The sequence below is a fragment of the Blautia sp. St.27G3 genome (genome assembly GCF_059728505.1).
This window is the reverse complement of sequence record NZ_BAAGFO010000003.1, coordinates 461372-519042: the sequence shown is the minus strand read 5'-3', so window position 1 is coordinate 519042 and position 57671 is coordinate 461372. Positions and strand designations below refer to the sequence as shown.

Genomic DNA, 57671 nt, shown 5'->3' with positions numbered 1-57671 from the left:
TGATCGCTGATTTCAAGGCAAAAGAAGGCATTGATCTTTCCGGCGACAAGATGGCGCTGCAGAGACTGCGGGAAGCAGCTGAGAAAGCAAAGAAAGAGCTGTCCTCTTCCACAACGACGAATATCAACCTTCCGTTCATCACAGCGAACGAAACCGGTCCGAAGCATTTCGAGATGGACCTGACAAGAGCGAAATTCGATGAGCTGACACATGACCTGGTGGAGCGTACGATTATTCCGGTACAGAACGCTCTGAAGGATGCAGGACTTGCGGCAAGCGAGCTCTCCAAGGTACTGCTGGTTGGTGGTTCCACACGTATTCCGGCCGTACAGGATAAGGTAAAACAGCTGACCGGACATGAGCCGAACAAGAGCCTGAACCCGGATGAATGCGTTGCACTCGGCGCTTCCATTCAGGGTGGTAAACTTGCAGGTGATGCCGGTGCAGGCGATATCCTTCTTCTGGATGTTACGCCATTGTCTCTGTCTATCGAGACACTGGGTGGTGTTGCGACGAAATTGATCGAGCGCAATACAACGATTCCGACCAAGAAGAGTCAGGTATTCTCTACAGCGGCAGATAATCAGACCGCAGTGGATATCCATGTAGTACAGGGTGAGCGTCAGTTTGCAAAGGACAACAAGTCCCTTGGCCAGTTCCGTCTGGATGGAATCCCGCCAGCAAGAAGAGGTGTGCCGCAGATCGAGGTTACTTTTGATATTGACGCGAACGGTATCGTAAACGTATCTGCAAAGGATCTGGGAACAGGTAAGGAACAGCATATTACGATTACTTCCGGTTCCAATATGTCAGACGACGAGATTGATAAGGCAGTAAAGGAAGCCGCTGAGTATGAAGCTCAGGATAAGAAGAGAAAAGAAGCGATCGATACAAGAAACGATGCAGATGCGATGGTATTCCAGACAGAAAAAGCTCTGGAGGAAGTCGGCGACAAGATCGATCCGGCTGACAAGGCAACAGTTGAGGCAGATATCCAGGCTCTGAAGGAACTGGTGGAAAAGACCAATCCGGAAGAAATGACAGATGCGCAGATCGCAGATCTGAAGGCAGGCAAGGAAAAACTGATGGAGAGCGCACAGAAGCTGTTTGCTAAGGTTTACGAGCAGGCTCAGGCAGGTGCAGGCGCACAGGGCGCAGGTCCGGATATGAGCGGCGCAGGGGCACAGGGAAGCGCTCCGCAGGATGACGACGTAGTGGACGGAGACTACAGAGAAGTTTAAAGAGAACAGAAAATAAGCACAATTCGATACCCCTGAGGGAAAGGCCTTCAGGGGCATCGTCAGGTAGGTGGTATCTATGGCAGAAAATAAAAGAGATTATTACGAGGTCCTTGGCGTAGACAAAAATGCGGATGATGCCGCATTAAAAAAAGCATATAGAGTTCTTGCAAAAAAATACCATCCGGATATGAACCCAGGAGATGCCGAGGCAGAAAAAAAGTTTAAAGAAGCATCAGAGGCATATGCAGTGCTGAGCGATCCGGAGAAACGACGTCAATATGATCAGTTCGGACACGCAGCGTTTGAGCAGGGCGGTCCGGGAGCCGGTGGTTTTGGCGGTTTTGACGGATTCAATTTCAGCGGCGACATGGGGGATATCTTTGGAGATATTTTTGGCGACCTGTTTGGCGGCGGCAGACGGCGCGGCGCATCTCAGGGACCGATGCAGGGCGCAAATGTGCGGACCAGTGTTCGGATTACGTTTGAGGAAGCGATTTCCGGCTGTGAAAAAGAAATTGAACTTTCCTTAAAAGATGAGTGTACAAAGTGTCACGGTACAGGCGCGAAGCCAGGTACCAGCCCGGAAACGTGTTCAAAATGCGGCGGCAAGGGGCAGGTGGTATTTACACAGCAGTCCCTGTTTGGCACCGTTCAGAATGTCCAGACGTGTCCGGAATGTCACGGCACCGGAAAAATTATCCGGGAAAAATGTTCCGATTGTTATGGAACTGGTTATACATCCAGCAAGAAAAAGATTAAAGTTACGATTCCGGCAGGTATTGATAACGGACAGAGTATCCGGATACGGGAAAAGGGAGAACCGGGCAGCAACGGCGGCCCGAGAGGCGATCTGCTTGTAGAAGTAGTTGTGGGACGTCATCCGATCTTCCAGCGTCAGGATATGAACATTTATTCCACTGTTCCGATGTCGTTTGCGCAGGCAGCGCTTGGCGGAGATATCCGCATCAGTACCGTGGACGGCGATATTGTTTATACCATCAAGCCGGGTACACAGACTGATACAAAGGTTCGTTTTAAGGGGAAGGGCGTTCCGTCTCTGCGCAACAAAAATGTTCGTGGAGATCACTATGTGACGCTTGTGATTGAAGTGCCGTCCAAGCTGAATGAAGCCGCAAAGAAGGCGCTGCGGGAATTTGATCAGGAGACTGGTAATACACTGGGCAGAACAGAAGAAGAAAAGAAAAGTGAAAAGCCAAAGAAGAAGGGCTTTATGGATAAATTAAAAGAAACATTTGAGGATTAGAGAAGGGGACCGTTTGCAGAAAGGCGACTTTTGTGCAGCGGTCCTTTTCCTAAAACTTTTTAAAGAGTATTAAAAAAGCATAAAAGCTATTGATTATAATTTCAGGAAGCCTATAATTCTCTACAAGTGTTGCAGAAAAGGTCAGAAAAAGATCAAAAGAAGATCAGAAAAAGATAGAAAATCAGATTATATAGGCCCTGAGCGGGCAGAACATGGAGGTGGCAATGGGGAAGGTAATAGGAATCGATTTGGGAACGACGAACAGCTGCGTATCTGTAGTGGAAAATAAGGAACCGGTGATCATACCCACGAGTACGGGAAGCAGAACAACGCCGAGTATTGTCGCTTTTTCAAAAAACGGAGAACGACTGGTGGGGGAAGCGGCAAAGCGACAGTCAGTGACAAATCCGGACCGCACGATAAGCTCGGTGAAGCGGCATATGGGGACTGGCTGGAGTACGCGCATTGATGGCAATGACTACAAGCCTCAGACGATCAGTGCAATGATTCTGATGCAGATGAAAAAGGAAGCCGAAGCGTTTCTGGGAGAAGAAGTGCAGGAGGCGGTTATCACGGTTCCGGCTTATTTTAATGATGTACAGCGTCAGGCGACAAAGGATGCGGGCCGTATTGCAGGACTGACGGTAAAACGAATTATCAATGAACCGACGAGCGCTGCGTTGTCTTATGGTCTGGATCATGGCGAGGCACAGAAGGTTCTGGTGTATGACCTTGGGGGAGGTACCTTTGATGTTTCGGTCATTGAGATCGGCGAGGGTGTGATTGAAGTGCTGGCTACGGCAGGAGACAATCATCTGGGCGGAGATGATTTTGATCAGCGAGTTACAGACTGGCTGGTGCAGACCTTCCGGGAGGAACAGCATGTGGATTTGTCGAGAGATTTCGGAGCAATGCAGCGTATCCGTGAGGCAGCAGAACAGGCGAAAAAGGAGCTTTCCAGCGCTGAGCGCACACAGATTGTGCTCCCGTATCTGAGCCAGTCCAAAGGAGCGCCGGTGCATATGGATGTGACGCTTACACGCGCCAGGTTTCATGAACTGGTTTATGATTTGGTGGAGCGTACGGCTGGGCCGGTGCAAAATGCTCTTTCCGATGCAGGAATCAAGGCTTCGGAGCTAGGAAAAGTGCTTCTGGTGGGTGGCTCTACGAGAATTCCGGCAGTGCAGGAGAAGGTACGGGCCCTGACCGGAAAAGAACCATCCAAAAACATCAACCCGGACGAATGTGTGGCGCAGGGGGCCGCGATCCTCGGGAGCACGCTTCAGGGAAGCGGACTGGTTGCCGCCGGAACGGGGCAGGAGCTGCTGCTTCTGGATGTGACGCCACTTAGTCTTTCCATTGAGACTGTGGGCGGTGTGGCCACACGCCTTGTGGCAAGAAACTCTACGGTTCCGACACGCTATTCTCAGGTATTTTCTACAGCGGCGCCTTACCAGACTTCTGTGGAGATTCACGTTTTGCAGGGCGAGAGGCCAATGGCAAGGGATAATAAAACGATTGGCAAATTCAAACTGAAAGGAATTCGGCGTGCGCCGGCCGGAGTACCGCAGATCGAGGTCACGTTTGACATTGATGCAAACGGTATTTTGAAGGTTTCGGCGAAGGATCTGGACACAGGAAAGGAACAGTCCATCGTGATTACGGCGGATGACCGGATGTCAGACAGTGAGATCGAGCGGGCCATTCAAGAAGCACAGGAGTATGCGGGAGCCGATTGTCTGCGCCGTGAAGCACTTGAAGTGACCGGTGAGGCGCAAAAGCTTCTTGCACAGGTGCAGCAGACAATGAAAAATGCAGGTAAAGAATTGGACAGAACGAAAAAGAAACAGCTGAAAAATGACTGCAGTGCATTGGAAAAATGTCTGGGCAGGTTTCGCGCTGACAAGGTGACAGAGGCAGAGCTGGAACATATCCGTCAGATGAAAGCAAATCTGGAACATTCCAGTGAGGAGATTTTAAGATCATGAAAAAACAGAGAGTCCCGTTCGCGGTTTGCAGGGGATATGCTCAGATGCTTATCATTCAGACAGTTCTGATTCTGACTGCAATGCTCTGCCTTCGCAATCCCATGCAGCCGTGGTTTCTGATGGTATTTTGGAAACTGCTGATCGTGTTTGTTCTGACAGCCCTGGTTTTTACAGTGGTCCGGTATCTGGTGGCTCGTTTCCTAAAACAGGGAGAAAAATCAGAAAAGCCTGTGAAAAAGAGACTGTTCCTGACATTTGTTTTTGCACTGCTGTATCTTGGCGTGGGTGCAGTGCTTCCTTATATGCGGACGCCAGAGGTCAGTGAGGCTTACTCGGAACAGTTCCGGGTGCAGGATTATTACAGCGATACGGTTTCCTGTGACCGCGCAGCTTTGCTTGAGGATAACGAAGAGGCGCTTGCAGAGCGGATTCGGATGATTGCGAACGCGGGAGAACGGATTGTACTTTCCACGTTTGATTTCCGCTCAGATACTTCAGGGAAACAGATGCTTGCAGCTTTGTATGATGCAGCAGAGCGCGGCGTGGAAGTACAGGTGTTGATGGACGGTATGTATGCGCTTTTACATATGGAGGGGAATCCCTGGTTTTATGCGCTGGCCTGCGCAGAAAACGTGACCATAAAGATCTACAATCCGATCAACCTGCTTACCCCATGGACCGGAATGAGCCGGATGCATGACAAATATCTGATTGCCGACGAAACGGCTTATATTTTGGGCGGACGAAATACGTTTGACTATTTTCTTGGCGGGCAGGACAGCTATAAAAATCATGACCGTGATATGCTGGTCTGCAATACCGGAGGCGAAGAAAGTTCCATTTATCAGATACTGGATTATTTTAAGCGGATATGGGAGCAGGAATACTGCAAGATATGGCATGAAAATACCAAGTTGTCTGAACGAAGCCGTGTGCGTAATGCGCAAAAGGAGCTCAGGGAGTTGTATGATACCATGCGCCGCGCGCATCCACAGTGGTTTACACCGACAGATTACGTCGAAAAAACGGTGAGTACCAATAAGGTGACGCTACTTTCGAACCCGACCGGGTTGTATGCGAAAGAACCATGGGTGTTTTATGGGCTGTCCGAACTGATGAAGAATGCCCGCAGTGAAGTTATCATACATACACCGTACGTGATGTGCGATGACATGATGTACGAGACCTATACCGAGGTTTGTAGCAAAACAGCGGAGGTTACAATGATGACAAATTCAGTTGCCAACAACGGAAATCCGTTCGGCGCAGTAGACTATGCGCTGAACAAGCAGAAGATTTTAGATACAGGGCTTCGTGTGCTGGAATATGAAGGCGGTGTCTCATACCACGGAAAAAGTGTTGCGGTAGATGATCGGCTGGCTATTGTGGGATCATTTAATGCGGATATGAAGAGCGTGTATCAGGATACGGAACTGATGCTTGTGGCAGACAGCAAGGAGCTCTGCGCACAGCTTAAAACAAATTTTGAAAGCTACCAGGAGGATGCCGTTTCTGCCAGTGTAAAGGAGGAGGAGACAGATTTTCTTTCACAAAAAGAAATGCCGCTGGGCCGAAGACTGCTGCGCCAGCTGATCAGTTTTGCGGACCCATGGATTCGCTTTTTGCTGTAAAACGCCATACCGGAGAAGAGCCGTGAAAAGACGGGAGCCATAAAACAAAGCGTAACAAAAATAATCCCCAAGCTCAGGGCACATTTTTCCGGTACCTGGAAGGCGTCATATGGTAGCGGTCCAGGAAGATTTTATAAAAATATCCTTTGTTGTGATAGCCAACAGCTGCGGCAATTTCTTCTACAGTAAGATCAGTTGAAGAGAGCAGATGTTCGGCTGCATCAAGACGGATCTGCTGCAGATAAGCGGAGTAGGTCATCCCTGTTTTACTTTTGATCAGACGATTAAAGTAGTCTTCCTGGAAGTGAAAAGTATTTGTCAGGTCCTGGATCGTGATTTTGTTGTAGTGCGTGTGCATGAAAGAAGACACTTCTTCAAACACGATCCAGTTCATTGTTTTTCTCAGTTCCTTTGAAAGTGAAAATTCATATTTGGTACTGATGATTCGGAAAATACGCAGCAGCAGTCCCTTGCGAATGTATCGTGAACCGATCTTTCCGTCGTACAGTTCGCGGAGCAAAAACGCAAGATTTTCTTCCAGCTCTGCACTTCCCTCATTTCCGGGACGGAAATGAAGGTACTGTTGCAGATTCTTTTGGCTCAGCAGGGCGGATTGTAAAAAAGATATAATTTTTTTTGTCGTAACTGTTTCATCCATAATTTCGGAAAATATATCATTCGCAATGCCAAGGAACAGCACAATGGCTGGGTTTTGCTGCAAATAGTCCTGATGCAGACAGTTTTTGTCAATCAGGCAGAGATCGCCTTTGGAAAATACAATATCCTTTCCAAGAATTTTCTGCCGAAATTCGCCTTCCGCCACGTAGGCGAGTTCAATATAATCGTGTGTGTGGAGCTGTGTTTTTTCCCCTTCCACAAAATGATATCTGCAACAGAAATGTTCCGGAGTCGGGCACATGGTGGCATGGAGTGTACGTGCAGGATCAATGTACCAGCACAGCGCAAAGATCCGTTCGTCTTCCAGAAGCGGATACGTTTTGACCTCCTGTGCGGAGGTGGAATATTCCGGATGGACAAGACGCGTATTCAGTTTATGCTCCGGCGGCAGGAGCCGATCTTCGCCTTCGGTGATCTGCCGGCATAAATCTGCGATATTCATAGGAGATGCTCTCTTTCTTTATTTACTTTTCTGTGTATTCTCATCTACTATTATAAAAGTAGATTTTTTCAAATGCAATATTTATAAGTCGGAAAAGGTAACTTTTTTTGAAATCAAAGCAGAGTTAAGAAATTGTAAAAAACAGAACTGTATATTATAATCAAAATAGATTCAAAAAATAGGTGCTTATAACCACAAAATACAGATAGTTATGAATGAATTATAAAACCGTTTTACAGGGCTCGTCCGGTTTTTCATAACTTCACAACAATTTGCCCACAGAAAAGGAGCGTGCATAGTATGTTAAAAGTAAAAAATTATCAGTTCTGGTTCTGTACCGGTTCTCAGGATTTGTACGGAGATGAGTGTCTTGCCCATGTCGCAGAGCATTCACGGAAAATAGTGGAGGCGCTCAATGCTTCCGGCAATCTTCCATATGAAGTTGTGTGGAAACCGACGCTTATCACGAATGAGCTGATCAGAAAGACCTTCAATGAAGCAAATATGGATGAAAATTGTGCAGGTGTGATTACCTGGATGCATACCTTCTCTCCGTCCAAATCATGGATTCTCGGACTGCAGGAGTATAGAAAGCCGCTGCTGCATTTCCACACGCAGTTTAATCAGGAAATTCCATATGATACCATTGATATGGACTTCATGAATGAAAACCAGGCAGCACATGGCGATAGAGAGTATGGACATATTTTCAGCCGTCTTGGCATGGAGCGGAAGGTTGTCATGGGTTACTGGGCAGATGCGGCGATTCAGAAAAAGATCGGCTCCTGGATGCGTACAGCTGTTGGCGTGATTGAGAGCAGCCATGTACGTGTGATGCGTATTGCAGACAATATGAGAAACGTAGCAGTAACAGAAGGCGATAAAGTAGAGGCACAGATTAAATTTGGTTGGGAAGTGGATGCATACCCGATCAATGAGATTGCAGAGGCAGTAGCAGCTGTAGCAAAGGGTGATATTGATACACTTGTGGAAGAGTATTATGACAAATATGAAATTCTTCTGGAAGGCAGAGATGAAAAAGAATTCCGCGAGCACGTGGCAGTACAGGCAGGAATTGAAATTGGTTTTGAACGATTCCTGGAAGAAAAGAATTATCAGGCAATCGTTACACATTTCGGAGATCTTGGAAATCTGAAACAGCTCCCGGGCCTTGCTATTCAGCGATTGATGGAAAAAGGATACGGCTTTGGCGCAGAAGGAGACTGGAAAACAGCAGCCATGGTGCGTATTATGAAGATCATGACAGGCGGAATGAAGAACGCAAAGGGAACCTCTTTTATGGAGGATTACACCTATAATCTTGTACCGGGCAAAGAAGGAATTCTTCAGGCGCATATGCTCGAAGTGTGCCCGACAATTGCAGACGGCAAAATCAGCATTAAAGAGCAGCCGCTTTCCATGGGAGACAGAGAGGACCCGGCAAGACTCGTATTTACGGCAAAAGAGGGACCGGCCGTTGCGACATCACTGATTGATCTGGGAGACAGATTCCGTCTGATTATCAATGATGTGGACTGCAAAAAGGTAGAAAAACCGATGCCGAAGCTTCCGGTTGCAACTGCATTCTGGACACCGCAGCCAAATCTTCAGACAGGCGCAGAGGCGTGGATTCTGGCAGGCGGCGCACATCATACGGCATTCTCCTATGACCTGACTGCAGAGCAGATGGGAGACTGGGCAGCATGTATGGGTATTGAGGCAGTATATATTGATAAGGACACAACGATCCGTCAGTTTAAAAATGAGTTGATGTGGAACAGCGCAGTGTACCGCAAATAAGAGCCGGGGGGAAGGATATGACCGAAAACAAGTACAACGGCGGAGAAAGCCGTATCAATGAAATCAGAGAGACGATCGAAAACGGTAAGGCAGTGCTTGGTATTGAGTTTGGTTCAACGCGAATCAAGGCAGTATTGACAGACAGCTCGCATACACCGATTGCGTCCGGAGACCATGAGTGGGAGAATCGTCTGGAAAACGGAATCTGGACGTATACGCTCGATGATATCTGGACAGGACTTCGTAATAGCTTTAGCCGTCTGGTTGCAGATGTGCAGGAAAAATACGGTGTTGCACTTACAAAACTGGGAGCACTCGGATTTAGCGCCATGATGCATGGGTATATGGCGTTTGACCAGGAAGGAAATCTTCTTGTGCCGTTTCGGACCTGGCGCAACAGTACGACAGGGCCGGCAGCAGATGCACTGACTGAGCTGTTTTCCTACAACATTCCGCAGCGCTGGAGCATTGCGCATCTGTATCAGGCAATTTTAAATGAAGAGGAACATGTTCCGCAGCTTGCCTTTTTTACAACGCTGGCAGGATATATCCACTGGCAGCTGACCGGAGAAAAGGTACTGGGAATCGGAGATGCGTCCGGTATGTTTCCGATTGATCCAAAGACGAAAGATTTTGATGCAGAGATGCTTCGGAAGTTTGATGAGCTTGTGGAAGAAAAACAGTATCCGTGGACGCTGAAAGATATTCTGCCAAAGGTATTGTCAGCAGGAGCTTGCGCAGGAACGCTGACAGAAGAAGGCGCGCGTCTTCTCGATGAGAGCGGTATGCTGCAAAGCGGTACGCCTGTGTGTCCTCCGGAAGGAGATGCAGGTACGGGAATGGCAGCGACGAACAGTGTAAAGCAGCGGACGGGTAATGTCTCAGCCGGAACTTCCGTATTTGCGATGGTGGTTCTGGAACAGGAATTGAAAAAAGTTTATCCGGAAATTGATCTTGTGACCACACCGGACGGCAGCCTTGTGGGCATGGTGCATGCGAATAACTGTACGTCTGATCTGAACGCATGGGCAGGTCTGCTGGGAGAGTTTGCGGAATGTTTTGGCATTCAAGCAGATAAAAACCGGCTGTTTACCGTATTGTATGAGAAAGCACTGGAGGGAGACTCTGATTGCGGAGGCCTGCTGTCATACGGGTATCTTTCCGGAGAAAACATTACAGGCGTAAGTGAAGGAAGGCCATTGTTTGCGCGCACTCCGAAAAGCCGTTTCAATCTTGCCAACTTTATGCGGGCACATCTCTATTCAGCGCTTGGTGCCCTGAAGGTTGGAATGGATATTCTTCTGAAAGAAGAGCAGGTAGCTATTGATGAGATGCTTGGACACGGCGGCTTCTTTAAGACGAAAGGCGTTGGCCAGAGCATCCTGGCAGCTGCGATCAATGCTCCGGTTTCTGTGATGGAGACAGCCGGGGAAGGTGGACCATGGGGAATGGCACTGCTTGCTGCTTATATGCTGAACAAAGCAGAAGACGAGAGTTTAGAAGCGTATCTTGAGACAAAAGTGTTTGCAGGAAATAAAGGGACGCGTATGGAACCGAATCCGAAAGATGTGGAAGGGTTTGAAACATTTGCGGACCGCTACAGAAAAGGCATTGCGATTGAGCGTGCGGCAATTGAACATTTGAGCTAAGAAGAAAAACGGGCTGGTGCATTTGAGAAAGATATGCACCAGCCCGTTTATTATGTTTTTGCAAAATACAGGATTGATTCTATTTAATACAGTTCCGTATTTTATTCCGCTTTTTTTATTCTGCTTTGTCAGGAAAACGCTTTTTCATAACTGTCAGGACAACGAGCAGAAGCAGCAGGCTGAAAATCAGTGTAATGTACCAGTTTTTCACGATTCCGGCAACCAGGTAACCGATGACGCATACGATTGCGACAACCGCGGCATACTGCATCTGGGTTGAGACGTGGTTGATATGGTTACTCTGTGCACCTGCTGAAGACATAACCGTGGTATCAGAGATCGGTGATACATGGTCTCCACAGACAGCGCCGGCCAGAACCGCAGATACGGAGATAACCATCATTTCCATATTTTCTGCGCCAGGGAACATAGCTGTTACAATCGGTACGAGAATTGCGAAGGTACCCCAGCTTGTACCGGTGGAAAAACCGAGGAAAGTACCGATTATGAACATAATGGCCGGAATAATGACACTTGCAGAGGCATTGGTGCCAACCAGATTTTTTACAAAATCAGCAATGCCGAGCGCATCTCCCATACCTTTCAAGGCCCAGGCGAAGATCAGAATCGCAACAGCCGGGATCATCAGCTTAAATCCATCTACAAAGCTGTCCATAAAGCCCTTAAAGGTAATGACTTTACGCGGAAGGTAGAGAATCATCATAAACAGGACTGTGACCATTGTGGCAAAAATTAGACTTGTCTCTGCATCGCAGCCTGCAAATGCAGTTATGATGTCTGTTGCGCCGTCGAGGTAACCTGTGTAGATCATGGCTCCGATGGCGGATATAATCAGAACGGCAACCGGAAGGACGAGATCCAGGACGTGGCCTTTTGTGAAATTCTCTTCCGGCTTTGTCTGCTCGAACTCTTCCGCGCCAGACGTAAACAGATCGCCCTTTGCAGCATTTCGTTCATGTTTTTTCATAAGGCCGAAATCAAAGCCTGTTAAAATTATGTAGAGAACCATGGCGAGCGTGAGCAGCGCGTAAAGATTGTAGGGGATGGTCCGGAGAAAAAGCTGGAAACCTGTAATACCGGCGTCTTCCGGAACATAGGAATTCACAGCAGCGGCCCAGCTGGAAATCGGCGCAATGATGCAGATCGGGGCTGCCGTAGCGTCAATGATATACGCAAGTTTTGCTCTCGAAACTTTAAAACGGTCTGTGACAGGACGCATAACAGAGCCGACAGTGAGGCAGTTGAAATAATCGTCTACGAAAATAAGAACGCCGAGGCCGGTTGTAGCGAGTAGGGCACTCTTTTTTGATTTAATTTTTTTGCCGGCCCAATTGCCGTATGCTCCAGAGCCGCCTGATTTTGCCATCAGAACGATAATCATTCCGAGGAGTACATCGAAAATCAGAATATTGAGGTTCATACTGTTTTTCATGATGTCAAAGAATGCGACAAAGGCATCCCATGGCTGAAAACCTGTGTATAGCAGCGCTCCCACAGCGATACCGACAAACAGGGAACTATAAACCTCCTTTGTGATGAGGGCCAGAACGATGGCCAGAAGCGGCGGCACGAGAGACCACCATGTGCCGATAAACATTGAAACATCCATAACTTAATTCCTCTCCCTTTCTTTCCTGAACTGACAGGTTATTTTTGTGAAATTATATCAAAAAATGTCGGTTTTTTCAATGAAAAATCTGCAGATGTACATTTTTCACATCTGCAGATTCAATAAAGGGGAGGATAAGTATTTTTTTATCTTTTGTATTATCATCGGAGGGGGATCCAATGATAAGAGCATACGCTAATCTCATAAGAAAAGCTTCCGATCGCTCCGATGAGCTGTTTTCCTGTGAGATTAGTTATAGTATGACCGCTTTTTGAGGGAATATACAGGGAATGAAAAAAATTTAAAAAAATATCTGAAAAAAAGTATCTTTTGTGAAAACACTGTGTTTTACTTGTCATGACAGATAAAGTGTTATATAATAAGAAAGAATTTTTTTAACGATCATTATGAAGAAAATTATGAAACAAAGGATGGTATCATTATGGGATTATTACAGACATGGAGAGATATAGCATACTCTCAGGAGACAGATAAAAAGCAGCTTCAGCAGTTTTGGTCTGATTACTTTCTGACAGAGAAAGGGATTTATGAACAGCTTCTTGAGAACCCGGAGGAGGCTGTTTCCGGTACAGTAAAGGAGCTGGCAGAGAAATATGATATTCCAGTTATGAAGATGACAGGCTTTTTGGATGGAATCAACGACAGCCTGAAAAAACCGAATCCGATTGAGGAGATGGAAGAGGATACGGTTGTCAGCCTTGATTTTGACAACGAACTGCTTTATAAAAACATGGTGGACGCAAAAGCGGACTGGCTTTACAATTTGCCGGCATGGGACAAGATTTTTGACGCAGAGAAGAAAAAAGCGCTTTACCTTGAGGCCAAAAAAATGAATACAATTGTAAAAGGGCGCAAGGTGGGACGCAACGATCCGTGTCCGTGCGGAAGCGGTAAGAAATATAAATTCTGCTGCGGCAGATAAAGATTTACCGTAAGCGGTCCAACAAGCTTAAAAAGATTGAAATAGGATAAGGTATGAAAAATTATTTACAAACAGGATGTCTGGTTCTGGGCATCCTGTGCTTTTTATATTATATTGCAATCGGTTTATATGCAGGGTTTCAAACAAGTATTGTGTGGATCTGGCTTGTCGGAGGTGGATTTTGTATGTTTCTCTGGCAGCTGCTCCTTCACCAGGACAGGAATCCGTCAGCAACCGTCCGATTTGTAATCGGGGTAATGGGAGCCTTGGTGGCGGTAGGGATGGTTGTGATTGCAGTATTTGGCAGCCGGATTGTAGGGGCTATGAGTGTAAAACCGGAGTCAGGTCTGGATTACGTCGTTGTGCTTGGCGCACAGGTGCGAGGGAAAGCTCCTTCACGGGCTCTGCGCCGCAGACTGGACCGGGCTGTTGCTTATGCGCAGGAAAATCCGGACACAATATTTGTGCTTTCCGGTGGGCAGGGACCGGACGAAGAGATATCAGAAGCGCAGTGTATGTATCAGTATATGATGCAGAAGGGGATTGCGGCAGAGCGGTTGTTGTTGGAAGATCAGTCTACCAGTACGGAAGAGAACCTTCGTTTTTCTGATGAAAAGTATGAATTAAAGAATAAGAAGGTGGGCGTAGTATCCAATAATTTTCACATTTACCGCGCAGTGAAATTCGCGAGGGCAGCAGGGTATCAGTCTGTTTCTGGTATTCCGGCTTCAGCAGATCTTGGAATGCAGCCGCACAATATTTTGCGGGAAATCTGTGCGCTTCTCGTGGACGCTTTGCACTGAAATTAATACAAAATTTCATTGATATTTTCTTGTCAATTTCTTGACGAGCCCGGAGTTATCTGCTATAATAAACGACAGTTGAAGGTTTTGATTGCTGACGGATTTTGTGGAGCACCACAAGGTAATCAAGATAATAGGGCTTGTCGACCGTCTGGACAGCATTTGAAAAACAAGTGTTGTCTTTTTTATTTATCAGGTCCAACCGTCAGGTGTAAAGAGCAAAAGCAGCAGACAGAAATCTTCATCAACAATTTTATATCTATTTCTTCTATAAAGAAAGTAGAGAAGATACAAGTACGTTAAGTGTCACAAGATGGGAAGGTCTTTTTGTGAACGAAGGAGTTCCTCCGCGTTACAGTATCGCTTCCGCTACTGCGTTAAGATGGATGAAGTGTCCCTTTGCGCAGTTTTAGTGCGGTTATCGGTATGGTAAAAGAAAAGCGGCGGATGGATTTTGCAGAGTCTGTATTTTGCAGAGGTTGCTTCGTTTGGATTCAGACCCTTTTCTGATTGCCTCCGGGAGCCGGGAAAACGGCAAGCCGGCTGGGTGCATGAGATTCATCAGACGCTTGAGGTGCTTTTTTTGTACCTTAACAAAACAGTTCATAAACAATTAAAATATATTTAAGGAGGATTTTACTACAATGGGATTCAAATCTGATATTGAAATCGCACAGGAAACCGTTATGTCTCCGATTACGGAGATCGCAGCAAAGGCTGGCATTGACCCGAAATATCTGGAGCAGTATGGAAATTACAAGGCAAAAATTGACTACAATCTTCTGAAAGATTCTGACAAGCCGAATGGCAAGCTGGTTCTTGTTACCGCGATCAACCCGACACCGGCAGGTGAAGGAAAGACAACTACGACAGTTGGTCTGGCTGACGGACTTCAGAAGCTTGGCAAAAATGTTATGGTAGCTCTTCGTGAGCCGTCTCTCGGACCGGTATTCGGCGTTAAGGGCGGAGCAGCAGGCGGCGGATACGCACAGGTAGTTCCGATGGAAGATATCAACCTTCACTTCACAGGTGACTTCCACGCAATCGGCGCAGCAAACAACCTGCTTGCAGCTATGATTGACAATCATATTTACCAGGGCAATGCGCTGAACATCGACCCGCGTAAGATTACATGGAGAAGATGTGTGGATATGAACGATCGTCAGCTTCGTTTCGTGGTAGACGGACTTGGCGGAAAGACGAACGGTATGCCGAGAGAGGATGGTTATGACATCACTGTAGCATCTGAGATCATGGCAGTACTGTGTCTTGCAAGTGACATTACAGACCTGAAGAACCGTCTTGCACGGATCATCATTGGATATACATATGGCAAGGTTTCCGAGCAGAAGCCGGTAACAGCAGGCGATCTGAATGCACAGGGTGCTATGTGTGCACTGCTGAAGGACGCTCTGAAGCCGAACCTTGTTCAGACTCTGGAGCATGTACCGGCTATCGTACACGGCGGACCGTTCGCAAACATCGCTCACGGATGTAACTCCGTAATCGCTACAAAGATGGCTCTGAAGCTTGGTGATTATGCGATCACAGAGGCAGGCTTTGGTGCAGACCTTGGAGCAGAGAAGTTCCTTGATATCAAGTGCCGTATGGCAGGACTGACACCGAACGCAGTTGTTATCGTTGCTACAGTTCGTGCACTGAAATACAACGGCGGCGTGGCGAAGGCTGATCTGAACAATGAGAACCTGGAAGCACTTGAGAAAGGTCTTCCGAACCTTCTGAAACATGTAAGCAACATCAAGAACGTATACAAACTTCCGTGCGTGGTTGCAATCAATGCATTCCCGACCGATACAAAGGCAGAGCTTGACCTCGTAGAGAGCAAGTGTAGAGAGCTTGGCGTAAACGTTGCACTTTCTGAAGTATGGGCAAAGGGCGGCGAAGGTGGAAAACGCCTTGCAGAAGAAGTAATCCGTCTTGTAGAAGAGCCGAACGACTTTACTTACAGCTATGAGCTGGAAGGAAGCATCGAAGATAAGCTGAATCAGATCGTACAGAAGATCTACGGCGGCAAGAAAGTGGTTCTGACTGCAAATGCACAGAAACAGGCAAAAGAGCTTGAGGCACTTGGCTACGGCAACTGCCCGATCTGTGTGGCAAAGACCCAGTATTCTCTGACAGATGACCAGACAAAACTTGGCGCTCCGACGGACTTTGAAGTTACGGTACGTAACCTGAAGATTTCGGCAGGTGCAGGCTTTATCGTAGCTCTGACCGGAGAAATCATGACAATGCCGGGTCTGCCGAAGGTTCCGGCTGCAGAGAGAATTGATGTAGACGAGACAGGAAAGATTTCCGGACTGTTCTAAATTCTGAAAAGACCATACGTGGATTTGAGAAGATCAGATTCAGATGTGTTGAAATTGTTTTGGCCAAAAGCCGGGCGGCTTGATACGCGCCCGGCTTTCTAACTATATTTTATCAGTCAGCTGGCAGTTGCAGGGGTAGAAAAGACGGAAGCGCAGCTGCAAACTGATTGGAACGTGTGCAGGGAGGAAACGATATGTTTAAAAATGAAATAGAAGCAGTAGGCAATACTGCCAGAGGAAAAGTCGGATTATTGGAAAAAAATCCGTTTGGTTATGTTTTGATGTCATTTCTGGCGGGATTATACATAGCATTTGGAAGTATTTTGATGGGAATTGTAGGCGGAAATATGGCAGGGGAACCGATGCAGAAGCTGATCTGCGGCATTATTTTCTCCGTTGGCCTTTGTCTTGTGACGGTTGCAGGCGCTGAACTTTTCACAGGCAATAATTTTGTAATGGCTGTCGGAAGCCTGACAGGAACTGTTTCCTGGGGAAAAACGATCAAGCTTTGGGTGGTATGCTACATCGGCAACCTCCTCGGTTCTGTTGTAGGCGCGGCTGTTTTTACGGCGACTGGAATTATGAGCAATGAAGCGGTTGGCACGTTCCTGACAAGCACAGCAGCTGCAAAGATGGCGGGAACTCCGCTCAATCTTTTTGCAAAAGCGGTTTTATGTAATGTGCTGGTATGCCTTGCCATCTGGTGCGGTGCAAAACTGAAATCCGAGGGTGCGAAAATCGCGATGAATTTCTGCTGCGTTGCTACCTTTGTAGCCTGTGGTTTTGAACACAGCATTGCAAACATGACTTTTATGTCCATCGGCCTTATGAACCCGCATGACGCTGCTGTGAATTTTGGAGGATTTTTCTATAATCTTGGTATTGTTACGCTTGGAAATATGATTGGCGGTATTCTGTTAGTGGCAGTTCCGTACTATCTGATTTCAAAAGATAAATAACAAAGATAAATAACATAGAAAAGAAACATAACATAGAAAAGATAAAAAACAGGAGGTGCTGCAAGGCCTCCTGTTTTGTTATACAGACCCATTTGTTGAACTGTTGGAGAAATGCCCCTACGGGGAACCGTTACAGTCCGCGTGTGCGATATTTGCTGCATTGCAAGTTTGGTTCCAAATTCACTTACTGCGACGTATTTGTTTCGTCAGATTGTGCAAGGCGCAGTGCGTCACTGATGGCAGAGAGAAGGAGCTGGGAGGTATAGCGGTTTTCCTGCGGACTTGTAATTCCCTCCAGGCTCTGCTTTTCCAGAATCTGAGATGCAATGTGATCCAGTGAAGGCGATACAAGAGGATAGGCGGCAGCCGTTGTTTCACTTAAATTTACAAGGCGGATGCTGTTGATGTGGTTCTGATCCACGGTAACTTCCACTTCAGCGGCCGAATTCCCCAGTGTAACAGGCGTCGTATAAATGCCGGGGCGATAAGAGAGACGGTCTGAGGAATCCCCGGACGTGGTTTCTGTACTTGGCGTACTCTGATTTTCTGCCTGGGGACCTGTGGATGCGCTTTCTTTTTTGGCTTTTCCGGTAAACATCAGAAAGAGGCAGACAGCCAGCAGGATGACGAGGAAAAGCAGCATCAGGGTGTAAATGACTTCGCGTAGTTTGAGGACAATGATTTTAGGCTTGGAACTCATGGTTTACTCCGATAAAAAATTTTATAGTTAATATATCTTATTTTGTGTGGTCAGGCATTATGCCTGTTACTGTTTTGTTTTGAGATTTAACTAGTATTTGCAAAGTTTTCCTGTTCGTGGTATGATTTCAAAAATGAATTTACCAGGTATAAAAGTAAGCTTTGATTTGGAGGGCATTTCAATGGATTATTTGATTACGACTGACAATATGGCGGATTTCCCAAAGGAGTATATTGCGGAGCACGATCTGCGTACGATGTCGCTTACGTATTTGCTGGATGGCAAGACGTATGATGCAGAGAATTCGCTTTCTTCTCAGGAGTTCTATAAAAAGATGCGGGAAGGGTGCATGCCGACAACCTCTCAGATTAATCCGGAGGAGGCGAAGGAAAAACTCGTAGAATTTTTGCAGTTGCACAAACAGATTATTCACATTGCATTTTCCGGAGGCTTAAGCGGTACTTATAACAGTGTGCGGCTGGCGGCGGAGGAGCTGATGGAAGAGCGTCCGGATTGCCGGATTACGGTAATTGATTCGCTGGCGGCGTCTATGGGTGAGGGACTCCTGGTACACAAAGCGCTCGAAAAGCAGGCAGAGGGCCTTTCTTATGAGGAGATGGTAGCGTGGCTGGAGGAGAATAAGATGCATGTGTGTCACTATTTTACGGTAGATGATCTGTTTCATCTCTACCGTGGAGGCCGCGTTTCAAAAACGGCGGCTGTCCTTGGCACACTCGTCAATATTAAGCCGGTATTGCATGTCGATGGCGAGGGACATTTGATTCCACTTTCCAAGGTACGTGGCCGAAGGAAGTCGCTGAATGCGCTTGTGGACAGCATGGAACAGAAAATGGGAAGTTTCCGGGAACAGAATGATATCGTCTTTATCAGTCATGGGGACTGCTATGAGGACGCAGTGTATGTAAAGGAGCAGGTGCAGAAACGATTTGGTGTTGACCAGTTCCTGATCAGCCCGATAGGCCCTACCATTGGCGCGCATTCCGGTCCGGGAACAGTGGCACTGTTTTTTATGGGCGATGCAAGGTGACGGATGTTTGCAGGAGGCAGGGGATAAAAATGAGAAAAAAATTGACGGCGATCGCCTTGGCTGTATTTATGGCAGTAGTACCTGTGGGAAGCGCTACGGCAGGCGAAGTGACGTTGGATGGAAACGCGTATGAAGAAATGCAGGCTGCGCCGGAGGAAAACGAACCTTCAGAAGCAGGGCAGGATACCGAGCTGATAAGCGATAGCGCCTGGGATTATGACGCAGCTGTGGAAATGGAAGAAGATACACTGCCAGACGAATTGTTTGTGGAACCGGGCGATGAAGAATCTGTGCTGGAGGAAGACAGCGCGATTGTGCAGCCAGAAGGAGATCCGTCTGAGCCAGAAGGAACTGATGGTTTTACACAGCCGGAAGAGGAGAGAGCTGAGCAGTCAGACGGTGGAACTGAAATTGGCCCGGAAGGGATACTTGTAGATGATTTTTTGGTAGCTGCCGAAGCGATAGACCCCAATCAGGAAGGGCTTACGGAGGAAGTGGCGCCGGAGCTTTTAGGAAATATTGTTGAGCAGCTTGCAACGAGTGGGTACGCGTCGGATGCACAGGCGGCCAAAGCCCGTACTTTTTATGCAGGCCAGTATGTAGATTCTTATGGCGGACAGCTTTCTGGGGAAGCAAGGAATGTATATGATGCGATGAAAGGCGCTTATGTGGATGCTAGGGTTGCGGTGAGTGACGATTCAAAGCTTGTGATTACATTTGCGGAGCAGTTCCCGATTGCGAATGCAACAGAGCTGGCGAAGGCTCAGGAAAGTGTACGTCGTATTATGCAGTCAGCGTTTGATGCATTTATGTATGACTATCCGGAGGTATTCTGGATGGATGCACCTATGTTTCTTTATAATTTTTCAAGTATGAATTATCCAAGTGTGGTGACAGGAATTACATTGTCTCCGCGCATGATTTATACAGGTGCAGGCATGGAGGTTGCGGCGTTTGATCAAGCGGTGAAAGCAGCATATCAAGCGGCAATACAAGGGCGGGATGTTTCTACAGCCAGTGGAAAAGTGAAAGCGATTCATGATTATTTGTGTAATCTTCTGATTTACGATGAAGGGACAACTGCGCTGGCAAAGGCATATGCGCATTCAGCTGCGGGCGTTTTTCTTTCTCCCACAAAGCGGGTTGTTTGCGAAGGGTATGCCAAAGCATTTAAACTTCTTTGTCAGGAGGCCGGATTAGAGAGTGCCTTGGTTGTTGGAAATGCGGGTGGCGCTCATATGTGGAATTATGTCAAAATGGATGACGGAAAATGGTATGTGATAGATGCTACATGGGATGACAATAGCAGCAACACACCAAGTACCGTTTATTGTCTGACAGGCGCATTATCCCGTGGAATGAGTGGATATACAATTGAGGCAGAACGAACAATTTATACTAATTTTTCAGGTAGTTTTTATACACAAAACTTTGCTGCGCCTATACTTAGAAGGGTTGGATATGAAAGTGGGGCTGAAGATTCCCATTATCATACATGGACCATACAGCGTCAAAATGCAACCTGTGCAAATTATGGAACAGAGTATGTGAATTGTTCTGCGTGTAATGAGAAAACGTTACAAGTTTTAGAGTTGATTAATCATAGGTTTACAAATTACGTATCAGATAAAAACGCCGGATGGAATCGCGATGGTACCATGACCGCTTTCTGTGAGAACGGCTGCGGCACGAAAAACACAGTAAATGATCCGGGGAGCGCCCGGATTCCGACGATAAAAGTCAACGTAACGAGCCTTACTCTGAAAAAAGGTCAGTCGACATCGGCTGTGAAGATTTCTGGGCTTGCAAAGGGCGACAAGATCAAAAGTTGGAAATCAGATAATACGAAAATCGTAAAAGTAAACAGTAAGGGAAAAATTACAGCTCAGAAAAAGACAGGTAATGCAACGGTAACAGTGACGCTGGCGTCCGGTCTGAAAAAGAGTATTACCGTGAAGGTGCAGTCAGGCGCGGTAAGGACTACAAAGATTACGGGAGTTCCGAAAACGTTAAAGCTTTCGCTTGGCAAAAAGAAAGCGCTGGCGCCTGTGATCAGTCCGATTACAAGCCAGGAGAAGGTTACGTACGCTTCTTCTAATAAAAAAGTAGCGTCGGTTAGTTCTAAGGGTGTAATTACGGCAAAAGGGTCCGGAAAAGCTAAAATAACGGTAAAATCGGGAAGTAAAAAGGCGGTAATGACCGTTACAGTGCCGAAAATGGCGCCCAAGAAAATTACAAATATTGCTGGATCGGTTACACTGAAGCGCGGAAAATCCAAGACACTGAATCCAAAATTGTCTCCATCCGGAAGCCAGGCTAAAATAACGTTTATTTCGTCGAATAAATCCGTAGCTTCCGTTTCATCCAAAGGAAAAATTACGGCAAAGAAAAAAGGCAAAGCAGTGATTACGGTAAAAGCAGGCAATGTCTCTGTAAAATGTAAGGTAACTGTTAAATAAAGTGTTCTTCTTTTTCTGTCATTTATTCCTGTAAGATTGGTATAAAAGCAATAAAAGCGTATATACTTATTACCATAACGGTCATACAAAGACAACCTCTGTTTTGACCGCCAGTTACAGGAATAAATGAAAAGGAGAACAGAATAATTATGAAACGTTGGAGAAAGTACGCATTATGTCTGGCCTGTGTGTGCTGTATGGCGCTTCTTGCAGGCTGCGGTAACGACAAAAACGACACAGTGGATGAAAATGCTACAATGACAGAGAATGGCAAAAATGATATGAATGGCAACAATGACAAGAATGATAAAAACGATAATGACAAAAACGGTACAGGAACTGTCGCTACTGAGAACAATGCAGAGACGGGCGCAGGCGGTACTGTGAACGGTGTAGACAATTCTCAGACAGATCGAGATGCACTGGATGATGATGAGACAGACAATAATACGGACAATAACGTAAACAGCGTGACAGACGAAAATGCATTAGAGAATGGCACCAATGTAAATGATACTGACACAGACGACAATACAAACAGAACAAGGACGGATGTGGGGACAGGCCTTGGCGATGCGGGCCGTGACATTGTAAATGGCGTAGGTGATGCTGGAAAAGATCTGATTAACGGTGTGGAAAATGCTGGCGATGCATTGACCGGAAATACAGAAAGATAAACACGTACTACATGCGTAAAAAACAGAAAACAAAGATAGCTTCTGCCGCACCGGAAACGGATTGCGGCAGAATTTTTCCGGTTTTCCCTGTTGGTTGAAGCGTGACAGATCTGGGAAAATTTTCAAATACATAAGGAAAGGACATGGAATATATGAGATTTCGACCATGTATCGATATACATAATGGAAAAGTAAAGCAGATTGTGGGTGGAAGCCTGCAGGATGCAGGTGATATGGCCAAGGAAAATTTTGTATCGGAGCAGGATGCCGAGTTTTATGCCCGGTTTTACCAAAGAGAAGGTCTTACAGGGGGACATGTGATTTTGCTGAATCCTTCTGCGTCGCCATATTATGAAGATACGAAAGAGCAGGCTTTACGTGCACTGGCGGCATATCCGGGAGGTCTGCAGGTAGGCGGAGGCATTCAGGAAGGAAATGCGGCGCAGTTTTTAGACGCGGGAGCTTCGCATGTGATTGTAACTTCATATGTGTTTCGGGAAGGACAGATTCATTATGGCAATCTGCAACGTCTGGTACGTGAGGTAGGAAAAAAACATCTCGTGCTTGATTTGAGCTGCCGGAAAAAGGACGATGATTATTATATTGTTACAGACCGTTGGCAGAAGTTTACGGATGTACGTTTGAATCAACAGGTCCTCGATGAATTGTCCGGGTACTGTGATGAATTTCTGATTCATGCAGCTGATGTGGAAGGGAAGGCAGAGGGGATTGAAAAACCATTGGCAGAGCTTTTAGGAACCTGGGGTAAGAAGCCAATAACTTATGCGGGGGGCGTTGGAAGCTATGCAGACCTTTGCTTGTTAAAACGGCTTGGAAGGGGATGTGTCGATGTGACGGTCGGAAGCGCACTGGATTTGTTTGGAGGGCATTTGTCTTATCGCAAAGTGCTTGAATTTTGTGAAAATTGAATAAAAAAATATAAAAAAACCGAAAAAATTAATAAAAATGTATTTTTGGTTGAAAAAAATGGATAGTGTGGTATAATGTACTCATGTAATGACGGAATTATGAAAAAGTAGTGACGAAATTACGAATCTGTAGCAAAGGAGTTGGATAGAATGAAATTTACGATCAGTGGGAAAAATATCGAGGTAACAGACGGTTTGAAATCCGCCATTCGGGATAAACTTGGAAAGCTGGAGCGGTATTTTACTCCGGATACAGAGATTATCGTGACTTTGAGTGTTGAGAAAGAACGTCAGAAGATTGAGGTAACCATTCCGGTCAAAGGTAATATTATCCGTTCAGAGCAGGTCAGCAATGATATGTATGTTTCCATTGACTTGGTTGAGGAGGTAATTGAGCGTCAGCTTCGCAAATACAAAGAGAAGATAGTTGATAAAAATCAGGAGAGCAGTAATTTCCGGAAAGAATTTATTGAAAAGGAGAGCGATCCGTTAGACGAAGTCAGAATTATCCGCACAAAGCATTTTGGCATGAAACCAATGTATCCGGAAGATGCCTGTGTTCAGATGGAACTGCTTGGCCATACATTTTTTGTATTTTGCAATGCTGAGACAGAAGAGGTCAATGTCGTTTATAAACGCAAAGGCGGCACGTATGGGTTGATTGAACCAGAGTACAGCTAGATGGCGGGGCGTAAGGTATAAGTGAAACAGAACGGCGATATTTGAAATTTGAACAAATTGTAAACAGAATATGAGGATAGGAAAAAGGCCGCTGCATTGGTGCAGCGGCTGTTTTATGCAGTTTTGCCGTTGCACGGAACAGGATGAGCGGTACGGAGAGAAAAAATGAATTTTTCGCCCACTGTATGTTCATAAAAACGGGAATGCGTTCATAAAAAATTTAATTGTGTTAATGCCTCGGAAGTGATACAATAAAAAGCAAATTATTGTTGAAATGGAGATACAAAATGAAGATAGTAGAAAAAATCTTTGGAACCCACAGTCAGCGTGAGCTGAAGATGATCATGCCAATTGTGGACAAGATAGAAAGTCTCCGGCCTACGATGCAGGCGCTTACGGATGAGGAACTGAGAGCCAAGACAAAAGAGTATAAAGAGCGCTATGCAAATGGTGAGACGTTGGACGACCTTCTCCCTGAGGCATTTGCTACTGTACGCGAAGCGGGAAAGCGCGTGCTGAACATGGAGCATTACCGGGTACAGCTGATTGGTGGAATCATTCTTCACCAGGGACGTATTGCAGAGATGCGTACCGGTGAAGGTAAGACGCTTGTATCTACGCTTCCGGCTTATCTGAATGCGTTGACCGGTGAAGGCGTGCATATCGTTACGGTTAACGATTATCTGGCACACCGTGATGCTGAGTGGATGGGACAGGTGCATGAGTTCCTTGGACTGAAGGTCGGCGTAGTACTCAATTCGATGAACAACGATGAGCGAAGAGAGCAGTATGCCTGCGATATTACTTATATTACAAACAACGAGCTCGGTTTTGATTATCTGCGTGATAACATGGTTATTTACAAAGAGCAGCTTGTTCAGAGAGATCTTGTCTATGCGATCATTGATGAGGTTGACTCTGTTTTGATTGACGAGGCCCGTACACCGCTTATTATTTCCGGTCAGTCCGGAAAATCTACAAAGCTGTACGAGGTGTGCGATATTCTGGCACGTCAGCTTCAGCGCGGTGAAGCAAGCGGCGAGGTTACCAAGATGACTGCGCTGATGGGCGAGGAGATTACAGAGACCGGTGATTTTATTGTCAATGAGAAGGACAAGATTGTTACACTGACCGAGCAGGGTGTTCATAAGGTAGAGAAATTCTTCCAGATTGAAAACTTCTCAGATGCAGAAAACTTGGAAATTCAGCACAATGTGGATCTGGCTCTTCGGGCGCACAATTTGATGTTCCGCGATCAGGATTATGTGGTAAAAGACGATGAAGTTATGATCGTCGATGAATTTACGGGACGTATTATGCCGGGCCGCCGGTATTCGGACGGTCTGCATCAGGCGATCGAGGCAAAAGAGCACGTAAAAGTAAAACGCGAGAGCAAGACGCTGGCGACGATTACATTCCAGAATTTCTTTAATAAGTACAAAAAGAAATCTGGTATGACCGGTACGGCACTTACCGAGGAGAAGGAGTTCCGCGATATTTACGGTATGGACGTTGTTGAGATTCCGACGAACCGTCCGGTGCAGCGTATCGACTTGAATGACGCCGTTTATATGACGAAAAAAGAGAAGTACCGTGCCGTTGTAGAGGCAGTCAAAGAGGCGCATGCCAAAGGACAGCCGGTGCTGGTTGGTACGATTACGATCGAAGTGTCGGAGCTGCTTTCCACGCTTTTGAAGCGGGAGGGGATTCAGCATAAGGTTTTGAATGCGAAGTTCCATGAGCTGGAGGCTGAGATTGTAGCTGACGCTGGTATTCATGGAGCAGTTACGATCGCAACGAACATGGCCGGTCGTGGTACGGATATTAAGCTGGACGAGGAATCAAGGAAGGCCGGAGGTCTTAAAATTATCGGTACGGAACGCCATGAGTCACGCCGAATTGATAATCAGTTGCGTGGTCGTTCCGGTCGTCAGGGAGATCCCGGTGAGTCCAGATTTTATATTTCGCTTGAGGACGATCTGATGCGTCTGTTCGGTTCTGAGAAGATGATGAAGGTGTTCCAGTCTCTAGGCGTGCAGGAAGGTGAGCAGATTGAGCACAAGATGCTTTCCAATGCAATCGAAAAGGCACAGATGAAGATTGAGAGCAACAACTTTGGTATCCGTAAGAATCTTCTTGAGTACGATCAGGTAAACAACGAGCAGAGAGAAATCATCTATGCGGAGCGTCGCCGTGTGCTGGATGGCGAGAGTATGCGCGATTCTATTATTAAGATGATTATGGATATTTCCGATAATGTTGTGGATCTGTGTTTTGGTGAGACGACGGATCGTGATGAATGGGATTTGCAGGAGCTGAATTCTGTTCTGTTGCAGACGATTCCGCTTAAACCGATCACAGCGGAAGCAATTCAGGATATTTCCAATAAGAGTGAATTAAAGCAGATGATCAAAGAGCAGGCTGTAAAGCTCTATGAATTAAAAGAAACGGAGTTCCCGGAGCAGGAGCAGATTCGTGAGCTGGAGCGCGTGATTCTTCTGAAAGTGATTGACCGGAAATGGATGGATCATATTGACGATATGGATCAGCTTCGTCAGGGAATCGGCCTTCAGGCGTATGGTCAGAAAGACCCGCTTGTAGAGTATAAAATGAGCGCTTACGAGATGTTTGATTCAATGACATCTGCAATTCAGGAAGATACAGTTCGCCTGCTGTTCCATGTAAAGGTAGAGCAGAAGGTAGAGCGTGAAGAGGTTGCGAAGGTGACTGGAACGAATAAGGATGATTCCGGCCCACGCGCACCGAAAAAGCGTGCTGCGGACAAGGTTTATCCGAATGATCCGTGTCCATGCGGCAGCGGAAAGAAATACAAACAGTGCTGTGGACGCAAGGCGTAAAAAGACGGATTAAGGTTCCGGACAGAAAGCTGCAGGCAGTCTGTCCGGAATGATATAAAAAAGATTGAAAGAGGGTGAAACTGTGGTTGAGCTTGACCAGTTTAAAGTTCTTTTGAACAGCTATACGAAACCATTAGTGGAAGTGAGGGATTCACTTTGACCTGGTAAATAAGATACAGCGTGTTCAGGAGTTGGAGCGTCGTATGGAAGAGCCGGATTTCTGGGATAATCCCGAAAAATCTCAGGAGTCTATGAAGACGCTGAAGTCCCTGAAGGACGATATCGAAACTTACCAGCAGTTAGAGAATCAGTACGAAGAAATCGAAATGCTCATAGAGATGGGCTATGAGGAAAATGACCCTGCGGTGATACCGGAGATTGAAGAGACGCTGCAAAGTTTTCAGGAAACACTGGAAGATATCAGAATTAAGACGCTTCTTTCCGGTGAATACGATGAAACAAACGCAATCGTGACGCTGCACGCAGGAGCCGGAGGAACGGAGTCCTGTGATTGGGCTTCTATGTTGTACCGGATGTATACGCGCTGGGCAGACAAAAAAGGGTATCAGGTCGAAGTTCTGGATTATCTGGATGGCGACGAGGCAGGGATTAAGGCCGTTACATTCCAGGTGAACGGGCCAAAGGCATACGGGTATCTGAAATCAGAGAAAGGCGTGCACCGTCTGGTCCGGATTTCTCCGTTCAATGCAGCAGGAAAACGTCAGACCTCCTTTGTGAGCTGTGACGTAATGCCGGATATTGAGGAGGATGTTGATGTGGAGGTCAATGCAGATGATCTGCGGATAGACACGTATCGTTCGAGCGGAGCCGGCGGACAGCACATCAATAAAACTTCATCGGCAATTCGTATCACTCATTTGCCGACCGGTATTGTGGTACAATGCCAGAATGAGCGTTCTCAGCATCAGAATAAGGACAAAGCGATGCAGATGCTGAAGGCAAAACTGTATCTTCTGAAACAGCAGGAAAATGCAGAGAAGGCGTCAGATATCCGTGGCGAAGTGAAGGAGATCGGGTGGGGAAATCAGATCCGTTCTTATGTTATGCAGCCGTATAAGCTTGTCAAAGATCTGCGTACCGGTGCAGAGTCCGGAAATGTAGACGCGGTTATGGATGGAAGTATTGACCACTTTATTAATGCTTATCTGAAATGGCTCTCACTTGGCGGGAAAAAGGACGAAGAAGAATAAAAGACATGGAGCTGCTTCGAATAATAACTTTTGCAGCAGCTCCAGAGATTTTATGAAAAAACAAAAACAAATTCGGACAAAAATTTTTGAAATAGCTGTTGACAAAATGAAAATACAGGTATATAATTAACAACGCTGAAGAAAACATAAAATGTGTGCGCTTAGCTCAGCTGGATAGAGCGTTTGGCTACGGACCAAAAGGTCGGGGGTTCGAATCCTCTAGCGCACGGTATCTGGAAAGGCTGGAAATCGAAAGGTTTCCGGTCTTTTTGTATATCTACCTATTTTGAACATTGGCAATAAGCGTTTTGCAGGATGCATTTATAAATTTTGTATGAAATAAAGGCATTTTTTGTGACGGAGAGCAAAAATAAATAGAATGTTAAAAAAATCTTTACGCCAGGAAAGCTTCATGATAAAGTAATAGAATAAAATTGCAAAGGAGAATGAAACGTATGGGTGGATTTTTCGGAGTTGCCTCCAAGAATAATTGTATACTGGAATTATTTTATGGTATTGATTATCATTCACATCTGGGGACAAGACGCGGTGGTATGGCTGTTTGCGGAGAACGGGGATTTCAGAGGGCGATTCATAATATTGAAAATTCTCCGTTTCGTACGAAGTTTGAGCGTGATGTGGAGGAGATGGAGGGGAATCTCGGGATCGGATGCATTTCTGATTATGAGCCGCAGCCTCTCCTGATTCAGTCTCATCTGGGAAGCTTTGCGATTACAACGGTTGGAAAGATCAACAATATGGACGAGCTTTTGAAGCTTGTATATGAAAACGGAAATACACATTTTCAGGAGATGAGCAGCGGACAGGTCAATGCGACCGAGCTGGTTGCTGCACTGATCTGTAAGAAAGAGAGTATTGTAGAAGGGATTCGGTATGTGCAGGAACTGGTGGATGGTTCTATGACGCTGTTGCTGATGACGAAGAAGGGGCTGTACGCGGCAAGAGACCGCTATGGAAGAACGCCGCTCGTCATTGGGCATAAAGAAGATGCATACTGTGTCGCGTTTGAGAGTTTTTCTTATATCAATTTGGGCTACGACGATTACCGGGAACTTGGGCCGGGGGAGATTGTCTTTATTGATCCGGATGGCGTAAAGACACTTGTCGAACCGGGAAAAGAGATGCGTATTTGTTCCTTTTTGTGGGTTTATTACGGTTATCCGACCTCTGCGTATGAGGGTGTTAATGTAGAGGAGATGCGCTATAAGTGTGGTGCGATGCTGGCAAAGCGCGACAAAGGCCAGGTGTCGCCCGATGTTGTGGCGGGAGTTCCGGATTCCGGTATCGCACATGCAATCGGGTATGCAAATGAGTCAGGGATTCCGTATGCAAGACCTTTCATCAAGTATACACCGACGTGGCCACGTTCCTTTATGCCGACGCAGCAGAGCCAGAGAAATCTGATTGCAAAAATGAAACTGATTCCGGTGAAAGCTCTGATACAGAACAAAAAACTCCTTTTGATTGATGATTCCATTGTACGCGGCACGCAGCTGCGTGAAACGACAGAATTTTTATATGCCAGTGGAGCGAAGGAAGTACATGTGCGTCCTGCCTGCCCGCCGCTTCTGTATGGATGCAAATATCTGAATTTCTCCCGTTCAAAATCAGAGCTGGATTTGATTACAAGAAGAGTGATACGAGAACGTGAGGGGGAACATGTATCACAGGAGGTTTTGGATGATTATGCGAATCCGTGCAGCAAACGTTATGAGGCGATGCTTGAGGCTGTAAGGAAGGAGCAGAATTTTACAACGCTTCGATATCATCGGCTGGATGATTTAAGGGAAGCAATTAATATTTCACCGTGTAAGCTTTGTACTTATTGTTTTAACGGAAAAGAGTGATTTACAGATGATAAAAATTGTTTTATGGGATGTGGACGGGACATTGCTTGATTTTTCAAAATCGGAGCAAAACGGGATTCGGCTGTGCCTGGAAGAGATTGGATTTCATGACTGTACAGAGGCGATGCTGAAGCATTATGAGGAGATTAACCGGGTTTACTGGGAAGCTTTGGAGCGGGGAGAATTGTCGAAAAGAGAAGTTCTTCTTGGCCGCTTTGAAACATTTTTCCGGGAAGAAGGGATTGCCTGTCCGGATATTCCGGCTTTTAATGATTCATATCAGGAAAAGCTCGGCGAATATTTTTTTGAAAATGAAAATTCTGTGCAGCTGTGCCGGAAGCTTCATGGACGTGTGGCACAGTATGCGGTGACAAATGGTACAGTCGAGGCACAGAGAAGCAAATTGAAAGGCTCCCGGCTTGGGGAATTACTGGACGGTGTTTTCATCTCTGACGAGATCGGTGTGGAAAAGCCGCAGATCGGTTTTTTTGAACATGTATTTTCTGTAATTGGTCCGGTAGACCGCAGAGAGGTTCTGATTGTCGGTGATTCGCTGACCAGCGACATGCGGGGCGGAAATAATGCGGGAATTTTGTGTTGCTGGTATAATCCGCATCACAAAAAGAATACGGCGAATGTGCGTCTTGACTATGAGATCAGCCATTTGTGGGATGTGGAAAAGCTGCTTGAAAGCGGAGGAGAACAATGACAAAAGAGGAATTGGCTCTGGAAATAATCAAGCGTTTGAAAAAAGAGTATCCGGATGCCGGATGTACACTGGATTACGATCATGCATGGAAGCTTTTAGTAAGTGTACGTCTGGCGGCGCAGTGCACCGATGCACGTGTGAATGTAGTGGTGGAAAAGCTATATGAGAAATATCCGGATGTGGAAGCGCTGGCAAGTGCCGAGCCGGAGGAAATAGAAGCGATCGTAAGGCCATGTGGACTTGGGAAAAGCAAGGCACGAGATATCAGTGCGTGTATGCGGATTTTAAAGGATCAGTACGATGGAAAAGTGCCGGAGGATTTTGACGCACTCTTGAAATTACCGGGTGTGGGCCGCAAGAGCGCTAATCTCATTATGGGCGATGTATTCGGAAAGCCTGCCATTGTGACTGATACGCACTGCATTCGCCTGACGAACCGTATGGGACTCGTAGATGGGATAAAGGAGCCTAAAAAGGTGGAAATGGCGCTGTGGAAAATTATTCCGCCGGAGGAGGGCAGCGATTTTTGCCATCGGCTGGTGTATCATGGACGCGATGTCTGTACAGCACGGACAAAACCATACTGTGACCGCTGTGTGTTGGCTGACATTTGTGCAAAGAATGGTGTTGCAGATGCCTGAAATTGTCGGCACACCGGAAAAATGAGCGCGAGGTTTTTGCCGTATCAATAGGGAAATGTATATTCTGGTATAAAACGGGCCAAACTAGGTAGAACGTATTTCCAAGCTTTTTAATATTGACAGAGGGGTACTGGAAAGCGTGATACAAATGCATGAAAATGCAAAGGAGGCACGAATTTTATGGAAGAAGTGACGAGAAAACTTTTGGAAGAATGTAGCCAGGGCTGTAAAATGGCAGTGGGGAGTATGAACCAGATCTGTCAGCATGTAACTGGAGGCCGGTTGGAGGATGTGATTCTGGACTACCGGGAAAAGCATGAGGAGATCGGGAAAAAAGCAGACGAACTTCTTGAGACAGGCGGTGTGGCAGTAAAAGCTCCGGGAGCGGCAGCAACGGCTTATTCTTGGCTGTCTACGGAAATGAAAATGAGACTTAATGATGATAACAGCAGGATTTCTCAGATTTTGATGGATGGCTGTAATATGGGAATTCAGAATATCAGCGGCGCAATGAATCAGTACGGAGGAGCATCTGCAGACAGCAAAAAAATTGCAAGAGAGCTGGTTCAGACAGAAGAAGCTTTTATGAAAGATTTAAAGGAATTTTTGTAAGCGGAAGGTTTCTAAGGGAAGGGATTTGTATACAGAGATACTGTATTTATATGCATTGGAAACAAGAATAGGATGTCGAATAAATTTGCAAAATGATGAAAATGGGCGGAAAGGAAAAGTTCCTTACGCCCATTTTGCATGTTTTTCAGAGGACAGCCTTTGCCATATTCAATAAAATATCAGAATCAACTTTTTTCAGGCTCCGCTTGCAGGAACTTTGGCTGAATTGCTGGTGTAATGTGGCTCTTCTTTGTTGCTTGTCTGTGCGCGGTCCGGAGCACAATTGAGGCAAAATTGATACATTTTTTCGTAAGCTTCAAGTTCTGCTTCGGAGGATGGAAGAGCTGGAATGAGACCAGTGCAGTCCATGGAAGAACAGATACTTTTGGAAAAGCAGGAATCAGAGAAGTTTAAATCTTCAGCTGATTTTTTTGTTTTGTCGGATTTATCAGGCATAGGGGCTCCTTTCAGTTCGTAACAAAATTTTGAGTAAAACAACCTCTGTTATCAGTGTGAACAATTGTTTGAAACATATTCTTTGAAAAAAATAGGAATTAAATGTTGCATATTGGCATGGGACGTGATAATATAATATCACATAATATATATAATTAAAAGGGGCGGTTTTTTGTTCAGCAAAGTGAGATCAGCAGCGATTTGTGGGATTGAAAGCAGAATTGTTTCGGTTGAGGTAGATGTAGCAAATGGTCTTCCACAGTTTTCGATGGTAGGCTTCTTAAATGCACAGGTGCGGGAGGCGCAGGACCGTGTGCGGACAGCGATCAAAAATTCGGGCTATTCTCTTGCACCGAAAAAAGTGACGGTAAATCTGGCTCCGGCGGATATTCGAAAGTCAGGGCCGGGGTTTGACCTGCCGATCGCAGTTGCGGTTATGGCTTCGTACGGTTTTTTTCCAGGGGATATGCTCGAACGTATTTTTCTGGCAGGTGAACTGGGACTGGATGGGAGTATTCGAGGTATATGCGGAGTGCTGGGGATGGTACTGGAGGCGCGGCGGGCGGGCTGCGAGAGCTGTATTATTCCGGAAGCAAATGTCAGAGAGGGAGCGGTGATTCAGGGAATACAGGTCTTTGGCGCCGGCCATTTAAAAGAAGTAGTAGAACACTTTATCTCGTGTCGCAAATTGCATATAGCTTCTATTAATATAGAAGAAATGTTTTCAGAAATGCCTGTTCGTACCATGCCTGATTTCGCAGATATCAAAGGGCAGCATACTGTAAAGCGGGCTGCTGAGATTGCGGCAGCGGGGATGCACAATCTTTTGATTAGCGGGACACCGGGCTCAGGAAAGACAATGATTGCAAGTCGGATTCCAGGGATATTGCCGTTGATGGACATCGAAGAGTCTCTGGAGGTATCAAAGATACACAGCGTAGCGGGTCTGCTTCCATCTACCGGGATTTTGCGTGAACGGCCTTTTCGGATGCCGCACCACACGGTGTCGCCTGTTGCACTGACAGGAGGAGGGGGTGTGCCGCGTCCGGGAGAGATCAGTCTGGCACACAGAGGGGTATTGTATTTGGATGAGCTTCCGGAATTTCAAAAAGAGGCGCTGGAGATCCTGCGTCAGCCGCTTGAGGAGGGCGAAATAAGGATTTCCAGAAACAGCGGCCAGTATGTATTTCCAGCTGATTTTATGCTTGTGGCATCCCGAAATCCCTGTAAATGCGGGTATTATCCGGATCGGACCAGATGTCATTGCCATGAGCATGAAGTGATGAGGTATCTGCATAAGATCAGTCGTCCTTTGCTGGATCGGATTGATCTTCATGCAGAGGCAGAGCAGGTACAGTATGAAGAATTAGTTCAGGAGAGCGGTGAAGAGACAACAGCACAAATCCGGAAGCGGGTTTTGGCAGCGCAAAGTCTGCAAAAGATACGGTATGACGGGAGTCGCTTTCGTTTTAACGCAGAATTGACTGCCGCTGAGCTGGAACATTACTGTCCGATGGAGGATGAGGTAAAAGCGCAGTTGAAACATGTGTACGAGCAGAAGCGTCTGACAGCGCGCTCATATCATAAGGTTATTAAGGTGGCGAGGACAATTGCAGACTTAGAAGGCTGTGAGGTGATCGGGTTGCGCCATCTGGGAGAAGCGGTTTATTACCGGCCAGCGGACGGGCTGCAATAAGATACTTGATGTGGATGTTAAGGCGAAAATGGAGAGAAAGGTGGGGTTGAGATCGAGCAGTACTGGGAGTGGTTATGCAGCATTCCGGGAATGTATCGGGGGCAGCTGGAAATGTTGCTGCGCTTTTTTAAGAGTCCTGAGCATATCTGGCATACAGAGGAAAAAGAACTGGATTATTTAAAAGAAAGAGGATGTGTCTGGATTGAAAAGGTCAGCCGTGCGAAAGCAGAGCCTCCGGAGAAAACAGTGCATAGGAATCGGGAACAGGGAATACAATTTATCAGTTGGGAACATACTATGTATCCGAAGAGGCTTCAGGGTTTGGCGGACAGGCCGTATGGACTTTTTTACAAGGGCAGCATCCCGCAGGAGGATAAAAAAGCAGTTGCGGTTGTCGGGGCAAGGATGTGCACGAAACGCGGCAAAGAATGGGCAGAGCTTTTCGCAGAGAAGATTTGTCGGGCCGGCGGCGTGGTGGTCAGTGGTGCAGCTTATGGGATTGATGGAGCAGCACAGTGGGCAGCTTTGCAAAGCAAAGGCCAGAGCTTTGGTATTCTGGGTTGCGGCGTTGATCGATGCTATCCGGCCGGCCATAAAGAGCTTTATATAAGACTACAGCAAAGTGGAGGGCTTATTTCAGAATATCCGCCAGGTACCCCGCCAATGCCACAGAATTTTCCGATGAGGAATCGGATTATCAGTGGACTTGCGGACTTTGTGGTCGTAATAGAAGCACGCAGGAAGAGTGGTTCTTTGATTACAGCGGATTTTGCTGCGGAACAGGGAAAGTACGTGATGGCAGTTCCAGGACGTCCGACGGATGAACTGAGCGAGGGATGCAATGAACTGATAGCACAGGGAGCGGGTGTTGTTTTGTCGGTTGAAAGTCTTATAGAAACTATTTTTTCTGATATTTCATGTTTAAAAAAGAAATTATCCGATGATTTAATACTTGCACCTGCGGAGAAATTAGTGTATAGTAGTCTCGGTTTGTGCGCAAAGAGCCTGTGGGAGCTGGAAGCGTGCACGGTACTTTCTTTATCAGAATTAAGCGGATGTCTGCTGTCTCTGGAGTTGAAAGGCCTGATCAAAGAAACAAAGCGCGGTTATTACGCGCGAAAAGAATGAGGAATGTAGTGTTTTCTGGAGGTAATCGCTATGCCTAAATATCTGGTGATCGTAGAGTCGCCTGCAAAAGTAAAGACAATCAAAAAGTTTCTCGGCTCGAATTATGAGGTTCTTGCATCGAATGGGCATGTCAGGGATTTGCCAAAAAGTAAAATGGGAATTGACATGGAGCATGGCTGCGAGCCAAAATATATTACAATTCGGGGGAAGGGAGATATTCTTGCAACGCTGCGCAAGGCTGAGAAAAAAGCGGACAAGGTGTATCTTGCAACGGACCCTGATCGGGAGGGCGAAGCGATTTCCTGGCATCTGGCAGAGGCATTAAAGTTAGATCCCAAAAAGCAGAAACGTATCACCTTTAATGAGATTACAAAAAGCGCAGTGAAGGAATCTCTCAAACATGCGCGATCAATTGATATGGATTTGGTGGATGCACAGCAGACACGCCGCATTCTGGACCGTATGGTGGGATATCGGATTAGTCCGCTGCTCTGGCAGAAAGTAAAGAGGGGACTAAGTGCCGGCCGTGTGCAGTCTGTTGCGCTTCGGATCATTGGAGACCGGGAGGATGAGATTAATGCATTTATCCCGCAGGAATACTGGAGCTTGGATGTGAAACTTACAGCGCCAGGAGAAAAGAAAAGCCTGACGGCCAAATTCTACGGAAAAGACAAAAAGATGACGATTTCATCACAGGCGGAGCTGGATGAAATTTTGCAGAAGACAAAGAATGCGGAGTATGTGGTAGAAGAGGTACGCAGGAGTGAGCGGACGAAAAAGGCGCCGCTTCCATTTACGACAAGTACATTGCAGCAGGAAGCGGCAAATGTACTGAATTTTTCTACACAGAAAACAATGCGGTTGGCGCAGCAGTTATACGAAGGCGTAGAACTGAAAGGGAGTGGCACGACGGCGCTGATTACTTATCTGCGTACGGACTCTACCAGGATTTCAGAGGAAGCAGATTTGGCTGCAAAAAATTATATTGCCGATCAGTATGGGGATGCGTTTGTGCAACAGAGCAGCCAGTCATCCAAAAGTGATAAGAAAATTCAGGATGCGCACGAGGCAATCCGGCCAACAGATATTACAAGGACGCCATTTAACGTAAAAGATTCTCTGAGCCGTGATCTGTTCCGTCTGTATCAGCTCATTTGGAAACGTTTTACTGCGAGCCGTATGTCTGCGGCGAAATATGAAACAACTTCCGTATATATTGGAGCGGCCGGTTATCGTTTTCATATTGCTGCCTCCAGAGTGGTCTTTGAAGGATTTCGAAGTGTATATACGGGCAGCGATGAGGAAAAAGAGGATGACAATGTTCTGGTCGGAAAGATTGAACCGGGTATGAAGCTTGTTTCGAAAGATATTGAGACGAAACAGCATTTTACACAGCCGCCGGCCCATTATACAGAGGCATCGCTTGTACGGGCGCTTGAGGAACAGGGAATCGGACGGCCCAGTACGTATGCTCCGACCATTACAACGATTATCGCAAGACGTTATGTAGCCAAAGAAAATAAAAATCTTTATATGACAGAGCTTGGAGAAGTTGTCAATTCGATTATGAAAGAGGCATTTCCGAGCATTGTAGATGTGAGCTTTACCGCGAATATGGAGTCGCTGCTGGATTCGATCGGAGAAGGGGCGATTTCCTGGAAAACGGTTGTGGAGAATTTTTACCCTGACCTGGATGAAGCAGTAAAGAAGGCAGAACAGACGCTGGAAAAGGTAAAAATCGAGGATGAAGTTACCGATGTGATCTGTGAAGAATGTGGGCGGAATATGGTCATTAAGTATGGTCCGCACGGCAAGTTCCTTGCATGTCCCGGATTTCCGGATTGCCGTAATACAAAACCTTATCTGGAGAAGATCGGTGTTCCCTGTCCGATGTGCGGCAAAGATCTGGTAATTCGAAAAACAAAAAAGGGAAGGCGTTATTACGGCTGTGAGAATAATCCGGACTGTGAATTTATGTCCTGGCAGCGACCGGTACAGAAAAAGTGTCCGCAGTGTGGCGGCTATATGGTAGAAAAAGGGAATAAAATAGTCTGCGCAGATAAAGCCTGCGGTTATGTTTGTGTGAAAACAGACGAAGAAAAAGGGGTTTCGTGACAGAGGTTAAATAGTAACAAAATATAGAGAAAATACGTTGATTTTCTGAAAACTCTGTGTTATGATATGGAATAATGAAGTGGGAGGATTTTGTGTAAAGGAGGCCCGTAATGAGTGTTCAACTATTGGATAAGACTAGGAAGATCAATCAATTGTTGCATAACAATAATACCAGCAAGGTCGTTTTTAATGACATTTGTAATGTTCTGACAAGCATATTGAATTCCAATGTTCTGGTGATCAGCAGGAAAGGAAAGGTACTGGGAGTAGGGTTGTGCGATGGTGTGGAGGAGATTGGAGAGCTTATCGTTGACAAAGTGGGCGGTTTCATTGATCCGATGCTGAATGAGAGGCTTCTCGGAGTTCTTTCTACAAAAGAAAATGTGAATCTGGAAACTTTGGGTTTTGTGGGAGACAATATCAGAAAGTATCAGGCGATTATTAATCCGATTGATATTGCAGGTGAGCGTCTGGGTACCGTATTTATGTATAAATTTGAATCCCAGTATGAGATCGACGATATCATACTCAGTGAGTATGGGACGACGGTAGTAGGACTCGAGATGATGCGTTCTGTAAACGAGGAGAATGCAGAAGAGAATCGTAAAGTGCAGATTGTAAAATCTGCGATCAGTACACTTTCATTTTCAGAAATGGAAGCGATCGTTCATATTTTTGATGAACTGGATGGTGCAGAGGGAATTCTTGTTGCCAGCAAAATAGCTGACAGAGTAGGCATTACGCGATCTGTTATTGTTAACGCCTTGAGGAAGTTTGAGAGTGCCGGTGTAATTGAATCACGTTCTTCCGGTATGAAGGGAACCTACATTAAAGTACTGAATGATGTAGTGTTTGATGAATTAAATGAAATTAAGAGAGCACGGAATCTGTAGAAGCAGTGAAATGGAAGTGCCGGATGTCTGCCTTTGGGCAGGCATCTTTTTTTATCGTATAGGAAACTTCGTCTCCTATACGATAAAAGCCTCCGGCAGGATGCGCAGCTTCGCGCGCGGAACAAAAGTTGTGCTCTGAAATTTATTGACACGCGAGGTGTGCGAAGCACACTTTTGTTCTTATATAGGAAAACGTATCCTGAAGACATAAGAAAAAAAGAAATAGTGAGAAAAACAAAGAAAAATAAAGAGAATAGAAGATAATATATGAATAATCAAAAATATATAGCTGTAATAGAAGTTGCATTATTTACATATTTTAACTAATATAAGATTGTTCGTTAGCACTCGACTTTAACGAGTGCTAATAAGTAGAGAAGAAGAGAAATACCATCTAAGGAGGAATTAAATATGAAATTAGTACCGTTGGGCGACAGAGTTGTGTTGAAACAGTTTGAAGCAGAAGAGACAACGAAATCCGGAATCATCCTCACCAGTAAGACACAGGAAAAGCCGCAGGAGGCAGAGGTCGTTGCAGTGGGACCGGGCGGAATGGTAGATGGAAAAGAAGTTACGATGCAGGTAAAGGTTGGCGATAAAGTTATTTATTCGAAGTATGCTGGTAATGAAGTAAAGCTTGGCGAGGAAGAGTTTATTATTGTAAAACAGAATGATATTCTCGCAGTCGTTGAATAACACAGATTGAAAAGAAGAAAACAGGAGGCTGATTATAATGGCAAAGGAAATTAAATTTGGCGCTGATGCAAGAACATCTTTAGAGAATGGTGTAAATAAACTGGCTGATACTGTTCGTGTGACACTTGGACCGAAGGGAAGAAACGTTGTTCTTGACAAGCAGTTTGGTTCACCGCTTATCACAAATGACGGTGTGACGATTGCGAAAGAGATCGAGCTTGAGGATGCTTTTGAAAATATGGGTGCGCAGCTGATCAAAGAAGTTGCATCCAAGACAAATGATGTGGCAGGAGATGGCACAACAACAGCTACCGTTCTGGCACAGGCAATGGTAAACGAAGGTATGAAGAACCTGGCAGCAGGTGCAAATCCGATCGTGCTTCGTAAAGGAATGAAAAAAGCGACGGATGCAGCTGTTGAGGCAATCAAGAATATGAGCAAGAAAGTTACTGGAAAAGAGCAGATTGCACGTGTTGCAGCAGTATCTTCCGGTGATGAGACGGTTGGTGAGCTGGTAGCAAATGCAATGGAGAAGGTTTCTCAGGACGGCGTTATTACGATTGAAGAATCCAAGACCATGCAGACTGAGCTTGATCTGGTAGAAGGTATGCAGTTTGACCGCGGATATATTTCTGCGTATATGGCAACTGATATGGAAAAAATGGAAGCAGTGTTGGATGATCCGCTTATTTTGATTACGGATAAAAAGATCAGCAACATTCAGGAAGTTCTTCCGCTTCTGGAGCAGGTAGTTCAGTCTGGCAAAAAGCTGCTGATTATTGCAGAGGATGTTGAGGGAGAAGCTCTTACGACTCTGATTGTAAATAAGCTGCGCGGTACGTTCCAGGTGGTTGCTGTGAAGGCGCCGGGCTATGGTGACAGAAGAAAAGCAATGCTGGAGGATATCGCAATTCTGACCGGAGGACGTGTGATCTCTGAAGAGGTTGGCCTTGATCTGAAAGAAGCAACTCTGGATATGCTGGGACGTGCAAAATCTGTTAAGGTTCAGAAAGAAAATACAATCATCGTTGACGGACTTGGCGAAAAAGACGCGATCCAGGCCAGAATTACCCAGATCAAAGCAATGATCGAAGAGACAAAGTCTGAATTTGACAAAGAGAAGCTTCAGGAGCGTTTGGCTAAGCTTTCCGGCGGTGTCGCTGTTATTCGTGTCGGCGCTGCGACAGAGACAGAAATGAAGGAAGCAAAGCTTCGTATGGAGGATGCTCTGGCAGCTACGAAGGCAGCCGTAGAAGAGGGAATCATTGCAGGCGGCGGTTCTGCATATATCCATGCTGCAAAAGAAGTTGAAAAGCTTGCAGAAGAGCTGGATGGCGATGAGAGAACGGGTGTGAAGATTATTCTGAAAGCTCTGGAAGCTCCGCTGTATCATATTGCTGCAAATGCAGGACTGGAAGGCGCTGTAATCATCAATAAGGTGCGCGAGTCTGAAGTGGGCACCGGTTTTGACGCATACAAAGAGGAGTACGTTGATATGGTGAAGGCAGGTATTCTTGACCCGGCAAAGGTTACAAGAAGCGCACTGCAAAATGCGACAAGCGTAGCCGCAACACTTCTGACAACCGAGTCTGTAGTGGGAAATATCAAAGAAGATGCTCCGGCAATGCCAGCAGGCAACCCGGGTATGGGAATGATGTAAAACTAGACTGTAAAAATAGATAAAAAATAAAACGGGCGACCTCGTCTGTGAAAAAGGGCTGTTGTACATGGGCAGATTTCATTTGCCGGTAAAATCCGAAAGGGTATTTCCGGCAGGGGAAATGCCTGTTGTGCAGCGGCCCTGTTTGTGTTACAATTTATGTAGTTTACTTTGTGAAAAAATACGGAGGGCCAAAAATGAGTGATTTGTATCGGGAAATACTGGTGAAGCGGGAAATGCCTGCAAGCGCCAGGATTTTAAAGGGAGCATTGATCGGGCTGGTAGTACTCTGCCTGCTTGGGGGAATTATGGTGACGCCGCTTCTTTTGCCTGTGGGGGTTGTTTTGGGCGTTGTATTCTGGATATTTGTGCTTCCGAAGCTGGATGTGGAATACGAATATCTGTATGTGAACGGCGAATTAGATATTGACGCAATCTATTCCCGCCAGAAAAGAAAAAGGATTGCCAGCTATGATATGCAGGAGCTGGAGCTTATGGCGCCGACAAAGTCTCATGCGCTGGACAGTTATGTAAATGGACAGGGGGTAAAAATAAAGGATTTTACTTCCGGACGACCGGACCAGAAGAGCTATACGCTGGTTTTGAACAAAGAAAAGGGCCGCGAGATCATTCAGGTAGAATTTGATGATGTGGTGGTAAATGATATTCGGCGAATCAGTCCGAGAAAGGTAAATCTCTTTTAAATTCTTTTAATCAATGGTTGACATTGAAAAATGAATTTGTTAGAGTAAGTAAATTAAAGCAAGCAAATTACGAAAGACCTTATTCAGAAAGAGAGGAAATGCAATGGGAACAATTATTGGCGAAGGAATTACCTTTGATGATGTGCTGCTCGTACCATCTTATTCAGAGGTGATCCCGAATCAGGTAGATCTCACCACTTTGCTGACTAAGAAGATTCAGCTGAATATTCCGATGATGAGCGCGGGGATGGATACGGTAACGGAGCATCGGATGGCGATTGCAATGGCCAGACAGGGCGGTATCGGTATTATCCATAAAAATATGTCGATTGAACAGCAGGCTGAAGAGGTTGACAAAGTAAAGCGCTCGGAGTACGGTGTTATTACTGATCCATTTTATCTGTCTCCTGAGCATACACTGGCGGACGCCAATGAGCTGATGGGAAAATTCCGGATTTCCGGTGTTCCGATTACAGAAAACGGCAAACTGGTTGGTATTATCACGAACCGTGATCTGTTGTTTGAGGAAGATTTTTCCAAAAAGATTAAGGAATCCATGACAGCCGATGACCTGATCACAGCAAAGGTAGGCGTTACACTTGAGGAAGCAAAGAAAATTTTGGCAAAGTCAAGAAAAGAAAAGCTCCCGATTGTGGATGAAAATTTTAATCTGAAGGGTCTCATTACCATAAAAGATATCGAGAAACAGATCAAATATCCGAATTCAGCGAAGGACGCGCAGGGACGTCTTCTGTGCGGCGCCGCCATCGGAATTACGGCGAACGCTTTGGAGCGGACGGCCGCACTTGTTGATGCACAGGTGGATGTGGTGGTACTGGACAGCGCTCATGGCCATTCAGCGAATGTACTGAACTGTGTACGGATGATTAAAGAGAAGTATCCGGATTTGCAAGTGATTGCGGGAAATGTGGCGACAGGCGAGGCGACAAAGGCCCTGATTGAAGCAGGGGTTGATGCGGTCAAGGTCGGCATCGGGCCGGGTTCTATCTGTACGACGCGTGTCGTTGCGGGTATCGGCGTTCCTCAGATCACGGCTGTTATGGATTGCTATCAGGTGGCAAAAGAGTACGGGATTCCGATCATCGCAGATGGAGGGATCAAGTATTCCGGAGATATGACAAAGGCAATCGCCGCAGGCGCGAATGTCTGCATGATGGGCAGTCTGTTTGCCGGCTGCGACGAGAGTCCGGGAACTTTTGAGCTTTACCAGGGCAGAAAATATAAAGTGTATCGCGGTATGGGCTCCATTGCAGCGATGGAAAACGGCAGCAAAGACCGCTATTTCCAGACAAACGCGAAGAAACTTGTTCCGGAGGGCGTGGAAGGCCGCGTGGCTTACAAAGGAAGCGTGGAGGATACGGTATTCCAGCTTCTGGGCGGTTTGAGATCCGGTATGGGATATTGCGGAACACCGACTGTTGAATCGCTGAAGGAGAACGGAAGATTTGTGAAGATTTCCGCGGCTTCGTTAAAGGAGTCACATCCACATGACATCCATATTACGAAGGAAGCTCCGAACTACAGTGTAGAGCAGTAAGACGTATAAGAAAGCGAGATGAGAGCTGTTGCACGAGAGGCGTTATATGAAAGCGTGCAGCGGCTCTTTTGTTATCCTGTTTTGTGGTCCATAATTTTCCTGTCAGACTGACCATCTTCAAAACAGGAGGAAACGTCATGTATTTTTTATGTTTTTGCAAGAAAAAAGACTTTCTATGAAAGAAAAAGACTTTCTGTGAAATGAAAAAAAGCGTGCACGGCCCGGTAAAATGTTGTATACTGAAAATCGTGGATAAATTTTTAATACCGGGGTTATTATGAGAAAAAAGGAAAAAGGACAAAGGAAAAAAATCAGGTGGGATCATATATTGATATGGGTGCTGGCAGCCGTATTCACAGGTGCAGCTATCTGGCTGATCTTTTCGCTGATACCGAAGGATGATACAGACGTGGATGCGCTTTTGGATGGAGATGGTGTAAGGCTTGAGGCTATTACGGAGGGAGAAACGCAGAAGCGTCCGAATGTGGTGCCGAAGCCCGATATTGATGAACAGCATCTGACCGTCAACGAATACTCAAGACCAGGAGATAAAGTGGATGCGATTGAAAATATCGTCGTCCATTATCTTGCGAATCCGGGGACTACAGCGCAGCAGAATCATGACTATTTCGAAAGCCTGAAAGATCTGAAGGATGTATCCATGAGTGCAAATTTTGTGGTAGGCATTGACGGAGAGATTATTGAGTGCGTCCCGCCGGGGGAAATTGCGTATGCGTCGAATTCGATGAATCATCTGTCTGTTTCCATCGAAAACTGTCATTTGGATGAGTCCGGACGGTTTACAGAGGAAACGTATCAGGCGTGTGTGCATTTGACTGCATATCTGGTGGAAGAATATGGACTTACGCGCGAAAATATTATCCGGCACTACGATGTAACCGGAAAGGAGTGCCCGCTGTACTATGTGGAGCACGAGGACAAATGGGAGAAATTCCGAGACGAAGTAATGGACTACATAGAGACATGCCGCAAAGCGGCGCAGAAATAAAAGGAAGAATGCTGTGCCAGGGCACAGTCATATACAGGGAGGGTTATGATTCGGGAATTATACGAAAATGTGAAAAATGGTGTGGAGATACGAAAAAATCTGATTGCGCTTCGGGATGCGGGAAAAGACGGAGCAGGGCGCAGCGCACTTGCAGAGGCGTTTGGCGGTGATTTTACATTGCTGACAAATTTGCTTGCGTCTGAAGATCCGAAGATACGTAAAAATGCAGCTTTGATACTTGGAGAGATGGAATCGGAGGAGATGCTTCCGATTCTTTTTGATGCCTATCAAAGAGAGACTACTTTATATATCAGACCGGATTATCTGAAAGCGATTTCCGGGTTGGAATACAGGCCTTTTTTGGAGGAACTTCGAAAGCGGCTGGGAGAGCTTCGCGACATGGAAATATCAGAGGAATCGCAGAAGCATATTTCGGAGGAATTCCGGGTTTTGCAGAGCATGATGTTGCGCTATGAAAAGCCAAAGAAACATCAGTTTTGCGGATATAAAAAGAAAAAGGAACTGCTGCTGCTAACGAACCGCTGTCAAAGAGAGGCTACGGCGAGACAGCTTTCCGGAGCCAGGATTAAAATGCTGGCAGGAGGGCTTTGTGTAAAGGGCCTGGCGGTAGATGCTGTCCTACCCCTCCGTACATACAGTGAATTGCTATTTGCATTTGATGCAGGAGTGCTTCCGATCGATAATCCGGCAGACACCGGGGCGCGCCTGGCGCCTGCACTGCTTGCTTTTCTGTGTGAGCTGCATCGGGGCGAGCCGCCGTTTTTCTTTCGGATTGAATTAAAGGGGCGGTGTGAGCCGGAGAAAAAGGGAGCGTATATTCGTAGGATTTCCGATGCGATGGAAAAGGTTTCCGATGGGAAGCTGATTAATTCTGTTACAGACTATGAGCTGGAACTTCGCCTTTTGGAACGAAAGGACGGTACATTTGCGCCGATGGTTAAATTGTTTACGATCCCAGAGAAACGGTTTGCTTACCGGAAAGAGTTTGTGGCGGCATCCATTGCACCGGTAAATGCAGCGCTTACCGCAGAACTTGCCAGGCCGTTTCTGAAAGAAAAAGCTCAGATACTGGACCCCTTTTGCGGAGTGGGAACGATGCTGATTGAGCGGAGCAAAGCAGTGCCGGCCGGTACGATGTACGGGATTGATATTTTCGGAGAAGCGATTGAAAAAGCGAGAGAAAATACAAAGCGTGCCGACGAACAGGTTTATTATATCAATAAGGATTTTTTTACGTTTGAGCATGAGTATCTGTTTGATGAGATTATCACAAATATGCCCCAGGCAGCGGCGGAGGGCCGCGATGAGTTGAGAAGGTTATACCGGGCTTTTTTTGAAAAGGCAGGAGTGCATCTGAAGATGGATGGCATGATGATTCTGTACTCAACTGAGCCGGGGCTGGTTTCTGATATGCTTGGGGCCAATCCTATTTACAGGCTTTTGAAGAGGTTTCTTTTAAATGAAAAAAGCAAAACGACAGTTTTTGTGATACAGCGTGTACGTTGAGCGTTGGAGGATGTATGAAAAAGTTTATTGGAGATAAAAAGTTTTATCTGATGGTACTGGCAGTTGCGGTGCCAATCATGGTGCAAAATGGTATTACGAATTTTGTCGCCATGCTGGACAACATTATGATCGGGCGTGTGGGGACAGAGGAAATGTCTGGTGTGGCTGTGGCCAACCAGCTTTTCTTTGTATTTAACGTGACAATTTTCGGCTTGCTGTCCGGAGCAGGGATTTTTGGCGCACAGTTTTTTGGCAGTAAAAATGTCGAAGGGTTGCGCGATACGTTTCGGTTCAAGGTGATTTCCGGCTGTGTTTTGATGACGGCCGGGATTTTACTTTTGTATTTTAAAGGGGAGCAGCTGATCTCACTTTATCTGCACGATGTGGATGGAAGCAGTGATGTTGCAGCTACGCTTTCATTCGGTGGACAATACCTGCGTATTATGCTGATTGGTACGGTGCCTTATGTGTTTGCGCAGATCTATGCAAGTACGCTGCGGGAGACTGGCGAGACAGTGGCCCCAATGCGTGCCGGTGTAGCAGCTGTTGTGACGAATACGGCTTTGAATTATGTGCTTATTTTCGGAAGGTTCGGCGCTCCCTGTCTGGGAGTTTCCGGTGCGGCGATCGCGACAGTGGTATCGCGTTTCGTAGAATGTGGGATTATCATACTCTGGACGCATCGAAGGGCAGATCAGTTCTTGTTTATCAGAAATGTGTACCGTAACTTCAGAGTTCCGGGCAGTCTGGTTATAAAGATCATGCAAAAAGGATCGCCGCTTATGGTGAACGAACTTTTATGGTCAGCGGGAATGGCAATTATGACTCAGTGTTATTCGACCTATGGGCTTGTGGTGATTGCAGGTCTGAACATTTCTTCGACCATATCAAATGTCTGCAATATTGTCTGGCTGGCGATGGGAAATGCGATTGCGATTATAATAGGACAGCTGTTGGGAGCCGGAAAAATGGAAGAAGCCAGAGATACGGACCGCAAGCTGATTTTCTTCTCTGTGTCGAGCTGTTTTTTGATTGGCGGAATCTTGCTGGCGCTGGCACCTGTTTTTCCACAGATTTACAATACTTCTGATGAAGTGCGCGCTTTGGCAACAAGACTTATTATAGTGGGCGCCTGTTTTATGCCAGTGCAGGCTTTCCTGCATGGTGCGTATTTTACTTTACGCTCCGGCGGGCAGACTGTGATCACATTTTTATTTGATTCGTGTTTTCTGTGGGCGTGCAGCATCCCGGCGGCTTTCTGTCTGAGCCGGTATTCCGGGCTGCCTATTTTGATGACGTATCTTTTCTGTCAGTCGCTTGATATCATCAAATGTGTGATTGGTTTCATACTTGTGAAAAAAGGTGTTTGGCTGAGAAATATTGTAGGATGATGATGCTTTATGTTGAAAAATATATAAATTTGAAAAAAATAAAAAAACTGCTAGCTTTTTAAAAAGTTATATGTTACAATTCTATTAACAAATATTAAAAATATAAAAACAAACATTACGAAAAAGGAATGTTGTAAGCAAAATATTGTAAATGAAGCGTAGCAAAGAGAAACGCTGTAACATAAGATGATGCAAAAGAAACAGGATAAAATTGTGTTAAAATGTGTCATAAAATAAAGTAAGGTGGCTGGCAGCAGAATGGGTTTATTTTTTAACAGAAGAAATAGAAAAACGAAAGAACAAATACGAACACAGAGAATAGATAAATCGGTTCTCGCGCAGATTATGGCTTATGCGGAGAAGCTGGATGGATTGAAGCAGTCTTCTGATATCCGTATAGCATTTGCTGGGGAATCGGACAGAAAAAAGGCGGGACATGCAACCGGTTGCGCGCCGTATTTTCTTCTGATCTTTGCAGAGGATGAGAAGGAAGGTGCACGGATTGGAGACGGCAGGAGGTATCTGAAGGATCAGGAGAACCGGTATCTGAACAGCGGATATGTAGCCGGACAGCTGGTGAATTATCTGCAATTTCTGGGCATTCCGGCGGCTGTATGGAAGAATCCGGCTGTGTGGATGCAGCAGAAAGCAAAGGCGGGCGAGCATTGCATGGCAGCCGTAATTTTTGGCGCTTCTTCTCTTGGGCAGTTTTCGTCTGGGGCGGAAGACTCACAGGAACGTCCTTGCATTTTTCAGGAAAATCGAGAAGGCTGGGCGGAAGAAATATTGGCTGCGCACAGACGCTTATGGGCGAAGCAGAGGGATATACAGGTGGTCTGCAAAGAGAACCACATTTGTCTGATGAGCCGACCGGTATCAGCGCGGAAAGCAGACGCGTGCAGATTTGAAGCAGGGGTTGTAGCAGCAGAACTAATGGCTGCGGCAGAAGAGCTCTGGATTGATCTTGTAGCTGTGGATACGGAGGCTCCGCGTTGCTTGCTGACCCTTTGCAGGAGAGAAGACCGCGTAGAGGTGCTGCGCACAGTGAAGAAAGCCAGCCCAGGAACGATGCGGCCGGTATTTAAGACTCTGGAGCAAATATAGATCGAATAGATAGTAACAGAAATTCGTTTCAAACAGGCAGTATTTTCCGGGATGCCAGGCCGGAGGGTACTGCCTGTTGTTGTGAACAAAATGAATCGAAATCGTGATTGTACTTTGTACTCCTTTGTGATCGTATTATGAAATGGAAAATTTTATGTTTACAGACAAAAAAAGAACTCTTAAAACTAAGAGTTCTTTAAGAGCGCGAGACGGGATTCGAACCCGCGACCCTCGCCTTGGCAAGGCGATACTCCACCACTGAGCCACTCGCGCATATGCTGTTTTGTTTGCTTTGTTTTCGTGTTCCTCGGAACATCTAAGACTATACTACATCTTTTTCGATCTGTCAACAGGTTTTTAGAAAAAATTTCAAAAAAATTTTTTTGGTGTTTTTGAGAAAAAAATATCGTAAATAAAAAGAATGTGTGTTAGAATAGGGAAGAAATTTATTTTAGGAGGATTAAACTATGGCTTTAGTTACAACAACAGAAATGTTTAAAAAAGCTTATGACGGCGGATACGCAATCGGCGCATTCAACGTTAACAACATGGAAATCGTTCAGGGTATCACAGAAGCAGCAGGCGAGCTCAACAGCCCGGTGATTCTTCAGGTATCCAAAGGAGCACGTGCATATGCGAACCACACCTATCTTGTAAAATTGGTGGAAGCTGCTGTTGCTGAGAATCCGCAGATTCCGATCGCGCTGCATTTGGATCACGGCGATACGTTTGAACTTTGCAAGAGCTGTATTGACGGTGGATTCACATCTGTTATGATCGATGCTTCTTCCAAATCCTTCGAAGACAATATCGCACTGACAAAGCAGGTTGTTGAATATGCACATGCACATGGCGTAGTCGTTGAGGCTGAGCTTGGTACTCTGGCAGGTGTCGAAGATGAAGTCGTTGTTGAAGCAGGACAGGAAAGCTATACACGTCCGGAAGAAGTAGAAGAGTTCGTTGACAGAACAGGCTGTGATTCTCTTGCAATCGCTATTGGTACAAGCCATGGCGCATACAAATTCAAAGCGTCCCAGTGTACCAGAAATGCAGATGGAATCCTTGTTCCGCCGCCACTTCGCTTTGACGTACTGGAAGAGTGTATCAAGCGCCTTCCGGGCTTCCCGATCGTTCTTCATGGTTCCTCTTCTGTTCCGCAGGATTTTGTAAAGATGGTGAACCAGTACGGCGGAAACATGCCGGATGCAATCGGTATTCCGGAGCATGAGCTTCGTCATGCAGCTGAGCTTGCAGTTTGCAAGATCAACATTGACTCCGATATCCGTCTTGCTATGACTGGAAATATCCGCAAATACTTTGCAGAGCATCCGGATCACTTTGACCCGCGTCAGTATCTGAAACCGGCTCGTCAGGCTGTGAAAGAGATGGTTGCTCATAAGATTAAAAACGTTCTTGGCAGCGAAAACAAAGCCTGAGCGATTTTTTAAAGCGAGATTCCAAAGAGAAGACTGCCGCAGTTTGCGGTGGTCTTTTTGCGTTTTACTGCGGTTATTCGACAAAATTTTACATGATTTTTTATATTTTATTACATCCTCTTTACATTTCGACATTCTTTGTGTTATTCTATATCCAAATGGCAAACTTCTGCTTTTGCAGGCGGTGGGTAGTTGAATTTGTTTGAGGGAGGATGCAGGGAGAAGTTTTTGCTTCCCTGTAAAGTACAAATGGGAATTGGCAGTATTATTTCATTGGCAGGAGGTTTGGGTCTCTTTTTGTTCGGTATGAAATATATGGGCGAAGGACTCGAACTGGCAGCAGGTCCGAAAATGAAGGATCTGTTGGAAAAGCTGACGCGTAACCGTATCGCCGGCTTTCTGCTGGGCGCCCTTGTTACCGTGGTGATTCAGTCATCTTCTGCGACTACAGTAATGGTGATGGGCTTTATCAATGCGGAGATCATGGATCTCGCGCAGGCAACAGGAGTTATTTTCGGTGCCAATATTGGTACGACGATTACGAGTGTTTTGATTGCGCTCGATGTATCAGGCATTGCGCCGGTGTGTATCTGTCTTGGAGCCGCGATGCTTCTATATGCGAAGCGCAAACGGAACCGGTATATCGGGCAGGTAATTCTGGGCTTCGGTCTTTTGTTCCAGGGACTTCATACAATGAGCAGTGCGATGTCTCCTCTGAAGGATTTCGCGCCTTTCCAGAATTTTATTATGAATGCAAAGAATCCGCTCCTGGGCTTTGTGGTAGGTGTGGTTTTGTGTGCAGTGATTCAGAGCTCTTCTGCCGCAGTCGGTGTTTTGCAGGCTTTGGCGATGCAGGGGCTTATGCCATTGTATTTTGCATCTTTTATCATCTGCGGAATCAACGTTGGATCTTCCGCGCCGCCTCTTTTGTCGGCGTTAAATGCCAAGAATAATGCAAAACGTGCTGCCATTATTTATTTGATTTTCAATGTTGTCGGCGCCGTTCTTTTTGTTCCGATATCCATGCTTACGCCGCTGACGAGTCTGATAGAGACATATGTGCCAGGCGGTGTGTTCCAAATTTCTGTTTATCATATACTGTTTAAGGTAGTGACTGGTGTGATTTTGCTTCCGCTTGTAAATTTCGTTGTAAAGTGGACCTATATGATCGTTCCGAAGCAGGCGCACGAGAGTGCATTCCGGCTTGAATATATTGACCCGGATATGCCGGTAGGTTCCCCTGCCGTTATCGCGCTGCAGGTTGGCAAAGAAGTGGAGCGTATGGGAAGCTTTGTGCGTGACAATCTTACGAAGGCTTCAGAAGGACTGCTTACGCATGATCTGATGGACGCAAACCGCATTCGCGAAGGCGAAGAAATTGTTGACTACCTGGCTTCCGAGATTACGGATTATCTGACCACAATCAATTCACTGGAGCTTCCGGCAAGGGTGTCTCAGTATATGGGCTGTGCATTCCATGTCATCAACGATCTGGAGCAGATTGGCGATCATGCGATAAAGATCATGGAACAGAATGAGAAATGTGTGGAGGGCGGGTTCATTTATTCCGGTGCGGCGAAAGACGAGCTGCTGGAAATCTGTGATATGGATCTGAAGCTTCTGGAAGGTACGATGAAGCTGTTTCGGGAGCAGAGCATTACGCCGGAGAACTGGCTGGCGCTGCGCAAGATGGAACGCAAGATAATCAAAAGAGTATCCAAGGCACAGACGAACCATATGGAGCGCCTGAAAAATAAAGAGTGTGGATTCGAGCAGGGGCTTACCTTTGTTGAGGTACTGAACAGCTATCTGAGGATTGTGAATCACACAGTAAATATAGAGGAGGCCTGCGGGAGCGAGGTTTTAGTAGGCCTTGTGAAACCGGAGCAGGATAAAAACTAAAGATTTTCGATATTGATTCAATTCATAAAAAAGGAGAGGCAAGGAATTATTCATGAAGAGAAGTTGGAAAAAAGGGCTGGCAGCAGGTAGGGTTTGCCGGGCTGTGTCAGCATTTCTTTGCGGGGCAGTGATTGCGACCAGTGGGCTTTCGGTGACGGCTGCTGAAAATCGGACGGAAACGATGAATATCCTTTTGATTGGAACAGACCACCGGGACGACAGCTGGAACGGAAATTCAGATACGATGATTCTGGCAACCGTGAAGCCGGAGGAAGAAAAAATTATCCTGACCTCATTTATGAGGGATTTGTATGCCGATATTCCAGAACACGGAGTTCATAAACTGAACTATGCGTATGCGGTAGGAGGACCTGAAAAACTGCAGGAGACGCTGGAAGACAACTACGAGTTGTCGATTGATCATTATGCAGTGGTTGATTTCAGGTCTATGGCAGAGGTTATAGACATCGTAGGCGGTGTAGAGATAGAAATAACAGATGCGGAATGTAAATGGCTGAACGGTTATCTGACCAGCATGGAGGCATGGGAGGACTATCTTCCATGTGGAGGCGTGTATGTTCTGAATGGCAATCAGGCCGTGGCGTATGCCCGTATCCGTTATGTGGGCAATAACGATTATCAGCGTACACAGCGCCAGAGAGATATCCTGAAACAGATTTTTTCCGGAGTGAAAAATTTAGATGCAGAAAAACTGGCAGCTCTTGCAACGCGTGTGATTCCGTCCATTCAGCATGATTACAGCGCTGTGGAAATGCTGGAACTGATGGCCCAGCTTCCCGAGCTGGCGTCCTATGATCTGCAGGAGGATCGCATACCTTACGATGATCTGTACTATTCGGATCATGAAATGCTTGTGCCTGATTTTGAGAAAACCATCAAACGTCTTCACGAGTCATTAGATTAGAATAAAATGAGAATAAAATAAAAAACAGGGGGATAATACCTAAAAGGTATTGTTCTCCTGTTTTTTGGATGCGGGTGTTGCAATTTTTTGCATGTTAGATTATAATTCTAGAAAAAATTTAGAAGTTTAGAAAAAATTTATGATTTAAGAAAAACGGAAAAGGAGAGGCATATGGAGCTGACGTTGAGCCGGGAACAGCTTTTGGACAGGCTTTTCAGAGGATATCAATCATATTTCAATGTTGAGCGATATGAGATGGAGCGTGCCGATGGTTTGCCGCTGAAGGGGTGCTGCCATTTTTTTGCGCATTCTGAGAAATATGTGCTTTTGAAAAAGGCAAAGCTGTGGGAGGCAGACAGCAATGAATTTGTTTATGTTTTTTCAGTTCCTGCGCTCACCAAGGAACTATATGAGACATGCAAATCGTATGCATATGAGCAGGGTATGAAACTGATTGATCCAAAACCGGGCCATATGTACAGCTATATTACAGTTGTGTTTGTCTGCGATACGTGTACAATGGAGGCCAGGAAGGCATTGCAAAAATGCAGGGTCTATAAGAGCTTTCATTTTTCATGGTATGGCTGGATGAACCTCCATACAGCTGCCATCGTCCGGGAAGGAACTCAGGTTCTGACAAACAGGATGGGACGCGGGAACGCGAAATTTATGAACACTATACTAAATTCATGAAAAGGAAAAGGAGGAAACAACATGAATGCGGTAGTAATTTTACTGGTTGGTATTGCAGTTCTTGTTCTTGGCTATGTTTTCTATGGAAAGTGGCTGGCAGAGCAGTGGGGTGTTGATGTATCCAGGAGAACGCCCGCACATGAACTTGAGGATGGGAATGACTATGTTCCGGCAAAAGCGCCGGTGCTGATGGGGCATCATTTTTCATCTATTGCAGGAGCAGGACCGATTAACGGACCGATCCAGGCTGCGGTATTTGGCTGGATTCCGGTGATGCTGTGGGTATTGATCGGAGGCATTTTCTTTGGAGGCGTGCACGATTTCGGAGCGCTGTTTGCCTCTGTAAGAAATAAGGGACAGTCCATCGGTGAAGTGATTGCGGCCTCGATTGGCACGCGTGCAAAGAAATTATTTATCATTTTTTCGTATCTGACGCTGATTCTTGTTGTGGCGGCATTTGCTTCTATTGTGGCCAATACGTTTAAGGCGTCTTACGACGACGCAGGTGTGCTGGATCAAGCGGCAAGTGCGGCAAACGCATCGACGGCCATGATTTCTGTACTGTTTATTGTAGTTGCGATTATTTTTGGGATGATGGTATACAGAAGAAATGCTTCGCTTGGCGTATCTACTGTAATTGGTGTAGGAGCTATCCTTGCATGTATGGCAGTAGGTCTGAATTGGCATCCCATCTATCTGAGTGCAAATGTATGGATGATTATCGTAGGGATTTATATTGCAGTTGCATCTGTCACACCAGTGTGGATTTTGTTGCAGCCGCGTGACTATTTAAGCTCTTTTTTGCTTTATGGTATGATGATCGTGGCAGTGGTGGGGATTCTAGGGGCACACCCGACACTTGATATTCCGGCTTTCACTGGCTTTTTCGACAGCGCAGAGAAAGGAAGCGGCGTATCGTTGGGCACTTTATTTCCGGCATTGTTTGTAACGATTGCCTGCGGGGCCATCTCCGGATTTCATTCTCTGGTTGGTTCTGGAACAACGGCGAAACAGCTGGACCGGGAGTCGGATGCGAAACCGATTGCTTATGGCGGTATGTTGATTGAATGTGCGCTCGCGCTGATTTCTCTGTGCGCAGTCGGTTTTATCTGGAACGAGTATGTTCCGGGGCCGGACGGGATTACGAACCCGACGGTTGTGTTTGCAACGGGTATTTCACGCATGTGTGCGACGATTCCGTTTCTTGCAGGTGCACAGAAAGTAATCTATTCGATGCTGATTCTGGCAGTATCTGCATTCTGTCTGACCTCACTGGACACAGCTACACGCCTTGCGCGTTATATGTTCCAGGAATTTTGGCTTGAGCCTGGACAGACGCGTGGGGAGACTGAGGGAATCAAAAAAACGCTGACCAATCCGTATGTAGCGACGGTGATTACGGTAGTGCTTGGCGTCGCGCTTGGAATGACTGGATATGCCAATATCTGGCCACTGTTTGGCGCTGCAAATCAGCTTCTTGCGGCACTTGGCCTTCTTGCGGTTGCGGCGTGGCTTGGAAAGATGGGGAAAAACAACCGAATGTTTCTTTTGCCCATGGCATTCATGCTTGTTGTGACGATCGTTTCGCTGTGTCAGACGATTGTGACTAATGTGAAAAGCGCAGCTTCAGAAGGCGCGGCGGGGACGGGATGGATGTGGACGCGAGCGGGGATTGGTACGCTGCTTGTGATCCTGGCAGTTGTCCTAGCGATTGAAGGGATTCGGACGTTAAAAAGAGAAAAAGCAGAGAGGAAATAAGGGGAACTTGCCGCAGGGGGAAGGGCTGAGTGAAAGGCGCTCTTCTTCACATTGCGGCAGTTTTCTGTTGCAGATGGCTTGCGTTGGAAACAGGTTTGGAGTATATTAGTAACCATCAGCAACTTAAATTATGGGAGCGTAGGTTTTACGCGCCTTTTATAAAATTTTTACAGGAGGGAAAATGACCAGACAGGAGTTTTTGGATATACTGGGACGTGCACTGCGGCGAGAACTGTCGGAGGCAGAGGTGTTGGATAATCTGCGTTATTACGAGGATTATATCAGGCGGGAAACAGCAGCCGGAAAAACGGAGGCAGAGGTACTCTCAGGGCTTGGCGATCCGCGGCTGATTGCCCGCACGATCCTGGAGGTAGATGAGCAGAAGGAAGAGCAGCAAAGCGCCGGTTACGGGCAGCGCAGGACTGTATATTCGCAAAATGGAGAAAGTACTTATCAGAAAACAGTGTATACACAGGATGACAATGGCAATTATCAGGAAACGGTGTATACAGAAGACGCTGCCGGAGACCATTGGAATGGAACGGGCGGAAATTATGACAGCCGTTTCGGAAAAAATGTGAGGGTATACAAGACCGGCTGGAAGAGCTGGGCCGTATTGCTTCTGGTGCTTGCTGTTCTCTTTCTGGTGCTTGGTACAGTGTTTGCCGTTTTATGGAAACTGCTGCCGGTTATTTTGATTCTTGCAGGTGTATCCTGGGTGTACCGGCGCTTTTTTTCATAGAGAATCTGCTCCTTGCGAAAAATAAGGGAAAATGTTATACTAACGTGTATTGTAATATTGGTGAAATATGTATGATTTGAGGATTTGGGGGGAACGGTTAAAATGAAGAAGATTGAAGAATATGTCAGGAGCATCCCGGATTTTCCTGAGGAGGGAATTATTTTCAGAGATGTGACGAGTATTTTGCAGGATGCAGACGGCTTGCAGCTTTCGATCAATCTGATGCAGGAAAAGCTGAAGGATATTGAGTTCGATGTGGTGGTGGGTACCGAGTCGCGCGGATTCATTTTTGGCGTTCCGGTTGCGTACAATATGCATAAACCATTTGTTCCGGTTCGAAAAAAAGGAAAGCTGCCATGCGAAACCATTTCCATGAAATACGATCTGGAATACGGCACAGCGGAAATAGAGATGCATAAAGATTCCATAAAGCCGGGACAAAAGGTAGTTGTGATTGATGATCTGATTGCGACAGGCGGTACGATAGAGGCGGCGATCAAGCTGATTGAGCAGCTTGGCGGCGAGGTTGTGAAAGTGATCTTTCTGATGGAGCTTGCAGGTCTGGAGGGCCGCAAGAAACTGGCAGCATATGATGTGGATTCCGTAATCTGCTATGACGGAAAGTGAGTTTTGATCGAAGAATTACAATATTGACGAAGATGGTGAGTAAAGTAAATGGCGACGGACGCGAGAACAAAGCAGGAAAGAATCGAAGAGATAAAAAAAGCGGATGCAAATGTAAAAACGATGGAGGATTTTACCAGTCCGGATATTCTGTACCACGAGCTGATTGACAGTGTAAGGAAATATCATCCGTCAGATGATATTTCTCTGATCGAGAAAGCCTATCAGATTGCGTATGAGGCTCACAAGGATCAGCGGCGCAAATCAGGGGAACCGTATATCATCCATCCGCTTTGTGTGGGCATTATTCTGGCAGATCTGGAGCTTGACAAAGAAACCATCGTGGCCGGGCTTCTTCACGATGTGGTAGAGGACACGGTGATGACCTCTGAACAGCTGAAGGAAGAGTTTGGCGCAGAGGTAGAGCTTCTGGTGGACGGTGTTACCAAGCTGGGACAGTTGTCCTATTCGGCTGACAAGGTGGAAGTACAGGCGGAAAATCTGCGAAAAATGTTTCTTGCAATGGCGAAGGATATTCGGGTGATTCTGATCAAGCTTGCCGACCGTCTTCACAATATGCGTACTTTGAAATATATGAGACCGGAAAAACAGAAGGAAAAGGCGCGGGAGACGATGGATATCTATGCTCCGATCGCTCACAGGCTTGGTATTTCCAAGATTAAGATCGAGCTTGATGACCTGTCGCTGAAATATCTGGAACCGGAAGTTTATTATGATTTAGTGGAAAAGATTGCGCTGAAAAAGGATGCGCGTCAGGCGTTTGTGAACAGCATTGTCAGTGAGGTAAGCCGCCACATTGACGCTGCCGGGATCAAAGCGCAGATTGATGGCCGCATCAAGCATTTTTTCAGCATTTATAAAAAGATGGTAAACCAGCAGAAAACGCTGGATCAGATTTATGATCTGTTTGCAGTCCGGATTATTGTGGATACCGTTAAGGACTGCTATGCGGCGCTTGGAGTTATTCATGAAATGTATAAGCCGATTCCAGGTCGTTTTAAGGATTATATTGCGATGCCAAAACAGAACATGTATCAGTCTTTGCATACGACGCTGATCGGACCGAACGGTATGCCGTTTGAGATTCAGATCCGGACGTTCGAGATGCACCGGACCGCAGAGTACGGTATCGCGGCGCACTGGAAATACAAGGAAGCGGCAGACGGCAAAAAGGGCGGGACGCGGAGCGAGGAAGAGAAGCTCAGCTGGCTGCGGCAGGTGCTGGACTGGCAGATGTCAGACAACCGGGAATTCATGAGTCTGTTGAAAAGCGATTTTGATCTGTTTTCGGAGAGTGTGTACTGTTTTACTCCATCCGGCGACGTGAAAAATCTTCCGAACGGTTCAACACCGATTGATTTTGCATACAGCATTCACAGTGCGGTCGGGAATCGCATGATCGGCGCCAGGGTTAACGGCAAGCTGGTGACGATTGATTACGTAATACAAAATGGAGACCGGATTGAGGTAATCACATCCCAGAATTCCAGAGGACCAAGCCGGGATTGGCTGAAGATTGTCAAGAGTTCTCAGGCGAAGAATAAAATCAACCAATGGTTCAAGCAGGAATTAAAGGAAGACAATATCGTTAAAGGCAAAGAAATGCTCGCTGCATATTGCAGAGCGAAGGGCGTTGTTCAGTCTGATTTTATGAAGCAGGAGTATATGGACCGGGTGCTGATGAAGTATGGTTTCCGGGACTGGGATTCTGTGCTTGCGGCACTGGGGCATGGCGGACTGAAGGAGGGCCAGGTGATCAATAAGCTCATGGAAGGCTATGAGCAGGATCACAGAAAAGAGGTCACGGATGAGCAGATTATTGAGGCAGTGCAAAATGCCAAAGAGACGTCTCCTGTCCGTGTGAAGAAATCAAAGGGCGGAA

The 57671-nt window shown here is 46.2% G+C and carries 45 protein-coding genes, 2 tRNA genes and 2 riboswitches (2 of these 49 running past the window's edge); of the genes, 42 read left to right on the top strand and 5 right to left on the bottom strand.

The window, feature by feature from the left end:
• From dnaK (AC6I2O_RS16540) to AC6I2O_RS16525, 4 genes are all read left to right on the top strand, one after another.
• Nucleotides 1-1241, top strand: partial view of a molecular chaperone DnaK gene (gene dnaK / locus AC6I2O_RS16540; RefSeq protein ID WP_120392920.1) — the 3' portion only. Its footprint begins 631 nt before the window's first position; 1241 of the gene's 1872 nt are visible here — the last part of the coding sequence; its start codon lies off the left edge, out of view; the stop codon is at nucleotides 1239-1241.
• A gap of 76 nt (nucleotides 1242-1317) precedes the next feature.
• On the top strand, nucleotides 1318-2505 hold the full coding sequence (dnaJ, locus tag AC6I2O_RS16535; protein WP_120392919.1) for a molecular chaperone DnaJ: 1188 nt from the start codon (nucleotides 1318-1320) through the stop codon (nucleotides 2503-2505).
• Nucleotides 2506-2729: 224 nt separating this feature from the next.
• The gene (dnaK, locus tag AC6I2O_RS16530; protein WP_120392918.1) at nucleotides 2730-4493 is read left to right on the top strand and encodes a molecular chaperone DnaK; all 1764 of its coding nucleotides are present in this window, start codon (nucleotides 2730-2732) and stop codon (nucleotides 4491-4493) included.
• Complete coding sequence (locus AC6I2O_RS16525) at nucleotides 4490-6124, top strand: phospholipase D-like domain-containing protein (RefSeq protein WP_497743287.1); 1635 nt, start codon at nucleotides 4490-4492, stop codon at nucleotides 6122-6124. Before dnaK (AC6I2O_RS16530) ends, AC6I2O_RS16525 begins: the two co-directional genes overlap by 4 nt.
• Before the next feature lie 73 nt (nucleotides 6125-6197).
• Here AC6I2O_RS16525 and AC6I2O_RS16520 read toward each other — a convergent pair whose 3' ends face one another.
• A complete protein-coding gene (locus tag AC6I2O_RS16520) occupies nucleotides 6198-7244 on the bottom strand; it encodes a helix-turn-helix domain-containing protein (protein WP_497743286.1) in 1047 nt (348 codons plus the stop codon).
• A 300-nt stretch (nucleotides 7245-7544) separates the two neighbouring features.
• Here AC6I2O_RS16520 and araA point away from each other — a divergent pair, with 300 nt between their 5' ends.
• The gene (gene araA / locus AC6I2O_RS16515; RefSeq protein ID WP_120392916.1) at nucleotides 7545-9044 is read left to right on the top strand and encodes an L-arabinose isomerase; all 1500 of its coding nucleotides are present in this window, start codon (nucleotides 7545-7547) and stop codon (nucleotides 9042-9044) included.
• Between the two features lie 17 nt (nucleotides 9045-9061).
• Nucleotides 9062-10693 (top strand): xylulokinase, encoded by a 1632-nt coding sequence (locus AC6I2O_RS16510; RefSeq protein ID WP_120392915.1) that lies wholly within the window; start codon nucleotides 9062-9064, stop codon nucleotides 10691-10693.
• A 115-nt stretch (nucleotides 10694-10808) separates the two neighbouring features.
• Here the strand turns inward: AC6I2O_RS16510 and AC6I2O_RS16505 are convergent, their stop codons facing one another.
• A complete protein-coding gene (locus AC6I2O_RS16505) occupies nucleotides 10809-12323 on the bottom strand; it encodes a Na+/H+ antiporter NhaC family protein (protein ID WP_120392914.1) in 1515 nt (504 codons plus the stop codon).
• A gap of 442 nt (nucleotides 12324-12765) precedes the next feature.
• Here AC6I2O_RS16505 and AC6I2O_RS16500 point away from each other — a divergent pair, with 442 nt between their 5' ends.
• From AC6I2O_RS16500 to AC6I2O_RS16485, 4 genes are all read left to right on the top strand, one after another.
• A complete protein-coding gene (locus AC6I2O_RS16500; RefSeq protein ID WP_120392913.1) occupies nucleotides 12766-13266 on the top strand; it encodes an SEC-C metal-binding domain-containing protein in 501 nt (166 codons plus the stop codon).
• 53 nt (nucleotides 13267-13319) lie between these two features.
• Nucleotides 13320-14069: a YdcF family protein gene (locus AC6I2O_RS16495; RefSeq protein WP_120392912.1), complete on the top strand. Its 750-nt coding sequence runs from the start codon at nucleotides 13320-13322 to the stop codon at nucleotides 14067-14069.
• A gap of 80 nt (nucleotides 14070-14149) precedes the next feature.
• Nucleotides 14150-14233, top strand: a riboswitch (ZMP/ZTP riboswitch).
• A gap of 114 nt (nucleotides 14234-14347) precedes the next feature.
• Nucleotides 14348-14443, top strand: a riboswitch (THF riboswitch).
• A 270-nt stretch (nucleotides 14444-14713) separates the two neighbouring features.
• Nucleotides 14714-16399 (top strand): formate--tetrahydrofolate ligase, encoded by a 1686-nt coding sequence (locus AC6I2O_RS16490; protein ID WP_120392911.1) that lies wholly within the window; start codon nucleotides 14714-14716, stop codon nucleotides 16397-16399.
• Nucleotides 16400-16593: 194 nt separating this feature from the next.
• Nucleotides 16594-17358 carry a formate/nitrite transporter family protein gene (locus tag AC6I2O_RS16485; RefSeq protein WP_120392910.1) on the top strand — a complete coding sequence of 255 codons (765 nt, stop codon included), beginning with the start codon at nucleotides 16594-16596 and terminating at the stop codon, nucleotides 17356-17358.
• A gap of 184 nt (nucleotides 17359-17542) precedes the next feature.
• Here AC6I2O_RS16485 and AC6I2O_RS16480 read toward each other — a convergent pair whose 3' ends face one another.
• Nucleotides 17543-18058, bottom strand: coding sequence for an FMN-binding protein (locus tag AC6I2O_RS16480; RefSeq protein ID WP_497743285.1), 516 nt, complete (start codon nucleotides 18056-18058; stop codon nucleotides 17543-17545).
• A 181-nt stretch (nucleotides 18059-18239) separates the two neighbouring features.
• Here AC6I2O_RS16480 and AC6I2O_RS16475 point away from each other — a divergent pair, with 181 nt between their 5' ends.
• The 12 genes from AC6I2O_RS16475 to AC6I2O_RS16420 all read left to right on the top strand — a co-directional run bounded on the left by AC6I2O_RS16475 (nucleotide 18240) and on the right by AC6I2O_RS16420 (nucleotide 31751).
• The gene (locus AC6I2O_RS16475; protein ID WP_120392908.1) at nucleotides 18240-19106 is read left to right on the top strand and encodes a DegV family protein; all 867 of its coding nucleotides are present in this window, start codon (nucleotides 18240-18242) and stop codon (nucleotides 19104-19106) included.
• A gap of 29 nt (nucleotides 19107-19135) precedes the next feature.
• Nucleotides 19136-21565: an Ig-like domain-containing protein gene (locus tag AC6I2O_RS16470; RefSeq protein ID WP_497743284.1), complete on the top strand. Its 2430-nt coding sequence runs from the start codon at nucleotides 19136-19138 to the stop codon at nucleotides 21563-21565.
• Nucleotides 21566-21714: 149 nt separating this feature from the next.
• Nucleotides 21715-22242 (top strand): hypothetical protein, encoded by a 528-nt coding sequence (locus tag AC6I2O_RS16465; RefSeq protein ID WP_120392906.1) that lies wholly within the window; start codon nucleotides 21715-21717, stop codon nucleotides 22240-22242.
• A gap of 152 nt (nucleotides 22243-22394) precedes the next feature.
• Entirely contained in the window at nucleotides 22395-23171 is a 777-nt protein-coding gene (hisA, locus tag AC6I2O_RS16460) for a phosphoribosylformimino-5-aminoimidazole carboxamide ribotide isomerase (protein WP_120392947.1), read from the top strand.
• A gap of 150 nt (nucleotides 23172-23321) precedes the next feature.
• Nucleotides 23322-23852: a ribosome hibernation-promoting factor, HPF/YfiA family gene (hpf, locus tag AC6I2O_RS16455; RefSeq protein WP_120392905.1), complete on the top strand. Its 531-nt coding sequence runs from the start codon at nucleotides 23322-23324 to the stop codon at nucleotides 23850-23852.
• 287 nt (nucleotides 23853-24139) lie between these two features.
• The gene (secA, locus tag AC6I2O_RS16450) at nucleotides 24140-26710 is read left to right on the top strand and encodes a preprotein translocase subunit SecA (protein ID WP_120392904.1); all 2571 of its coding nucleotides are present in this window, start codon (nucleotides 24140-24142) and stop codon (nucleotides 26708-26710) included.
• An 82-nt stretch (nucleotides 26711-26792) separates the two neighbouring features.
• Nucleotides 26793-27921, top strand: a protein-coding gene (prfB, locus tag AC6I2O_RS16445; protein WP_497743283.1) for a peptide chain release factor 2 whose coding sequence is annotated in 2 segments (ribosomal slippage) — nucleotides 26793-26867 and nucleotides 26869-27921 — 1128 coding nt in all. Because the reading frame shifts where the segments join, the coding sequence is not laid out codon by codon here.
• 155 nt (nucleotides 27922-28076) lie between these two features.
• Nucleotides 28077-28150, top strand: a tRNA-Arg gene (locus AC6I2O_RS16440).
• Between the two features lie 226 nt (nucleotides 28151-28376).
• Entirely contained in the window at nucleotides 28377-29789 is a 1413-nt protein-coding gene (locus tag AC6I2O_RS16435) for an amidophosphoribosyltransferase (RefSeq protein WP_120392902.1), read from the top strand.
• Between the two features lie 7 nt (nucleotides 29790-29796).
• Nucleotides 29797-30498 carry a YjjG family noncanonical pyrimidine nucleotidase gene (locus AC6I2O_RS16430; RefSeq protein ID WP_120392901.1) on the top strand — a complete coding sequence of 234 codons (702 nt, stop codon included), beginning with the start codon at nucleotides 29797-29799 and terminating at the stop codon, nucleotides 30496-30498.
• Nucleotides 30495-31139, top strand: a complete 645-nt coding sequence (locus tag AC6I2O_RS16425) for an endonuclease III domain-containing protein (RefSeq protein WP_497743282.1) — start codon at nucleotides 30495-30497, stop codon at nucleotides 31137-31139. Before AC6I2O_RS16430 ends, AC6I2O_RS16425 begins: the two co-directional genes overlap by 4 nt.
• Nucleotides 31140-31319: 180 nt before the next feature.
• Nucleotides 31320-31751, top strand: coding sequence for a hypothetical protein (locus tag AC6I2O_RS16420; RefSeq protein ID WP_120392899.1), 432 nt, complete (start codon nucleotides 31320-31322; stop codon nucleotides 31749-31751).
• 195 nt (nucleotides 31752-31946) lie between these two features.
• On the opposite strand, the gene AC6I2O_RS16415 is transcribed toward AC6I2O_RS16420, so the two are convergent.
• Nucleotides 31947-32207: a hypothetical protein gene (locus AC6I2O_RS16415; RefSeq protein WP_120392898.1), complete on the bottom strand. Its 261-nt coding sequence runs from the start codon at nucleotides 32205-32207 to the stop codon at nucleotides 31947-31949.
• A gap of 172 nt (nucleotides 32208-32379) precedes the next feature.
• On the opposite strand from AC6I2O_RS16415, the gene AC6I2O_RS16410 reads away from it, so the two are divergent.
• From AC6I2O_RS16410 to AC6I2O_RS16355, 12 genes are all read left to right on the top strand, one after another.
• Nucleotides 32380-33903, top strand: coding sequence for a YifB family Mg chelatase-like AAA ATPase (locus tag AC6I2O_RS16410; protein ID WP_120392897.1), 1524 nt, complete (start codon nucleotides 32380-32382; stop codon nucleotides 33901-33903).
• Between the two features lie 90 nt (nucleotides 33904-33993).
• Nucleotides 33994-35031 (top strand): DNA-processing protein DprA, encoded by a 1038-nt coding sequence (gene dprA / locus AC6I2O_RS16405; protein ID WP_120392896.1) that lies wholly within the window; start codon nucleotides 33994-33996, stop codon nucleotides 35029-35031.
• Nucleotides 35032-35061: 30 nt separating this feature from the next.
• Nucleotides 35062-37146, top strand: a complete 2085-nt coding sequence (gene topA, locus AC6I2O_RS16400; RefSeq protein ID WP_120392895.1) for a type I DNA topoisomerase — start codon at nucleotides 35062-35064, stop codon at nucleotides 37144-37146.
• 110 nt (nucleotides 37147-37256) lie between these two features.
• Nucleotides 37257-38039, top strand: coding sequence for a GTP-sensing pleiotropic transcriptional regulator CodY (gene codY, locus AC6I2O_RS16395; protein ID WP_120392894.1), 783 nt, complete (start codon nucleotides 37257-37259; stop codon nucleotides 38037-38039).
• Nucleotides 38040-38450: 411 nt separating this feature from the next.
• Nucleotides 38451-38735, top strand: a complete 285-nt coding sequence (locus AC6I2O_RS16390) for a co-chaperone GroES (RefSeq protein ID WP_120392893.1) — start codon at nucleotides 38451-38453, stop codon at nucleotides 38733-38735.
• 37 nt (nucleotides 38736-38772) lie between these two features.
• The gene (gene groL / locus AC6I2O_RS16385) at nucleotides 38773-40395 is read left to right on the top strand and encodes a chaperonin GroEL (RefSeq protein WP_120392892.1); all 1623 of its coding nucleotides are present in this window, start codon (nucleotides 38773-38775) and stop codon (nucleotides 40393-40395) included.
• Nucleotides 40396-40592: 197 nt separating this feature from the next.
• Nucleotides 40593-41099, top strand: a complete 507-nt coding sequence (locus tag AC6I2O_RS16380; protein WP_120392891.1) for a DUF6106 family protein — start codon at nucleotides 40593-40595, stop codon at nucleotides 41097-41099.
• A gap of 103 nt (nucleotides 41100-41202) precedes the next feature.
• Complete coding sequence (gene guaB, locus AC6I2O_RS16375) at nucleotides 41203-42657, top strand: IMP dehydrogenase (protein ID WP_120392890.1); 1455 nt, start codon at nucleotides 41203-41205, stop codon at nucleotides 42655-42657.
• 337 nt (nucleotides 42658-42994) lie between these two features.
• Nucleotides 42995-43666: a peptidoglycan recognition protein family protein gene (locus AC6I2O_RS16370; RefSeq protein WP_497743353.1), complete on the top strand. Its 672-nt coding sequence runs from the start codon at nucleotides 42995-42997 to the stop codon at nucleotides 43664-43666.
• 45 nt (nucleotides 43667-43711) lie between these two features.
• A complete protein-coding gene (locus AC6I2O_RS16365) occupies nucleotides 43712-45193 on the top strand; it encodes a methyltransferase (protein WP_120392888.1) in 1482 nt (493 codons plus the stop codon).
• A gap of 14 nt (nucleotides 45194-45207) precedes the next feature.
• Entirely contained in the window at nucleotides 45208-46584 is a 1377-nt protein-coding gene (locus tag AC6I2O_RS16360) for an MATE family efflux transporter (protein ID WP_120392887.1), read from the top strand.
• Nucleotides 46585-46842: 258 nt separating this feature from the next.
• Nucleotides 46843-47688, top strand: coding sequence for a hypothetical protein (locus tag AC6I2O_RS16355; protein ID WP_120392886.1), 846 nt, complete (start codon nucleotides 46843-46845; stop codon nucleotides 47686-47688).
• Nucleotides 47689-47889: 201 nt separating this feature from the next.
• Here AC6I2O_RS16355 and AC6I2O_RS16350 read toward each other — a convergent pair.
• Nucleotides 47890-47961, bottom strand: a tRNA-Gly gene (locus AC6I2O_RS16350).
• Between the two features lie 194 nt (nucleotides 47962-48155).
• Here AC6I2O_RS16350 and fba point away from each other — a divergent pair.
• From fba to AC6I2O_RS16310, 8 genes are all read left to right on the top strand, one after another.
• A complete protein-coding gene (gene fba / locus AC6I2O_RS16345; protein WP_120392885.1) occupies nucleotides 48156-49124 on the top strand; it encodes a class II fructose-1,6-bisphosphate aldolase in 969 nt (322 codons plus the stop codon).
• 192 nt (nucleotides 49125-49316) lie between these two features.
• Nucleotides 49317-51026 (top strand): Na/Pi cotransporter family protein, encoded by a 1710-nt coding sequence (locus AC6I2O_RS16340; RefSeq protein ID WP_120392884.1) that lies wholly within the window; start codon nucleotides 49317-49319, stop codon nucleotides 51024-51026.
• Between the two features lie 52 nt (nucleotides 51027-51078).
• Nucleotides 51079-51951 carry an LCP family protein gene (locus tag AC6I2O_RS16335; protein WP_120392883.1) on the top strand — a complete coding sequence of 291 codons (873 nt, stop codon included), beginning with the start codon at nucleotides 51079-51081 and terminating at the stop codon, nucleotides 51949-51951.
• A gap of 171 nt (nucleotides 51952-52122) precedes the next feature.
• Nucleotides 52123-52644, top strand: a complete 522-nt coding sequence (locus tag AC6I2O_RS16330; RefSeq protein ID WP_120392882.1) for a DUF8052 family protein — start codon at nucleotides 52123-52125, stop codon at nucleotides 52642-52644.
• 21 nt (nucleotides 52645-52665) lie between these two features.
• Nucleotides 52666-54402 carry a carbon starvation CstA family protein gene (locus tag AC6I2O_RS16325; protein WP_120392881.1) on the top strand — a complete coding sequence of 579 codons (1737 nt, stop codon included), beginning with the start codon at nucleotides 52666-52668 and terminating at the stop codon, nucleotides 54400-54402.
• Nucleotides 54403-54583: 181 nt separating this feature from the next.
• Nucleotides 54584-55144: a DUF1700 domain-containing protein gene (locus AC6I2O_RS16320; protein ID WP_120392880.1), complete on the top strand. Its 561-nt coding sequence runs from the start codon at nucleotides 54584-54586 to the stop codon at nucleotides 55142-55144.
• A gap of 102 nt (nucleotides 55145-55246) precedes the next feature.
• Nucleotides 55247-55771, top strand: coding sequence for an adenine phosphoribosyltransferase (locus tag AC6I2O_RS16315; RefSeq protein WP_120392879.1), 525 nt, complete (start codon nucleotides 55247-55249; stop codon nucleotides 55769-55771).
• Between the two features lie 48 nt (nucleotides 55772-55819).
• Nucleotides 55820-57671 carry the 5' portion of a RelA/SpoT family protein gene (locus tag AC6I2O_RS16310; RefSeq protein ID WP_120392878.1) on the top strand. Its footprint extends 452 nt past the window's final position, so 1852 of the gene's 2304 nt are visible here — the first part of the coding sequence; it begins with the start codon at nucleotides 55820-55822; the stop codon falls past the right edge of the window.

Excerpts from the sequence above, each read along its gene's own strand:
- hisA (WP_120392947.1), top strand. The coding sequence starts at position 22,395 with ATGAGATTTCGACCATGTATCGATATACATAATGGAAAAGTAAAGCAG.
- AC6I2O_RS16465 (WP_120392906.1), top strand. The coding sequence starts at position 21,715 with ATGAAACGTTGGAGAAAGTACGCATTATGTCTGGCCTGTGTGTGCTGT.
- AC6I2O_RS16520 (WP_497743286.1), bottom strand. The coding sequence starts at position 7,244 with ATGAATATCGCAGATTTATGCCGGCAGATCACCGAAGGCGAAGATCGG.
- AC6I2O_RS16490 (WP_120392911.1), top strand. The coding sequence starts at position 14,714 with ATGGGATTCAAATCTGATATTGAAATCGCACAGGAAACCGTTATGTCT.
- hpf (WP_120392905.1), top strand. The coding sequence starts at position 23,322 with ATGAAATTTACGATCAGTGGGAAAAATATCGAGGTAACAGACGGTTTG.
- AC6I2O_RS16320 (WP_120392880.1), top strand. The coding sequence starts at position 54,584 with ATGACCAGACAGGAGTTTTTGGATATACTGGGACGTGCACTGCGGCGA.
- AC6I2O_RS16505 (WP_120392914.1), bottom strand. The coding sequence starts at position 12,323 with ATGGATGTTTCAATGTTTATCGGCACATGGTGGTCTCTCGTGCCGCCG.
- AC6I2O_RS16435 (WP_120392902.1), top strand. The coding sequence starts at position 28,377 with ATGGGTGGATTTTTCGGAGTTGCCTCCAAGAATAATTGTATACTGGAA.
- dnaK (WP_120392918.1), top strand. The coding sequence starts at position 2,730 with ATGGGGAAGGTAATAGGAATCGATTTGGGAACGACGAACAGCTGCGTA.
- AC6I2O_RS16470 (WP_497743284.1), top strand. The coding sequence starts at position 19,136 with ATGAGAAAAAAATTGACGGCGATCGCCTTGGCTGTATTTATGGCAGTA.
- topA (WP_120392895.1), top strand. The coding sequence starts at position 35,062 with ATGCCTAAATATCTGGTGATCGTAGAGTCGCCTGCAAAAGTAAAGACA.
- dprA (WP_120392896.1), top strand. The coding sequence starts at position 33,994 with ATGTATCGGGGGCAGCTGGAAATGTTGCTGCGCTTTTTTAAGAGTCCT.
- AC6I2O_RS16510 (WP_120392915.1), top strand. The coding sequence starts at position 9,062 with ATGACCGAAAACAAGTACAACGGCGGAGAAAGCCGTATCAATGAAATC.
- AC6I2O_RS16475 (WP_120392908.1), top strand. The coding sequence starts at position 18,240 with ATGGATTATTTGATTACGACTGACAATATGGCGGATTTCCCAAAGGAG.
- AC6I2O_RS16315 (WP_120392879.1), top strand. The coding sequence starts at position 55,247 with ATGAAGAAGATTGAAGAATATGTCAGGAGCATCCCGGATTTTCCTGAG.
- AC6I2O_RS16420 (WP_120392899.1), top strand. The coding sequence starts at position 31,320 with ATGGAAGAAGTGACGAGAAAACTTTTGGAAGAATGTAGCCAGGGCTGT.
- AC6I2O_RS16365 (WP_120392888.1), top strand. The coding sequence starts at position 43,712 with ATGATTCGGGAATTATACGAAAATGTGAAAAATGGTGTGGAGATACGA.
- AC6I2O_RS16500 (WP_120392913.1), top strand. The coding sequence starts at position 12,766 with ATGGGATTATTACAGACATGGAGAGATATAGCATACTCTCAGGAGACA.
- AC6I2O_RS16335 (WP_120392883.1), top strand. The coding sequence starts at position 51,079 with ATGAAGAGAAGTTGGAAAAAAGGGCTGGCAGCAGGTAGGGTTTGCCGG.
- AC6I2O_RS16325 (WP_120392881.1), top strand. The coding sequence starts at position 52,666 with ATGAATGCGGTAGTAATTTTACTGGTTGGTATTGCAGTTCTTGTTCTT.
- codY (WP_120392894.1), top strand. The coding sequence starts at position 37,257 with ATGAGTGTTCAACTATTGGATAAGACTAGGAAGATCAATCAATTGTTG.
- AC6I2O_RS16380 (WP_120392891.1), top strand. The coding sequence starts at position 40,593 with ATGAGTGATTTGTATCGGGAAATACTGGTGAAGCGGGAAATGCCTGCA.
- guaB (WP_120392890.1), top strand. The coding sequence starts at position 41,203 with ATGGGAACAATTATTGGCGAAGGAATTACCTTTGATGATGTGCTGCTC.
- AC6I2O_RS16430 (WP_120392901.1), top strand. The coding sequence starts at position 29,797 with ATGATAAAAATTGTTTTATGGGATGTGGACGGGACATTGCTTGATTTT.
- AC6I2O_RS16415 (WP_120392898.1), bottom strand. The coding sequence starts at position 32,207 with ATGCCTGATAAATCCGACAAAACAAAAAAATCAGCTGAAGATTTAAAC.
- AC6I2O_RS16425 (WP_497743282.1), top strand. The coding sequence starts at position 30,495 with ATGACAAAAGAGGAATTGGCTCTGGAAATAATCAAGCGTTTGAAAAAA.
- AC6I2O_RS16330 (WP_120392882.1), top strand. The coding sequence starts at position 52,123 with ATGGAGCTGACGTTGAGCCGGGAACAGCTTTTGGACAGGCTTTTCAGA.
- AC6I2O_RS16390 (WP_120392893.1), top strand. The coding sequence starts at position 38,451 with ATGAAATTAGTACCGTTGGGCGACAGAGTTGTGTTGAAACAGTTTGAA.
- AC6I2O_RS16485 (WP_120392910.1), top strand. The coding sequence starts at position 16,594 with ATGTTTAAAAATGAAATAGAAGCAGTAGGCAATACTGCCAGAGGAAAA.
- AC6I2O_RS16360 (WP_120392887.1), top strand. The coding sequence starts at position 45,208 with ATGAAAAAGTTTATTGGAGATAAAAAGTTTTATCTGATGGTACTGGCA.
- fba (WP_120392885.1), top strand. The coding sequence starts at position 48,156 with ATGGCTTTAGTTACAACAACAGAAATGTTTAAAAAAGCTTATGACGGC.
- AC6I2O_RS16480 (WP_497743285.1), bottom strand. The coding sequence starts at position 18,058 with ATGAGTTCCAAGCCTAAAATCATTGTCCTCAAACTACGCGAAGTCATT.
- araA (WP_120392916.1), top strand. The coding sequence starts at position 7,545 with ATGTTAAAAGTAAAAAATTATCAGTTCTGGTTCTGTACCGGTTCTCAG.
- secA (WP_120392904.1), top strand. The coding sequence starts at position 24,140 with ATGAAGATAGTAGAAAAAATCTTTGGAACCCACAGTCAGCGTGAGCTG.
- AC6I2O_RS16495 (WP_120392912.1), top strand. The coding sequence starts at position 13,320 with ATGAAAAATTATTTACAAACAGGATGTCTGGTTCTGGGCATCCTGTGC.
- AC6I2O_RS16525 (WP_497743287.1), top strand. The coding sequence starts at position 4,490 with ATGAAAAAACAGAGAGTCCCGTTCGCGGTTTGCAGGGGATATGCTCAG.
- groL (WP_120392892.1), top strand. The coding sequence starts at position 38,773 with ATGGCAAAGGAAATTAAATTTGGCGCTGATGCAAGAACATCTTTAGAG.
- AC6I2O_RS16355 (WP_120392886.1), top strand. The coding sequence starts at position 46,843 with ATGGGTTTATTTTTTAACAGAAGAAATAGAAAAACGAAAGAACAAATA.
- dnaJ (WP_120392919.1), top strand. The coding sequence starts at position 1,318 with ATGGCAGAAAATAAAAGAGATTATTACGAGGTCCTTGGCGTAGACAAA.